This is a genomic window from Streptomyces sp. NPDC001927, assembly GCF_053594455.1.
This window is the reverse complement of record NZ_JBSFEN010000012.1, coordinates 224142-281695: the sequence shown is the minus strand read 5'-3', so window position 1 is coordinate 281695 and position 57554 is coordinate 224142. Positions and strand designations below refer to the sequence as shown.

The 57554-nt window shown below is 71.8% G+C and carries 52 protein-coding genes and 1 riboswitch (2 of these 53 cut by a window edge); of the genes, 20 read left to right on the top strand and 32 right to left on the bottom strand.

Annotated elements, in window-relative coordinates; all coding sequences use genetic code 11:
- Nucleotides 1-377 carry the 5' portion of a DNA polymerase III subunit alpha gene (gene dnaE, locus ACWCO8_RS30805; protein WP_451035003.1) on the bottom strand. The gene continues 3166 nt to the left of window position 1, outside the view, so 377 of the gene's 3543 nt are visible here — the first part of the coding sequence; its start codon is at nt 375-377; its stop codon lies off the left edge, out of view.
- A 178-nt stretch (nt 378-555) separates the two neighbouring features.
- Between dnaE and ACWCO8_RS30800 the strand changes: the two genes are divergently transcribed.
- The 5 genes from ACWCO8_RS30800 to ACWCO8_RS30780 all read left to right on the top strand — a co-directional run bounded on the left by ACWCO8_RS30800 (nt 556) and on the right by ACWCO8_RS30780 (nt 6721).
- Nucleotides 556-1881: a DUF2252 domain-containing protein gene (locus tag ACWCO8_RS30800; RefSeq protein WP_451035002.1), complete on the top strand. Its 1326-nt coding sequence runs from the start codon at nt 556-558 to the stop codon at nt 1879-1881.
- A 130-nt stretch (nt 1882-2011) separates the two neighbouring features.
- Nucleotides 2012-2698, top strand: coding sequence for a hypothetical protein (locus ACWCO8_RS30795; protein WP_451035001.1), 687 nt, complete (start codon nt 2012-2014; stop codon nt 2696-2698).
- 72 nt (nt 2699-2770) lie between these two features.
- A complete protein-coding gene (locus ACWCO8_RS30790; protein ID WP_451035000.1) occupies nt 2771-3583 on the top strand; it encodes a DsbA family protein in 813 nt (270 codons plus the stop codon).
- A gap of 186 nt (nt 3584-3769) precedes the next feature.
- Nucleotides 3770-5419, top strand: a complete 1650-nt coding sequence (locus tag ACWCO8_RS30785; protein WP_451034999.1) for an alkaline phosphatase D family protein — start codon at nt 3770-3772, stop codon at nt 5417-5419.
- Between the two features lie 357 nt (nt 5420-5776).
- Nucleotides 5777-6721, top strand: a complete 945-nt coding sequence (locus tag ACWCO8_RS30780) for a zinc metalloprotease (RefSeq protein WP_451034998.1) — start codon at nt 5777-5779, stop codon at nt 6719-6721.
- A gap of 76 nt (nt 6722-6797) precedes the next feature.
- Here the strand turns inward: ACWCO8_RS30780 and ACWCO8_RS30775 are convergent, their stop codons facing one another.
- From ACWCO8_RS30775 to ACWCO8_RS30750, 6 genes are all read right to left on the bottom strand, one after another.
- A complete protein-coding gene (locus ACWCO8_RS30775) occupies nt 6798-7385 on the bottom strand; it encodes a dienelactone hydrolase family protein (protein WP_451034997.1) in 588 nt (195 codons plus the stop codon).
- Nucleotides 7386-7413: 28 nt separating this feature from the next.
- Complete coding sequence (locus ACWCO8_RS30770) at nt 7414-9000, bottom strand: Na+/H+ antiporter (RefSeq protein WP_451034996.1); 1587 nt, start codon at nt 8998-9000, stop codon at nt 7414-7416.
- A 125-nt stretch (nt 9001-9125) separates the two neighbouring features.
- Complete coding sequence (locus tag ACWCO8_RS30765) at nt 9126-9593, bottom strand: GNAT family N-acetyltransferase (protein WP_451034995.1); 468 nt, start codon at nt 9591-9593, stop codon at nt 9126-9128.
- Complete coding sequence (locus tag ACWCO8_RS30760) at nt 9590-10531, bottom strand: RluA family pseudouridine synthase (protein WP_384510851.1); 942 nt, start codon at nt 10529-10531, stop codon at nt 9590-9592. The genes ACWCO8_RS30765 and ACWCO8_RS30760 overlap by 4 nt, the downstream gene beginning before the upstream one ends.
- Before the next feature lie 29 nt (nt 10532-10560).
- Nucleotides 10561-11196, bottom strand: coding sequence for a signal peptidase II (gene lspA, locus ACWCO8_RS30755; RefSeq protein ID WP_451034994.1), 636 nt, complete (start codon nt 11194-11196; stop codon nt 10561-10563).
- A gap of 62 nt (nt 11197-11258) precedes the next feature.
- Nucleotides 11259-12182 carry a TraR/DksA family transcriptional regulator gene (locus ACWCO8_RS30750; protein ID WP_451034993.1) on the bottom strand — a complete coding sequence of 308 codons (924 nt, stop codon included), beginning with the start codon at nt 12180-12182 and terminating at the stop codon, nt 11259-11261.
- 559 nt (nt 12183-12741) lie between these two features.
- Between ACWCO8_RS30750 and ileS the strand changes: the two genes are divergently transcribed.
- The gene (gene ileS, locus ACWCO8_RS30745; RefSeq protein ID WP_451034992.1) at nt 12742-15879 is read left to right on the top strand and encodes an isoleucine--tRNA ligase; all 3138 of its coding nucleotides are present in this window, start codon (nt 12742-12744) and stop codon (nt 15877-15879) included.
- 163 nt (nt 15880-16042) lie between these two features.
- On the opposite strand, the gene ACWCO8_RS30740 is transcribed toward ileS, so the two are convergent.
- The 16 genes from ACWCO8_RS30740 to rsmH form a co-directional block, all read right to left on the bottom strand.
- Nucleotides 16043-17140 carry a DivIVA domain-containing protein gene (locus ACWCO8_RS30740; RefSeq protein WP_451034991.1) on the bottom strand — a complete coding sequence of 366 codons (1098 nt, stop codon included), beginning with the start codon at nt 17138-17140 and terminating at the stop codon, nt 16043-16045.
- A 55-nt stretch (nt 17141-17195) separates the two neighbouring features.
- A complete protein-coding gene (locus ACWCO8_RS30735; protein WP_352190508.1) occupies nt 17196-17486 on the bottom strand; it encodes a YggT family protein in 291 nt (96 codons plus the stop codon).
- A 77-nt stretch (nt 17487-17563) separates the two neighbouring features.
- Nucleotides 17564-18184 carry a cell division protein SepF gene (locus ACWCO8_RS30730; RefSeq protein WP_362015899.1) on the bottom strand — a complete coding sequence of 207 codons (621 nt, stop codon included), beginning with the start codon at nt 18182-18184 and terminating at the stop codon, nt 17564-17566.
- Nucleotides 18185-18310: 126 nt separating this feature from the next.
- Nucleotides 18311-19030, bottom strand: a complete 720-nt coding sequence (locus tag ACWCO8_RS30725) for a YggS family pyridoxal phosphate-dependent enzyme (protein WP_362015896.1) — start codon at nt 19028-19030, stop codon at nt 18311-18313.
- Complete coding sequence (gene pgeF / locus ACWCO8_RS30720; protein WP_451034990.1) at nt 19027-19761, bottom strand: peptidoglycan editing factor PgeF; 735 nt, start codon at nt 19759-19761, stop codon at nt 19027-19029. Before pgeF ends, ACWCO8_RS30725 begins: the two co-directional genes overlap by 4 nt.
- Nucleotides 19758-20969, bottom strand: coding sequence for a cell division protein FtsZ (gene ftsZ / locus ACWCO8_RS30715; protein WP_362015890.1), 1212 nt, complete (start codon nt 20967-20969; stop codon nt 19758-19760). Before ftsZ ends, pgeF begins: the two co-directional genes overlap by 4 nt.
- Nucleotides 20970-21246: 277 nt before the next feature.
- Nucleotides 21247-22050, bottom strand: a complete 804-nt coding sequence (locus tag ACWCO8_RS30710) for a cell division protein FtsQ/DivIB (RefSeq protein WP_451034989.1) — start codon at nt 22048-22050, stop codon at nt 21247-21249.
- Between the two features lie 39 nt (nt 22051-22089).
- Entirely contained in the window at nt 22090-23181 is a 1092-nt protein-coding gene (gene murG / locus ACWCO8_RS30705) for an undecaprenyldiphospho-muramoylpentapeptide beta-N-acetylglucosaminyltransferase (protein WP_384510875.1), read from the bottom strand.
- Between the two features lie 6 nt (nt 23182-23187).
- Nucleotides 23188-24528, bottom strand: a complete 1341-nt coding sequence (gene ftsW / locus ACWCO8_RS30700; protein ID WP_451034988.1) for a putative lipid II flippase FtsW — start codon at nt 24526-24528, stop codon at nt 23188-23190.
- Between the two features lie 54 nt (nt 24529-24582).
- A complete protein-coding gene (gene murD / locus ACWCO8_RS30695; RefSeq protein ID WP_451034987.1) occupies nt 24583-26007 on the bottom strand; it encodes a UDP-N-acetylmuramoyl-L-alanine--D-glutamate ligase in 1425 nt (474 codons plus the stop codon).
- A complete protein-coding gene (gene mraY, locus ACWCO8_RS30690) occupies nt 25989-27059 on the bottom strand; it encodes a phospho-N-acetylmuramoyl-pentapeptide-transferase (RefSeq protein ID WP_189802264.1) in 1071 nt (356 codons plus the stop codon). The genes murD and mraY overlap by 19 nt, the downstream gene beginning before the upstream one ends.
- On the bottom strand, nt 27056-28480 hold the full coding sequence (locus ACWCO8_RS30685) for a UDP-N-acetylmuramoyl-tripeptide--D-alanyl-D-alanine ligase (RefSeq protein ID WP_362015875.1): 1425 nt from the start codon (nt 28478-28480) through the stop codon (nt 27056-27058). Before ACWCO8_RS30685 ends, mraY begins: the two co-directional genes overlap by 4 nt.
- A gap of 3 nt (nt 28481-28483) precedes the next feature.
- Nucleotides 28484-30133: a UDP-N-acetylmuramoyl-L-alanyl-D-glutamate--2,6-diaminopimelate ligase gene (locus ACWCO8_RS30680; protein ID WP_451034986.1), complete on the bottom strand. Its 1650-nt coding sequence runs from the start codon at nt 30131-30133 to the stop codon at nt 28484-28486.
- Between the two features lie 16 nt (nt 30134-30149).
- Entirely contained in the window at nt 30150-32138 is a 1989-nt protein-coding gene (locus ACWCO8_RS30675) for a peptidoglycan D,D-transpeptidase FtsI family protein (protein WP_451034985.1), read from the bottom strand.
- Between the two features lie 5 nt (nt 32139-32143).
- Entirely contained in the window at nt 32144-32650 is a 507-nt protein-coding gene (locus tag ACWCO8_RS30670) for an FtsB family cell division protein (protein WP_451034984.1), read from the bottom strand.
- A complete protein-coding gene (gene rsmH, locus ACWCO8_RS30665) occupies nt 32647-33606 on the bottom strand; it encodes a 16S rRNA (cytosine(1402)-N(4))-methyltransferase RsmH (protein WP_362013314.1) in 960 nt (319 codons plus the stop codon). The genes ACWCO8_RS30670 and rsmH overlap by 4 nt, the downstream gene beginning before the upstream one ends.
- A gap of 312 nt (nt 33607-33918) precedes the next feature.
- Here rsmH and ACWCO8_RS30660 point away from each other — a divergent pair, with 312 nt between their 5' ends.
- The 4 genes from ACWCO8_RS30660 to ACWCO8_RS30645 all read left to right on the top strand — a co-directional run bounded on the left by ACWCO8_RS30660 (nt 33919) and on the right by ACWCO8_RS30645 (nt 39448).
- Complete coding sequence (locus tag ACWCO8_RS30660) at nt 33919-34449, top strand: beta-class carbonic anhydrase (protein ID WP_362013315.1); 531 nt, start codon at nt 33919-33921, stop codon at nt 34447-34449.
- 180 nt (nt 34450-34629) lie between these two features.
- Nucleotides 34630-35649, top strand: a complete 1020-nt coding sequence (locus tag ACWCO8_RS30655; RefSeq protein WP_362013316.1) for an AAA family ATPase — start codon at nt 34630-34632, stop codon at nt 35647-35649.
- Nucleotides 35649-37025 carry a DUF58 domain-containing protein gene (locus ACWCO8_RS30650; RefSeq protein ID WP_451034983.1) on the top strand — a complete coding sequence of 459 codons (1377 nt, stop codon included), beginning with the start codon at nt 35649-35651 and terminating at the stop codon, nt 37023-37025. The genes ACWCO8_RS30655 and ACWCO8_RS30650 overlap by 1 nt, the downstream gene beginning before the upstream one ends.
- Complete coding sequence (locus ACWCO8_RS30645) at nt 37022-39448, top strand: transglutaminase TgpA family protein (protein WP_451034982.1); 2427 nt, start codon at nt 37022-37024, stop codon at nt 39446-39448. The genes ACWCO8_RS30650 and ACWCO8_RS30645 overlap by 4 nt, the downstream gene beginning before the upstream one ends.
- A gap of 202 nt (nt 39449-39650) precedes the next feature.
- Here ACWCO8_RS30645 and ACWCO8_RS30640 read toward each other — a convergent pair whose 3' ends face one another.
- The 3 genes from ACWCO8_RS30640 to ACWCO8_RS30630 all read right to left on the bottom strand — a co-directional run bounded on the left by ACWCO8_RS30640 (nt 39651) and on the right by ACWCO8_RS30630 (nt 41663).
- On the bottom strand, nt 39651-40055 hold the full coding sequence (locus ACWCO8_RS30640; RefSeq protein ID WP_362013321.1) for a DUF3040 domain-containing protein: 405 nt from the start codon (nt 40053-40055) through the stop codon (nt 39651-39653).
- A gap of 269 nt (nt 40056-40324) precedes the next feature.
- Nucleotides 40325-41113, bottom strand: a complete 789-nt coding sequence (locus tag ACWCO8_RS30635) for a class I SAM-dependent methyltransferase (RefSeq protein ID WP_451034981.1) — start codon at nt 41111-41113, stop codon at nt 40325-40327.
- A gap of 79 nt (nt 41114-41192) precedes the next feature.
- Complete coding sequence (locus ACWCO8_RS30630; protein WP_362013324.1) at nt 41193-41663, bottom strand: SAV_6107 family HEPN domain-containing protein; 471 nt, start codon at nt 41661-41663, stop codon at nt 41193-41195.
- Between the two features lie 164 nt (nt 41664-41827).
- Here ACWCO8_RS30630 and ACWCO8_RS30625 point away from each other — a divergent pair, with 164 nt between their 5' ends.
- The 5 genes from ACWCO8_RS30625 to ACWCO8_RS30605 all read left to right on the top strand — a co-directional run bounded on the left by ACWCO8_RS30625 (nt 41828) and on the right by ACWCO8_RS30605 (nt 47816).
- Nucleotides 41828-42757: an ATP-binding cassette domain-containing protein gene (locus ACWCO8_RS30625; protein WP_451034980.1), complete on the top strand. Its 930-nt coding sequence runs from the start codon at nt 41828-41830 to the stop codon at nt 42755-42757.
- Nucleotides 42729-44816, top strand: coding sequence for a YhgE/Pip family protein (locus ACWCO8_RS30620; protein ID WP_451034979.1), 2088 nt, complete (start codon nt 42729-42731; stop codon nt 44814-44816). Before ACWCO8_RS30625 ends, ACWCO8_RS30620 begins: the two co-directional genes overlap by 29 nt.
- Nucleotides 44817-44845: 29 nt before the next feature.
- Nucleotides 44846-45454: a TetR/AcrR family transcriptional regulator gene (locus ACWCO8_RS30615; RefSeq protein WP_451034978.1), complete on the top strand. Its 609-nt coding sequence runs from the start codon at nt 44846-44848 to the stop codon at nt 45452-45454.
- A 269-nt stretch (nt 45455-45723) separates the two neighbouring features.
- A complete protein-coding gene (locus ACWCO8_RS30610) occupies nt 45724-46347 on the top strand; it encodes a DUF4126 domain-containing protein (RefSeq protein ID WP_451034977.1) in 624 nt (207 codons plus the stop codon).
- A gap of 35 nt (nt 46348-46382) precedes the next feature.
- Nucleotides 46383-47816, top strand: coding sequence for a phytoene desaturase family protein (locus ACWCO8_RS30605; protein ID WP_451034976.1), 1434 nt, complete (start codon nt 46383-46385; stop codon nt 47814-47816).
- A 44-nt stretch (nt 47817-47860) separates the two neighbouring features.
- Here the strand turns inward: ACWCO8_RS30605 and ACWCO8_RS30600 are convergent, their stop codons facing one another.
- The 6 genes from ACWCO8_RS30600 to ACWCO8_RS30575 all read right to left on the bottom strand — a co-directional run bounded on the left by ACWCO8_RS30600 (nt 47861) and on the right by ACWCO8_RS30575 (nt 52525).
- Entirely contained in the window at nt 47861-48700 is an 840-nt protein-coding gene (locus ACWCO8_RS30600; RefSeq protein ID WP_451034975.1) for a hypothetical protein, read from the bottom strand.
- A 51-nt stretch (nt 48701-48751) separates the two neighbouring features.
- Entirely contained in the window at nt 48752-49669 is a 918-nt protein-coding gene (gene metF / locus ACWCO8_RS30595; protein ID WP_362013335.1) for a methylenetetrahydrofolate reductase [NAD(P)H], read from the bottom strand.
- Nucleotides 49670-49791: 122 nt separating this feature from the next.
- Entirely contained in the window at nt 49792-50442 is a 651-nt protein-coding gene (gene thiE / locus ACWCO8_RS30590) for a thiamine phosphate synthase (RefSeq protein WP_451034974.1), read from the bottom strand.
- An 88-nt stretch (nt 50443-50530) separates the two neighbouring features.
- Nucleotides 50531-50896: an Rv2175c family DNA-binding protein gene (locus tag ACWCO8_RS30585; protein WP_331908833.1), complete on the bottom strand. Its 366-nt coding sequence runs from the start codon at nt 50894-50896 to the stop codon at nt 50531-50533.
- A gap of 44 nt (nt 50897-50940) precedes the next feature.
- On the bottom strand, nt 50941-52155 hold the full coding sequence (locus ACWCO8_RS30580; RefSeq protein ID WP_451034973.1) for an NAD(P)/FAD-dependent oxidoreductase: 1215 nt from the start codon (nt 52153-52155) through the stop codon (nt 50941-50943).
- Between the two features lie 28 nt (nt 52156-52183).
- Nucleotides 52184-52525, bottom strand: a complete 342-nt coding sequence (locus ACWCO8_RS30575; RefSeq protein ID WP_451034972.1) for a hypothetical protein — start codon at nt 52523-52525, stop codon at nt 52184-52186.
- A gap of 54 nt (nt 52526-52579) precedes the next feature.
- Nucleotides 52580-52692, top strand: a riboswitch (TPP riboswitch).
- Here ACWCO8_RS30575 and thiO point away from each other — a divergent pair.
- The 5 genes from thiO to ACWCO8_RS30550 form a co-directional block, all read left to right on the top strand.
- The gene (gene thiO / locus ACWCO8_RS30570; RefSeq protein ID WP_451034971.1) at nt 52690-53892 is read left to right on the top strand and encodes a glycine oxidase ThiO; all 1203 of its coding nucleotides are present in this window, start codon (nt 52690-52692) and stop codon (nt 53890-53892) included. Its footprint overlaps the riboswitch before it by 3 nt.
- Nucleotides 53889-54104 (top strand): sulfur carrier protein ThiS, encoded by a 216-nt coding sequence (gene thiS, locus ACWCO8_RS30565; protein ID WP_362013340.1) that lies wholly within the window; start codon nt 53889-53891, stop codon nt 54102-54104. The genes thiO and thiS overlap by 4 nt, the downstream gene beginning before the upstream one ends.
- A gap of 5 nt (nt 54105-54109) precedes the next feature.
- The gene (locus tag ACWCO8_RS30560) at nt 54110-54904 is read left to right on the top strand and encodes a thiazole synthase (RefSeq protein WP_362013342.1); all 795 of its coding nucleotides are present in this window, start codon (nt 54110-54112) and stop codon (nt 54902-54904) included.
- Nucleotides 54905-55014: 110 nt separating this feature from the next.
- Entirely contained in the window at nt 55015-56958 is a 1944-nt protein-coding gene (gene pknB, locus ACWCO8_RS30555; RefSeq protein WP_451034970.1) for a Stk1 family PASTA domain-containing Ser/Thr kinase, read from the top strand.
- 6 nt (nt 56959-56964) lie between these two features.
- Nucleotides 56965-57554, top strand: the 5' portion of a protein-coding gene (locus tag ACWCO8_RS30550) for a deoxyribonuclease IV (protein WP_362013345.1). The gene runs 262 nt beyond the window's last position; only the first 590 of its 852 coding nucleotides appear in the window; it begins with the start codon at nt 56965-56967; the stop codon falls past the right edge of the window.

Genomic DNA, 57554 nt, shown 5'->3' with positions numbered 1-57554 from the left:
GCGTAGGCGTCGGAGGAGAGCCGGAAGAGGTTGTGCAGTCCGGTGCTGTTCGCCGCCCAGATCGTCTTGTGGGTGTAACCACCGGAGCCGGAGACGTCGTCCCGCTTCTGGTGGGGCTGGCCCCACTGGATCTTCCGCTTGTTCCGCCGGGACTCGGGGGCGACGTACGCCTCGATGCCGATGATCGGCGTGACGCCGGCCTTCTTGGCCGAGTGGAAGAAGTCGTACGCCCCGTGGAGGTTGCCGTGGTCGGACATGGCGATATGGGTCATGCCCATCTCGTTGCACGCGTTGAACATGTCCTTGAGCCGCGCGGCACCGTCCAGCAGCGAGTACTGGGTGTGTACGTGAAGGTGCGTGAAGGGCGGCTTGGTCACGGCGAGGAGCCTCCGGAGAACGGGGGATGGCAGGCTGCGAACAGTCTGGGGGAACAGCGTGGAAGTCTACGTCGGCGGACTGACAGCCGGTGGGCACTCGGCGGTACGGTCGCGCGTTGAGAGACAGAGAACGCGTGTACCAATTGTCATGAACAGTCTTGTCACAGGAGGCATCTCGATGTCGGTCCCCCAGCCCACCGCCACGGAGCGCGGTGAGCAGATCCTCACCGTCTTCGACACCGCCTTCGGCGAGCTCCTCGCGGCCGACCCCGCCGCCTTCCGCGTCAAGTTCCGGAAGATGGCCGGCTCCGCCTTCGCCTTCTACCGGGGTACGGCCTGTCTCTTCTACGCCGACCTGGAGCAGGAGCAGCACGGCGGGCCCTACCTGGACGAGCGGACCGGCCGGGTCTGGATCCACGGTGATCTGCACGCGGAGAACTTCGGCACGTACATGGACGCCAACGGCCGCCTGGTCTTCAACGTCAACGACTTCGACGAGGCGTACGTCGGCCCCTTCACCTGGGACCTGAAGCGGCTGGCCGCCTCGCTCGCCCTGATCGGCTACGCGAAGGCGCTCAGTGACGAGCAGATCACGGAGCTGGTACGGATCTACGCCGCCGCCTACCGGGAGCGCATCCACGCCCTGGCGACCGGCGCCAAGGACGACGAGCTGCCGCCCTTCACGCTGGACACGGCCGAGGGCCCGCTCCTGGACGCGCTGCGCGTGGCCCGCTCCCTGACCCGCTTCGGGCTGCTCGACTCGATGACGGAGATCCGCGAGTTCGAGCGGCGCTTCTCCTCCGGCGGCGGCTCCATCGAGCTGGACGCGGCGACCCGCTACAAGGTGCTCGCGGCCTTCGACGGCTATCTGGAGACCCTGCCGGAGTCCTCGCTCGCGCGCCCCGACTCGTACCGGGTCAAGGACGTCGTCGGCCGGCGCGGGATCGGCATCGGCTCGGCCGGCCTCCCGTCGTACAACATCCTCCTGGAGGGCAACAGCGACGCCCTGGAGAACGATGTCGTGATCTACATGAAGCAGGCCCAGACGCCGGCCGTCTCGCGCCACGTGACGGACGCGGCGGTACGGGACTACTTCCAGCACGAGGGCCACCGCACGGTCATCTCGCAGCGGGCGCTGCAGGCGCACGCGGACCCGTGGCTGGGCTGGACGGAGCTGGACGGCTCCGGGCAGCTGGTCGCGGAGGTCTCGCCGTACGCGGTGGACCTGGACTGGTCGGACATCGACGACCCGGAGGAGATCGCGGCGACCGTGGCCGACCTCGGGCGGGCGACGGCGACGATGCACGCGGCGGCCGACGACTCCAGCGGCCACTCCCTGGTCCCGTTCTCCACGGAGCGGGCCATCGACGCGGCGATCGCGGCGGACGAGGAGGGCTTCGCGGACCTGCTCGTCGACTTCGCCCACAGCTACGGGGCACGCGCGCGTGCGGACCACCAGATCTTCGTGGACCTGTTCCGCAACGGCCGGATCCCGGGCCTGTAGGCCGTTTCGATCGGGCCTGCAGGCCGTTCGATCCCGGGCCCGCAGGCCGTTCGCAGCCGGCCCCCGAGCAGGCTCGCAACCGGCCCTTAAGGACCTCTTACAGGAAGGCATGGCACACTCTCCAGCGACTATGGACATATCAGGGAAGCGGCTCAGGGGGCTGCGGGCGGCGCTCTTCACGGCACTGGTCGTGACGCTGTCCGCCGGTTCCCATGTCCTGCTGTCCCAGGTGCCTCTGCCGCTGCTGACCGTGGGGCTGCTCTCGGCCGGCGTCTTCGCCGTCGCGTACGCGCTGGCCGGCCGGGAGCGCGGCTTCGGCCCGATCGCCGGGCTGCTCGTCCCGCTGGAGCTGGCCGCCGACACGATCTTCACCACCGGCCAGGCGGTCTGTTACGGCCCCGCCGGCGGCCCGGTCGCCGGTTCGCTGCGCGCGGTCGGCGTGGATGTGCTCTGCGGCGGCGCCGTCGGCACCCCGCTGCCGGGCGTCGCCGCGCCGGAGAGCGGGACGGCCGCCGCCCTACTCAGCTCCCCCGCGCCGGCCCTGCCGTGGCTGCTGCTCGCCGCCCATGTGGCGGTCGGGCTGTTCGCGGCGGCCTGGCTGCGGCACGGCGAGCGGGCGCTCGCCCGGCTGATCGGCGCCGTCGCGGCCTTCGCGTTCCGGCCGCTGATGGTCGTCGCCGCGCTCTTCGGCACGCCGCGCGCGGTGTCCGGGCGCGCGGGCCGTCCGGTGGACCGGCCCCGCCCGTCCCGTACGCGCCTTCTCGTGCACTCCGTCGGACGGCGTGGACCGCCGCGCTCGGGCTTCGCCCTCGCCTGAGCACCGCAGTCCCCCTTCCTGCCCTTTCGCCCTTCCGGGCTCGGGCTCTCGACTTTCACGGAGATCACGATCATGAGCGCACGCAACAGCCAGTCCAACAAGGCCGCCGCCCGCGAGCGGCTGCGCGTCGAGCGCGAACGCCAGGCCAAGAAGGAGAAGGTGCGCCGCCAGGTGACCGTCGCCGTGTCCGCGGTCGCGGTCCTGGCGGTCGCCGGCGGCGTCGGCTACGCCGTCGTCCAGTCCAACAAGCCGTCGGCATGGGAGGCGGCCAAGGACGCGAAGGTCACCGCGCCCAAGAACACCGAGGGCACGGACGGCACGACGGTGGTCGTCGGCAAGCCGACCGCCAAGAAGACCCTGGAGATCTACGAGGACTCGCGCTGCCCCGTCTGCGCGCAGTTCGAGCAGCAGGTGGGCGCGACCGTCGACAAGGACGTGACGGACGGCAAGTACAAGCTCAAGTACGTCGGCGCCACCTTCATCGACAACTCCGACCAGGGCGAGGGCTCGAAGAACGCCCTCTCCGCCCTGGGCGCGGCCCTGGACGTGAGCCCCGAGGCGTTCCTGAAGTACAAGGCGGCGCTCTACTCCACGGAGTTCCACCCGGAGGAGAGCAAGGACGAGTTCGCCAAGGACTCGTACCTGCTGAAGGTCGCGGACTCGGTCCCGGCGCTGAAGGGGAACGCCGAGTTCAAGAAGAACGTGGAGAGCGGCACCTTCGACGCCTGGGCGATGAAGATGTCGGCGGCGTTCGACAAGAGCGGTGTGAAGGGCACGCCGACGCTGAAGATGGACGGCAAGACGCTGACCGCCCAGGGCAGCCAGAACCCGCCGCTGACGGTCGACGAGTTCAACGCGGCGCTCACGCCCGCGCTGAAGGGCTAGCCCTTCTCGTCGGGATCATGACGGCTCGGGTCCGTGGGAGGCGCTCCCACGGACCCGCCCCTCCAGGCGGCGCGGGGCCCGATTCATCCGCCATGCCCGGGTCATCCCGACCACTGGGCGACGAGTGCGCGAACTTTCCGGTATTCGCCTGCCTGTTCGCCATACTGGTCAGTAATCTGACTGCCCGTGACCAGTCGACACATATCCCCCGCCCCCACCCGCAGAACCGTCGTGAAGGCCGCCGCTGTCACGGCCGTCGTCACCCCTGCCCTGGTGGGCGCCGCCTCCCCCGCGCTCGCGGGCTCCGAGGCCCCCGCGTTCCAGCACGGTGTCGCCTCCGGCGACCCGCTGCCCGACGGCGTCCTGCTCTGGACGCGCGTCACCCCCACCCCCGACGCCACGCCGGGTTCCGGCAAGGGCCCCGCCGTCACGGTCCGTTGGGAGGTCGCCGAGGACCGCGCCTTCACCCGGACCGCGGCCCAGGGCACCGCCACCGCGAGCGCCGCGAGCGACCACACGGTGAAGGTGGACGTCCGGGGCCTGCGCCCGGAGACCCCGTACTGGTTCCGCTTCTCCGCCGGCGACACCGTCTCGCCGATCGGCCGCACCAAGACCACCCCCACCGCCGACGCCACCACGCCGGGCGTCCGCTTCGGCGTGGTCTCCTGCTCCAACTGGGAGGCCGGCCACTTCTCCGCCTACCGTCACCTGGCGGCCCGCACGGACCTGGACGCGATCCTCCACCTCGGCGACTACATCTACGAGTACGCGAGCGGCGCCTACCCCACGGCCCCGTACACGGTCCGGCAGCACGAGCCGAAGCACGAGATCGTCTCGCTGGCCGACTACCGGCTCCGGCACGCCACGTACAAGACGGACGCCGACCTCCAAGCGCTGCACGCCACGCACCCGATGGTCGCGATCTGGGACGACCACGAGGTCGCCAACGACACCTGGTCGGGCGGCGCGGAGAACCACACGCCGGGCACCGAGGGCGACTGGGCGGCCCGCGTTGCGGCCGCCAAGCAGGCGTACTTCGAGTGGATGCCGGTCCGCGCGTCGACCGAGGGCACGGTCTACCGGCGGCTGCGCTTCGGCAAGCTGGCCGATCTGCACCTGCTCGACCTGCGCTCCTTCCGCTCCCAGCAGTCGTCGGTCGGCAAGGGCGAGGTCGACGACCCGGAGCGCACGATCACCGGCCGCGCCCAGCTGGACTGGCTGAAGTCGGGGCTCGCGGGCTCGGACGCGACCTGGAAGCTGGTCGGCACCTCGGTGATGATCTCGCCGGTCGCCTTCGGCGCGCTCCCGGCCCACCTCCTGGCCCCGCTCGCCGAGCTGCTCGGCCTGCCGAAGGAGGGGCTCGCGGTCAACGTCGACCAGTGGGACGGCTACACGGACGACCGCAAGGAGCTCCTCGCGCACCTGACCCAGCGGTCCATCCGGAACACCGTCTTCCTGACCGGTGACATCCACATGGCGTGGGCCAACGACGTGCCGGTGAAGGCGGCGACGTACCCGCTGTCGCAGTCGGCCGCGACCGAGTTCGTGGTGACCTCGGTGACCTCGGACACCGTCGCCGACCTGCTGCACGTGCCGCCGGGCACGGTCTCGCTCGTGGCGTCCGGCGCCATCAAGGCCGCCAACCGCCATGTGAAGTGGGTGGACATGGACCACCACGGCTACGGCGTGCTCGACGTGACGCCCGAGCGGACGCAGATGGACTACTACACGGTCTCCGACCGCACGAAGCCGGACGCCACGACCGCGTGGCAGCGCTCGTACCGGACGAAGACCGGGACGCAGAAGATCGAGCGCGTGTACCAGCCGGTGCGATGAGCTGACCGCATGGTCGATTTTCGGCCATGATCCGTTCTGTTAACGGGAGATCACATCGCCACGACGGGTGGTGAGTTCGGTCGGCCGAATCCGGACACACCACCCGTCGATGCGGCACGCATTGTTTCGTATCCCCGTTCAAACTCCGGAGCGGACCGGAGACTTTCTTCCCGATGCCCCGATATGCACGATGAATGATTGGGCTTGATCAATGCTCATGAAGATCTGACATGGACGCGTAATCTCCCCGCCGTGGCGAGGAATCACCTCTCCGCACACCCCCCGCGAGGAGTCACCATGCGTGCTCTTGTCCGTATATCACCGCGTCTGACACGTCGTATGCTCGGCACCGCCGTCATGGCCGGAACCCTGGCCCTGGCCCCGCTCTCGGCCCCCTCGGTCGCCCAGACGCCCACCACCACGACCGCCGCGGCCGGCGCCGAGGAGTGCGACCCGCACGAGGGCGAAGCCCTCTCCGGCGCCCGCAAGGCCCGTGGCGCCGACAAGCACGGCGCCGAGCCCAACGAGGTCACCGCCACCCAGGCCAAGGCCATGGACGCCGACCTCAACAAGAGACTGGCCGCGGCCCGTTCGAACGGGCGCGCCTCCGCCACCGCCGTTGCGGCCGTGGTGACCATCCCGGTCCACTTCCACGTCGTCCACAGCGGTACGGCCGGCAAGCTGACCGCCACCGACATCAACAACCAGCTGGCGGTCCTCAACGCGGCCTACGCCGGCCAGGGCACCGGCAACGTGAACACCAACTTCCAGTTCACGCTCGCCTCGACCGACTACACGGACAACGCGTCCTGGTACAACCTGGCCTCCGGCTCCACCGCCGAGAAGCAGATGAAGCAGACCCTTCGCAAGGGCGGCGCCGGCGCGCTGAACTTCTACACCGCCAAGCTCAGCGGCGGCCTGCTCGGCTGGGCGACCTTCCCGTCGTCGTACGCCTCCAACCCGTCCATGGACGGTGTGGTGGTCCTCGACTCCTCGCTGCCGGGCGGCTCCGCGGCCAACTACAACGAGGGCGACACCGCGACGCACGAGGTCGGCCACTGGATGGGGCTGTACCACACGTTCCAGGGCGGCTGCAACGGAGCCGGTGACTCCGTGAGCGACACCCCGGCCGAGAAGAGCCCGGCGTACGAGTGCCCGACGGGCCGCGACAGCTGCGCCAACAAGGCCGGCCTGGACCCGATCAAGAACTTCATGGACTACACGTACGACTCCTGCATGACCCAGTTCACCCCGGGCCAGGTCACGCGGATGAACGACTTCTGGACGGCGTACCGCGCCTGAACCACCGCCTGACGGCAGAGGGTGCGGCGGGAGAGCCCCCGCCGCACCCTCGCGCGTGTCCGCTCAGTCCTCCGGCTCAGCCCTCCTGAAGGCTCTCCAGGAACGCGAGCGCGATCGTCCAGGTCTGCTCGGCCGCGGCCTCGTCCCAGTCCGCCAGGTCGGGGTCGGTGAACAGGTGCCCGGCGCCCGGGTAGCGGTACACCTCGACGTCGGCGCCCGCCTTGCCCATCTGCAGGTACCAGGACGTCAGCCAGTCGTGCGGCTCGAAGGGGTCCGGGTCGGCGAGGTGCAGCTGCACGGGAAGGTCGTCGGCGGAGGCGTTCTCCGCGATGTCCGAGGTGCCGTGCAGCATGAGCAGCCCGCGCGCCTTGTCGTCGCCGAGCGCGAGCGTCTGCGCGACCGAGGCGCCGAACGAGAAGCCCGCGTAGACCAGGCCGCGTTCCGAGTAGGGAGCGGCGGCCAGGATCGCCCGCTTCAGGAGCTCCTCCTTGCCGATCTCCTTCTGGAGCGCCATGCCCTCCTCGACGGTGTCGGCGGTCCGGCCCCCGAAGAGGTCCGGCACGTGCACCTGGTGGCCGGCGGCCCGCAGCCGTTCGGCCGCGGCCTCCACCGCCGGGCGGAGACCGTAGGTCGAGTGGAAGAGCATGATGTCCATGCGGTCCATCCTGCCAGCCGCCCCCGACAACCGGCGCTCACCGCATGCTGCGCACATCCAGCTGGCGCAGCACCCGGTCCACGACCTCGGGGTCGGCGCCCGGCTCGCTGCGCGCCGCGAGCACCTCGTGCCGGGCGGCGGACATCATCTCCCGCTGGATCCGCTGGACGGCCTTGAGCCGCCCGGCCCGCTCGGCGAAGGCCGCCCGCCGCTCCTCGTCCACCAGGTCCGGGCTGATCCGGGCCCCGATGTCGAACGCGCCGCGCTGGAGCCGCTCCTGGACCTCCTCCGGCAGCTCCTCGGTCTCCTCGACCTCCTTGAGGCGCCGCTTGGCCGCCTTGAACGCGCGCATCGCGAGCTCCCGCTCCAGGGCGCGCTCGGCGTCCGTGTCGGCGCGTACACCGAGCCGCTTGACCAGCCAGGGCAGGGTGAGCCCCTGGAGGACGAGTGTGGTCATGATCACGCAGAAGGCGATGAAGATGATCTCCTCGCGGAGCGGGAAGGGCTGTCCGTCGTCCGTACGCAGCGGGATGGCGAGCGCGAGTGCCACGGAGGCCACCCCGCGCATCCCGGACCACCACATGACGACGGTCTCCCGCCAGCTGACGGGGATCTCCTCGTCGTAGTCGCGCAGGGTGTGCAGCCGCTTGGCCAGCCAGGTGGCGGGCAGCAGCCACAGCAGCCGTACGACGATCACGACACCGGTCACGGCGGCGCCCCAGCCGATCATCTCGCCGAGCCGGCCGTCGGCGGTGCCGAAGACGTTGTGGAGCTCCAGGCCGATGAGCCCGAAGGCGATGCCGGTGACGAGGGTGTCGACGATCTGCCAGAAGGTCTGCCCGGCGAGCCGCCCCATCACGTCGTCGGCGTCGAGGGCGTTCTCCGCCAGGTAGAGGGCGACGACCAGGACGGCGAGGACGCCCGAGCCGCGCAGCTCCTCGGCGAGGACGTAGGCGACGAAGGGGACGAGGAGGGTGAGCCCGGTCTGCAGGGTGGCCTCGCCGAGGAGGCCCATGAGCTTGTTGCTGAGCCAGCCGAGGACGAGGCCGACGGCCACGGCGACGACGGCGGAGAGGACGAGTTCGAGCCCCGCGCCCTCCCAACTGAAGCTGCCGCCGACGGCCGCGGCGATCGCCACGTGGTAGAGGACGATCGCGGTGACGTCGTTGAAGAGCCCCTCGCCCTCCAGGATCGAGACGAGCCGGCGCGGGAGGCCGAGCGAGCCGGCGACGGCGGTCGCGGCGACCGGGTCGGGCGGCGCGACCAGCGCGCCGAGGGCGACGGCGGCGGCGAGCGGGAGCGCCGGGAGGAGCGCGTCGGCGGTGGCGGCGACGGCGGCCGTGGTGACGAAGACCAGGGCGACGGCGAGCAGGAAGATGGGCCGCCGGTTGGCCGCGAACTGCCGCCAGGACGTGCGCTGCACGGAGGCGTAGAGCAACGGCGGGAGGACGAGCGGAAGGATGTACTCGGGCGGGATGTCGACGTTCGGCACGAAGGGCAGGAACGCCATGACGACCCCGATGACCGTCATGAGCACCGGGGCCGGAAGACCGAGCCGGTCCCCGAGCGGCACGGTGAGCACCGCGCCCAGCAACAGCAGGAACAACAGGGCCAATTGATCCACGGGGCGCCCTCCCGGCCGCCCGACGGCAGGCACGGTCGATGATCGGGCCTCAACCCTGCCACGCCAAGGGGCGAATCCCCCCAAACCACCGTGCGGCGCCGCTCACGTGACGCCCCGGACCCTGCCTAGAGTGCCCGTCGCATCGCGCGGTGCGGGATGCCCGCGTCCGGGAACTCGGGGCCGTACACCTCGTAGCCGAGCCGCTCGTAGAAGCCGAGCGCGTGGGTCTGCGCGTGCAGGTCCACGGCCGTCAGACCACGCTCGCGGGCCGCGTCCTCGATGGCGCGCACCAGCGCCGCGCCGACCCCGAGGCCGCGCGCGGCCTTGGAGACCGCGAGCCGGCCGAGCGAGCCGACGGAGGCGTCGCCCCCGGTCTTGCCAGCCGCGTCGGCGCCGTGCAGCAGCCTGCCTGTGCCGAGCGGAAGACCGTCCTCGCGCACGGCGAGGACGTGCACGGCCGTCGCGTCGTACGCGTCGTACTCGATCTCCTGCGGCACGTTCTGCTCGACGACGAAGACCTCGCGGCGGACCGCGAAGCAGGCCTCCCGGTCCTCGTCCCCGATCGCCTCGCGGACCTCGTAGGCGGTGGTCACGCGCTCTCCGCCTCGATCCGGTCCAGCGCGTTCTGCAGGTCCGCCGGGTACGTGGACGAGAACTCGACCCAGCGCCCGTCGGAGGGGTGCTCGAAGCCGAGGCGCACGGCGTGCAGCCACTGGCGCGTCAGGCCGAGCCGCTTGGCCATCGTCGGGTCCGCCCCGTAGGTGAGGTCGCCGACGCAGGGGTGGCGGTGGGCCGACATGTGCACCCGGATCTGGTGCGTACGGCCGGTCTCCAGCTTGATGTCGAGCAGCGAGGCGGCGCGGTAGGCCTCGATCAGGTCGTAGTGCGTGACCGACGCCTTGCCGTCGGCGGTCACGGCCCACTTGTAGTCGTGGTTGGGGTGGCGCCCGATCGGCGCGTCGATCGTGCCGCTCATCGGGTCCGGGTGGCCCTGGACGAGCGCGTGGTAGCGCTTGTCGACGACCCGCTCCTTGAACTGGGCCTTGAGCAGCGTGTACGCCCGCTCCGACTTGGCGACGACCATGAGCCCCGAGGTGCCGACATCGAGCCGGTGCACGATGCCCTGGCGCTCGGCGGCCCCGGACGTGGAGATGCGGTACCCGGCGGCGGCGAGGCCACCGATGACCGTCGTCCCGGTCCAGCCGGGGCTCGGGTGGGCGGCGACCCCGACCGGCTTCATGATCACGACGATGTCGTCGTCGTCGTGGACGATCTCCATGCCCTCGACCGGCTCGGCGACGATCTGCACGGGCGCCGGGGCGCCGGGCATCTCGACCTCCAGCCACGCGCCACCGCTGACCCGTTCGGACTTGCCGACGACCGCGCCGTCGACCTGGACCTTCCCGGCGGCGGCCAGCTCGGCCGCCTTCGTACGGGAGAACCCGAACATACGGGCGATGGCAGCGTCGACGCGCTCGCCCTCCAGGCCATCGGGAACGGGCAGGGTGCGGATCTCGGGACTTGTACTCACCCGTCGAGTATGCCTTGTGCCGGGAGTGCTCAGTCCTTGTGGACGGTGCCGTCCGGGTCCAGGCCCCGGAAGGACAGGATCACGATCAGGAAGCCGCCGCAGACGATCGCCGAGTCCGCGAGGTTGAAGACGGCGAAGTGCGCGGGGGCGATGAAGTCGACGACCGCGCCCTCGAAGACGCCCGGGGAACGGAAGATCCGGTCGGTCAGGTTGCCCAGCGCACCGCCGAGCAGCAGACCGAGCGCGACCGCCCACCACGTGCTGTAGAGCTTGCGCGCGAGCCGGATGATCACGACGATCACCACGGCCGCGATGCAGGTGAAGATGATCGTGAAGGCCTCGCCCATGCCGAAGGCGGCGCCTGGGTTCCGGATCGCCTCGAACCTCAGCAGGTCGCCGATCACCTGGATCGGCTCGTGGCCCTCCAGCCTGGCGACCACGAGCATCTTGCTGCCGAGGTCGAGCAGGTACGCGATGAGCGCGACCACGAGCAGCGCGACGATCTTGCGCTTGCCCTTCGGCCGCTCGGCCGGAGCCTGGGCCTCGGCCGAGGCCTCCTCGCCCGAACCCGAGGCCGCTCCGCCCGTGGTTTCCCCACCCGAGCCGACCACGCCGTCAGCGTCGTCCGAATCCGGCGTACCGATGATGCGCTCCGCCTCTGCCACGTGAGTCCCTCAACCTAGGTGCCTGACTGTGCACGAGGGTACGGCACACCCCTTCGCGCCCGTCAGCCGCGGCGCTCCTGCTTCTGCTTGTCCTCGACGCAGAGCGTGGCCCTCGGGAAGGCCTGCATGCGCGCCTTGCCGATCGGCTTGCCGCAGACCTCGCAGAGGCCGTACGTGCCCGCGTCGAGCCGCTCCAGGGCGTGCTCGGACTGCTCCAGCATCTCGCGGGCGTTCGCGGCCAGGGCGAGCTCGTGCTCGCGCGTGATGTTCTTCGTACCGGTGTCGGCCTGGTCGTCGCCCGCGCCGTCCCCGGAGTCCCGCATGAGGCCGGTCAGCTCCTCCTTGGAGTGCAGCAGCTCGGCCCGCAGCCGGAGGACCTCGCTCTCCAGCTCGGCCCGGGCCTCGGCGACCTCCTCGGGCGTCCAGGGGTCCTCACCGGGCCGTACGGCCAGCTCGCCGGTGCGCGCCTGGGGAACCGCGGCCTCGCTCTCGGCCGTCGTGACGCCACCCGCGGTCTTCTTCGCTGCCACTGTCGCGGCTCCTGTCTGCTGCGCCTGCGCCGCGGAAGCGGCCTTCTTCTTGACTGCGCTCTTCTTCGCGGCGGCCTTCTTGGTCGCCGACGCCTTCTTCGCGGCCGCCTTCTTCGCCGGCGGCGCCTCGGTGGCCGGTGCCTTCGCGGCGTCGGCCTCGGCGGTGGCCTCGGCGGTGGCCTTGGTGACGGCCTTCTCGGCGGCGGGTGCCTTGGCGGCCTTCTTCGCCACCGTCTTCCTGGCCGCGGCCTTCTTGCCCACCGCCTTGTTGTCCACCGCCTCCTCAACCACCGTCTTCTTGGCGACCGACTTCTTGGCGGCCGCCTTCGTCGTCGCCTTCTTCGCGACCGTCGACTTCTTGCCGGTGACGTCCTTGGCCGCCCCGCCGGTTCCGCCCGTGGAACCGTTGGAACCGGCGGTCGAGGTCTTCTTCGCGGCGGTCTTCTTCGCCACCATGTCGCGGCCCCTTCACATTTTGTGATCTTGCTCGCGAATCGTGCTGGGACGATAAATCGGCCCAAGGCCCGCGGCAACGGGGCACGCCGCCGTTCACACCCGTCCCGTGCCGGTGGCAAGGCGAGTCTGCATCCGTTGTGCCCAGCTCCCCGCCCCGTAATCCGCCCCGCGACGACCTGCGAACTCCGGCCACGCCCGTATGCCCATTCGGGTCACGCCGGGCCACCTCCCGTACCCCCCGAAAAGCGGTCTGCCGAGCCGCCCCCGGCCCCGTACACTGGGCAAAGCGAAAGGCTTGGATGGGGACGAGTAGCGTCGTACGCAGCCATGAGCGACCCGGGGACGGTGAGAGCCCGGGGGCCAGCCCGATGTGAACCATCACCCCGGAGCCGCCGGAAGAAAGCCGTCAGGCGACTAGAACCGGCATCGCGACCCCAATGAGGGGGCCGCGGGCGACGCACGCCCGAGGCCAAGGAGGGTGGTACCGCGGGAGCCGCGCAGCACGGCGCTCTCGTCCCTCCGGACGGAAACGAAGCAGTCCGCCGGAGGAAGCTCGCCGATGAAACCGCCGCAGTACCGCCAGGTACCCGCCCAGGTCGACCTGCCCGCCCTCGAGCACGCCGTGCTCGATTTCTGGCGCGAGAGCAAGGTCTTCGCCAAGACCCTGGAGCAGTCCGAGGGCCGCCCCGAGTGGGTCTTCTACGAGGGCCCGCCGACCGCCAACGGCATGCCCGGCGCCCACCACATCGAGGCCCGCGTCTTCAAGGACGTCTTCCCCCGCTTCCGGACCATGCGCGGCTACCACGTGGCCCGCAAGGCCGGCTGGGACTGCCACGGCCTGCCGGTCGAGCTCGCCGTCGAGAAGGAGCTCGGCTTCGCCGGCAAGAAGGACATCGAGGAATACGGCATCGCCGCGTTCAACGACAAGTGCCGCGAGTCCGTGACCCGCCACACCGACGCCTTCGCCGAGCTCACGACCCGCATGGGCTACTGGGTCGACCTGGACGACGCGTACCGGACGATGGACCCCGAGTACATCGAGTCGGTCTGGTGGTCGCTCAAGCAGATCTTCGACAAGGGCCTGCTGGTCCAGGACCACCGCGTCGCCCCCTGGTGCCCGCGCTGCGGCACCGGCCTCTCGGACCACGAGCTGGCCCAGGGCTACGAGACGGTCGTCGACCCCTCCGTCTTCGTCCGCTTCCCGCTGACCTCCGGCCCGCTGGCCGGCCAGGCCGCGCTCCTGGTCTGGACGACGACCCCGTGGACCCTGGTGTCCAACACGGCCGTCGCCGCACACCCCGAGGTCACCTACGTCGTCGCGACCGACGGCGACGAGAAGCTCGTCGTCGCCGCGCCGCTGGTCGAGAAGGCGCTCGGCGAGGGCTGGGTGACCACGGGCGAGTCCTTCACGGGCGCCGAGATGGAGCGCTGGACGTACCAGCGCCCCTTCGAGCTGGTGGAGTTCCCCGCCGAGGCGCACTACGTCGTCAACGCGGAGTACGTGACGACCGAGGACGGTACGGGTCTGGTCCACCAGTCCCCCGCCTTCGGTGAGGACGACCTCAAGGTCTGCCGCTCCTACGGCCTGCCGGTCGTGAACCCGGTCCGCCCCGACGGCACCTTCGAGGAGGACGTGCCGCTGGTCGGCGGCGTCTTCTTCAAGAAGGCCGACGAGCAGCTGACCGCCGACCTGGACGCGCGCGGCCTGCTCTTCCGCCACGTCCCGTACGAGCACAGCTACCCGCACTGCTGGCGCTGCCACACGGCGCTGCTCTACTACGCGCAGCCGTCCTGGTACATCCGTACGACCGCCGTCAAGGACCGCCTTCTCGAGGAGAACGAGAAGACGAACTGGTTCCCCGACTCGGTCAAGAACGGCCGCTTCGGCGACTGGCTGAACAACAACATCGACTGGGCGCTCTCCCGCAGCCGCTACTGGGGCACCCCGCTGCCGCTGTGGCGCTGCGAGGACGGCCACCTCACGTGCGTGGGCTCGCGCGCCGAGCTGTCCGAGCTGACGGGCACGGATCAGGCTGAGCTCGACCCGCACCGCCCGTACATCGACGCGGTCACCTTCCCCTGCCCGAGCTGCTCGAAGACGGCGACGCGCGTGCCGGAGGTCATCGACGCCTGGTACGACTCGGGCTCGATGCCGTTCGCTCAGTGGGGCTACCCGCACAAGAACAAGGAACTCTTCGAGTCCCGCTACCCGGCGCAGTTCATCAGTGAGGCGATCGACCAGACGCGAGGCTGGTTCTACACGCTGATGGCCGTCGGCACGCTGGTCTTCGACAAGTCCTCGTACGAGAACGTGGTCTGCCTGGGCCACATCCTCGCCGAGGACGGCCGCAAGATGTCCAAGCACCTGGGCAACACCCTGGAGCCGATCGCGCTGATGGACCAGCACGGCGCGGACGCGGTGCGCTGGTTCATGGCGGCCGGCGGCTCCCCGTGGGCGGCCCGCCGGGTCGGCCACGGCACGATCCAGGAGGTGGTGCGCAAGACGCTCCTCACCTACTGGAACACGGTGGCCTTCCAGGCGCTGTATGCCCGTACGTCCGGCTGGGCGCCGAGCGCGGCGGACCCGGCGCCCGCGGACCGCCCGGTCCTGGACAAGTGGCTCCTGTCCGAGCTGAACACGCTGGTGACCGAGGTCACCGGGGCGCTGGAGTCGTACGACACCCAGCGTGCGGGCAAGCTGATCTCCTCCTTCGTGGACGACCTGTCGAACTGGTACGTGCGCCGGTCGCGCCGCCGCTTCTGGCAGGGCGACAAGGCGGCGCTGCGCACCCTGCACGACGTGGTGGAGACGGTGACGCGGCTGATGGCCCCGCTCACCCCGTTCATCACCGAGCGGGTCTGGCAGGACCTGGTGGTTCCGGTGACCCCGGAGGCCCCGGAGTCGGTCCACCTGTCCACCTGGCCGGAGCCGGACGCGACGCTGGTCGACCCGACGCTCTCCACGCAGATGACGCTGGTCCGCAGGCTGGTCGAGCTGGGCCGGGCGACGCGGGCGGAGTCGGGCGTGAAGACCCGGCAGCCGCTCTCCCGCGCGCTCGTCGCGGCGACGGGCTTCACGGAGCTGTCCGACGAGCTTCAGGCCCAGATCACGGAGGAGCTGAACGTCACCTCGGTGGCCTCGCTCTCCGAGGTCGGCGGCAGCCTGGTCGACACGACCGCGAAGGCGAACTTCCGCGCGCTGGGCAAGCGCTTCGGCAAGGGCGTCCAGGACGTGGCGAAGGCGGTCGCGGTGGCGGACGCGGCGGCGCTGTCGCTGGCGCTGCGCAGCGGCGAGGCGACGCTCGAGGTCAACGGCGAGACCATCACGGTCGGCCCGGAGGAGATCATCATCACGGAGACTCCCCGGGAGGGCTGGTCGGTCGCGTCGGACGCGGGCGCGACGGTGGCCCTGGACCTGGAGATCACTCCGGAGCTCCGCAAGGCCGGCCTGGCGCGTGACGCGATCCGTCTGATCCAGGAGGCCCGCAAGAACAGCGGCCTGGACGTGGCGGACCGGATCGCCCTGCGCTGGACGTCGGAGTCCCCGGAGACGACGGAGGCCCTGGCGGCCCACGCGACCCTGATCGCGGACGAGGTCCTGGCGACGGACTTCGCCGAGGGCGCCGCCGACGACACCTACGGCACCCCGTTCACCGACGAGGGCCTGACCCTCACCTTCCGCCTCCGCAAGGCGTAAGCGGTACGCGAGGAAGGCCCGGCACCCCCAGAGGGTGCCGGGCCTTCCTCGTTCCCCGGAGGACAGCGCCTCGCGCACGGCAAAAGGGCCGGGCCCCGGTTTCCCGGGGCCCGGCCCTTGCAGCCTGCCGACGGCTACGCGCTCATCGCGCGAACTGCCGCCGTCAGTTGTCGTCCTCGTCGATCAGGAAGCCACGCATCGGCGCGGGCGCCTGCTGCATCGGCTGCGGCGCCTGCGGCCGCACCGGTGCCATCGGCTGGGTCATCGCCGGGGACATCTGCTGCTGGCCACCGTAGGACGGGGCACCGCCCATGGACGGCGCGCCGCCCATGGTGCCGTTGCCGCCGTACGACGGGGCGCTCGCGCCGGCCGAAGCCATCGAGGGCGACGGCGGCAGCGAAGCCGTGGCCGGCGTCCGCGGCGGGGCGAGGGAGTCGTCCGCCTGGGTCTCCAGCTGACGCAGCTGCGACTCCAGGTACGACTTCAGTCGCGTCCGGTACTCACGCTCGAAGCCTCGCAGGTCCTCGACCTTGCGCTCCAGCGTCGCGCGGGCGGACTCCAGCGAGCCCATCGCCACGCGGTGCTTCTCCTGCGCGTCCCGCTCCAGCGCGTCCGCCTTGGCGCGGGCGTCCCGCTCCAGGCCCTCGGCGCGCGAACGCGCCTCGCCGACGATCTTGTTGGCCTCGGAACGGGCCTCCGCGATCGCCTGGTCGGCCGTCTGCTGGGCCAGCGAGAGAACCCGGGCGGCGCTGTCGCCACCGGGACCCTGCTGGGGCTGCTGCATCGGCTGCTGCATCTGCTGCGGGTGCCCCATGGGGCCGCCCATCGGCTGGCCCATCGGGCCGCCCTGCATCTGGCCGGGGCCGGGGCCCATCGGGCCGCCCTGCATCGGACCGGGGCCGTGGCCACCGGGACCGGCGGGGAGCTGCGGGGCACCGGACGGCAGCTGCGGCGGACCCATCTGCGGGGGCTGCTGCTGGACCGGCGGACCGGATATGGCGGCGGGCACCGGGGCGCCGGGACCGACGGGACGATCCTGCTGCTCCGGGGGCTTGCGCATGCCCTGCTGCTGCTGGTTCTGCGCGGCGGCACGCGTCGCGGCGGCCAGCTTGGCGCGCAGGTCCTCGTTCTCGCGGAGCAGGCGGGTCAGTTCGGCTTCGACCTCGTCGAGGAAGGCATCGACCTCGTCCTCGTCATAGCCTTCTCGAAGGCGGACGGTCGTGAACTGCTTGTTCCGCACGTCCTCGGGGGTCAGCGGCATCTCTTCTTCACCTCTACGTAGTCGTCGGCAGTCGGCAAGACCGTATCGTCCACATTCACCTCGCGAAGCCGCTCACGATGGAGATCAGGATGTAGACGATGATCATCAGAACGAAGAAGGACAGGTCGAGTGCCACGCCCCCGAGACGCAGCGGCGGGATGAACCGCCGCAGAAGCTTGAGCGGTGGATCGGTGACAGTGTAGGTGGCCTCCAGAACGACCACCATCGCCTTGCCGGGTTGCCATGAACGCGCGAACTGGAACACGTAGTCCATGACCAACCGGAAGATCAGCACGATGAGGAAGCACATCAGCGCGATATAGACCACCTGCAGTGCGACGCCCATCCCGCGCTTCCCTCTCCCCTGACTCTCGTGCTCTCGCTTGTCCGGCCTTCCGGCCGGCCGTTCCGGTCTTCGTTGTCTCAGCTCTGGTTGAAGAATCCGCCCTCTGCGATCCGGGCCTTGTCCTCCGCCGTGACATCGACGTTAGCAGGCGACAACAGGAACACCTTCTGCGTCACGCGCTCAATGCTGCCATGGAGCCCGAAGACGAGTCCGGCGGCAAAGTCGACAAGTCGCTTCGCGTCGGTGTCGTCCATCTCCGTGAGGTTCATGATCACCGGAGTGCCCTCACGGAAGTGTTCCCCGATGGTACGGGCTTCGTTGTAGGTCCGGGGGTGCAGTGTGGTGATGCGGTACGGCTCCCGCTCGGACACGACCTTGGGCATGATCACCGGCGCGTTCTTCTCCAGGCTCGGACGTTCGGGTGTGATGGACGCCACGGGGGCGATTCGTGCCGGACGTCCGCTTTCAGCGGAAAGCGGGGCGGCGTGCGCGACCGGCTCGCGGGGCGCGGGCTGCTGCACCACGCGCACCGGTTCCTCCCGCTCCACCTGACGCGGGGGCTGATGGCGCCGCTCACGCTCGGGTTCCGGTTCCAGCTCGGGTTCGAAGTCGTCGTCGGGGTCAAAACCCCGGCCGTCGTACCCATCGTCCTCCACGAGGCCGAGGTAGACCGCCATCTTGCGCATCGCGCCGGCCATTCTCTGAGTCCTCCGCTCTGTGGTGGATCGGCCTCGTCGCCAAGTGCCCGTGATCCACGCGGTCCGCCCCCGCCGACCGGCGGGAATGACCATATTTTCTGCTGTGGTCCGACTTGCTTCGCGACGTTACCCGAGCCTGGGGCGGACACCCAGTACCGCCGTACCGATGCGCACATGTGTCGCTCCGGCTGCCACGGCGTCCTCGAGGTCCGCACTCATTCCCGCGGACACCATGTTCGCAGCCGGGCGGTTCGCGCGCAGGAGAGTCGACAAATCCATCAGGCGGTCGAACGCCGCACGTTGGCGCCCCGCGTAGGGCCCCGCGAGCGGCGCGACGGTCATCAGTCCGTCCAGCCGGAGCCCGGGTGCCGCGTCCACGGCGGCGGCCAACTCCTCGATGCCGTCCGGCCCGACGCCACCGCGCTCGCCACGCTCGCCCGACTCGGCGTCGAGCGCGACCTGGACGAGACATCCCAGCTCGCGACCGGTCTTCTCGGCCGCGGCCGAGAGGGAGCCGACGAGCTTCAAGCGGTCGACAGACTGCACGACATCCGCATAACTCGTCACAGAACGGACCTTGTTGGTCTGCAACTGGCCGACGAAGTGCCAGCGGAGGTCCAGATCCGCGCAGGCCGCCGCCTTGGGGGCGGCGTCCTGGTCGCGGTTCTCCGCCACGTCCCGCACCCCGAGTTCGTGCAAGATCCGCACATCGCTCGCGGGGTAGGTCTTCGTGACCACGATCAGGGTCACTTCGGATCGCTCGCGCCCGGCGGCGGCGCAGGCCGCGGAGATTCGTTCCTCCACCCGCGCCAGATTCTCGGCGAGTTCCGTCTTACGATCCGTCATTTCCGTTCCAACCAGACATATCCCGCGAGTCGCCCTGTGGTGCGATCGCGGCGGTACGAGAAGTGGTCGCCCGACTCGAGCGTGCAGACTTCACTGGCCCGCCGGTCCTCGATCCCGAGCCGCTCCAACTGCGCGTGGACCCCGGCGGTGACGTCGACGGCGGGGGTCCCCCAGCTCGTCTCGGCGAAGGCGGCCGGTTCGACCGCGGCCACATCGGCCCGCATCGCCTCCGGGACCTCGTAGCAGCGCCCGCAGACGGCGGGGCCGGTACGGGCGGTGATCCGGGCCGGATCGGCGCCCAGTTCGATCATGGCCCGCACCGCGGCCGGTACGACCCCGGCGACCATCCCGGGCCGCCCCGCGTGGGCCGCGGCGACGACCCCGGCCACGGGGTCGGCGAGGAGCACCGGGGTGCAGTCGGCGGTCAGGACGGCGAGGGCCAGTCCGCGCCGGGCGGTGACGATCGCGTCGACCTCCGGAACCGGCCGGTCGCCCCAGGGCCCGTCGACCACCGCGACATCGGGGCCGTGCACCTGGTTCATCCAGACGACCTGCCCGGGGTCGAGCCCGAGCTCCCCCGCCGCTCGCGCCCGGTTGGCCCGGACGGCCTCGGGGTCGTCCCCCACCGCGCCGCCGAGGTTGAGCTCCTCGTACGGAACGGCGCTCACCCCGCCCCACCTGTCGGTGAAGGCGAAGTGCGCGCCGCTCACGGGTTCGAGCCGGTCTATCACTTCAAGAAGTCCGGGACATCCAGCTCTTCGGCCTGGGTGTCCGGGTACGGGCGGGCCGTCGGGACCACCGGCGGGGTGACCGGCGGCAGCGTGCTCTCGGCCGAGGCGACCGGGGCCGGCTCGGCAGGGGCGGACGGCTCGTCGCGCGGGGCGACGGTGCCGAGGCCGCCGAGCGGGCGCTCGGTGGCGCGGGGCGCCGGGGCCGGCTCCTCGCGCTTGGCCGAGGCCGAGCTGAGGATGTTGTCCCGGCGGGCCGGCGGCTGGCCGCCGTCGAACCCGGCCGCGATGACCGTGACCCGTACCTCGTCGCCCAGGGCGTCGTCGATGACGGCGCCGAAGATGATGTTGGCCTCGGGGTGGGCCGCCTCGCTGACCAGCTGCGCGGCCTCGTTGATCTCGAAGAGACCGAGGTCCGAGCCGCCGGAGATGGAGAGCAGGACGCCGCGGGCGCCGTCGATGGAGGCCTCGAGGAGCGGCGAGGAGATCGCCATCTCGGCCGCCGCCACCGCGCGGTCGTCGCCGCGGGCGGAGCCGATCCCCATGAGGGCCGAACCGGCCTCGGACATGACCGACTTGACGTCGGCGAAGTCGAGGTTGATCAGACCGGGGGTGGTGATGAGATCGGTGATGCCCTGCACACCGCTCAGCAGCACCTGGTCGGCCGACTTGAAGGCGTCGAGCACGGAGACCTGACGGTCCGAGATCGAGAGCAGCCGGTCGTTCGGGATGACGATGAGGGTGTCGACCTCTTCGCGGAGCTCGGCGATGCCGTCCTCCGCCTGGTTGGCCCGACGGCGTCCCTCGAAGGTGAACGGCCGGGTGACCACACCGATCGTCAGGGCGCCGAGCGAGCGCGCGATGTTGGCCACGACGGGTGCGCCGCCGGTGCCGGTGCCGCCACCTTCGCCGGCGGTGACGAAGACCATGTCGGCCCCCTTGAGGACCTCCTCGATCTCCTCACGGTGGTCCTCTGCCGCCTTGCGACCGACTGCCGGGTTGGCCCCGGCCCCGAGGCCGCGGGTGAGTTCACGGCCGACGTCGAGCTTGACGTCGGCGTCGCTCATCAACAGCGCTTGCGCGTCGGTGTTGATCGCGATGAACTCGACGCCCTTGAGACCGACCTCGATCATTCGGTTGATGGCATTGACACCACCGCCGCCGACACCGATGACCTTGATGACTGCGAGGTAGTTCTGCGGTGCTGCCACGTCGAAGGCCTCTCGCCTCGAGTTACGTGTCGCCGCTTCGCGGTAGTCGCGCTGCGACGACGGATGCCGATTGGGACGGTCCGAAACGCCGACCCAAACCCTAACGTTGAAGTTTAGGGTTACCAGTGTCTCTGTTCGCTGGACTCTTCCGAACAGGACACTAAGTCGACAAGTGGCGCACGTTCAACGAACACGCCGAACCTCCCGTTTTTCTTTTCACCCTATGTGATCACCCATGTCGCTGGCCAACCAGGGCACTGGCCAGCGGGTATGCGCGTCAACTCCCCGACGCGGCGGGGGCCGTGGGGGCGCTTACATCGAAGTGCCCCGCTTTGGGCACCGCCTTCATCAGAGCGGTCAGGACCCGCGCCTTGACGGCACCGTCCTCGCCGCTGCCCCAGAAGACCGTGCGGCCGCCGCTGAGCTCCAGAGTGATGGAGTCGTACGAGGTGACGCTGACGACACGAGTGTCCCGGGCGATTTTCTCGGGGAGTTCGCCCGTCACGCCCACGGCCTCGCGCAGCAGCCGGTCCTCGTCGAAGCGGCGCAGGCTCGGCGCGGAGCCGGCTTTCAGGACGAGCTTCGGCACGCCGGCAGGGGCCTTGTCCACGGTCGCGAATCGCGTTCCGGCGGAGTCCACTTCAATGAACTTTCCGCCCTTTTCCACCACGAGAACGGGCTGCCGTTCCGTCACTTTCAGACCGATTCCATGCGGCCAGGACCGAAAGACCTCGACCGTGTCGATTCGGGGCAGTTTCCGCAGCAGTCGCGCCTCGATGGCGTCCATGTCGACCGAGACGAGCGGGGACCCGATCGGTACGGCGGCGACCTCCTCCACCTCACGAGGCGTCAGAACCCGTGTGCCGGAGGTCGACACCCGCTCCACCCGCAGCCAGCTGGAGCCGTAGAGCGCCCAGATTCCACCGGCCACGATCAGGACGAGGCCGAGCACGATCAGCAGCAGGCGCGTCCCAGGCGCCCGGAATCCCTGATTCCGGGCGCCTGGACGGGAGGAGTCCGGTTCCGACGACCCCTTCGGCTCGCGTGTGCCACGCTTCTCCGCTGTCGTCGGTCCCGACACGTGCCCTGCCTCCTGTGCTGTGCGGGCGCGGCCCGCCGCCTACGAGCGCCGCGCGGCGATCGCCTCGTACACCATGCCGACGAGCAGGTCGTCGGCGTCCCGGCGGCCGAACTCGGCGGCGGCGCGGGACATCTCGTACAAGCGGTGCGGATCGGCCAGTACGGGCAGGACGTTGCCCTGCACCCACTGCGGCGACAGCTCCGCGTCGTCGACGAGCAGTCCGCCGCCCGCCTTGACCACCGGCTGGGCGTTGAGCCGCTGTTCGCCGTTGCCGATCGGCAGCGGGACGTACGCGGCGGGCAGCCCGACGGCCGAGAGCTCGGCGACGGTCATCGCGCCCGCGCGGCAGAGCATCATGTCCGCCGCCGCGTACGCGAGGTCCATCCGGTCCACGTACGGTACCGGGACGTACGGCGGCATCCCCGGCATGTTGTCGACACGCGGCACCTCGTTCTTCGGGCCGACCGCGTGCAGGATCTGGATGCCCGAGCGCTGGAGCACCGGGGCGATCTGCTGGATGACCTCGTTGAGGCGCCGGGCGCCCTGCGAGCCGCCCGAGACGAGCAGGGTCGGCAGGTTCGGGTCGAGGCCGAAGGCGGCGCGCGCCTCGGGCCGGACCCGGGCCCGGTCGAGGGTGGCGATCGTGTGCCGCAGCGGGATGCCGATGTAACGGGCGTTGCGGAGCTTGGAGTCCGGGGTGGCGACGCCAACCCCGGCCGCGTACCGCGAGCCGATCTTGTTGGCCAGGCCCGGCCGGGCGTTGGCCTCGTGGACCACGATCGGCACCCCGAGGCGCTTGGCCGCCAGGTAGCCGGGCAGCGCCACGTAGCCGCCGAAGCCGACCACGCAGTCCGCCTTGGTGCGCTCCAGGATCTGCTCGGCCGCCTTGATGGTGCCGCGCAGCCGTCCGGGGACGGTGATCAGCTCAGGGGTGGGCTTGCGCGGCAGCGGCACGGCGGGGATGAGCGCCAGCTCGTAGCCCCGCTCGGGCACGAGCCGGGTCTCCAGACCCTTCTCCGTCCCGAGCGCCGTGATCCCCACGCTCGGGTCCTGCCTGCGCAGGGCGTCCGCGAGGGCGAGCGCGGGCTCGATGTGGCCGGCGGTCCCCCCACCGGCGAGTACGACATGCACCGAAATTCACCGCTCTCCGGACGGACGCTTCTTGACGCGCCGTCGCATCGACTTCCCAATCATCCCGGTCCGCTTGCCCCAACCGGGGCGCCGCATGGCCAGGGCCGCTTTCGCGGCGGGATCCTGTCGCGCGAAGGCGATGAGGAGCCCGACGGCGAACATGGTCGGCAGCAGGGCCGACCCTCCGTAGGAGAACAGCGGGAGCGGGACACCGGCGATCGGCAGCAGACCGAGCACCGCACCGATGTTGATCACGGCCTGCGCCGTGATCCAGGTGGTCACACCTCCCGCGGCGTACCTCACGAAGGGGTCCTCCGTGCGTCCGGCCACGCGGATACCCGCATAGCCTAGAGCCGCGAACAGGGCGAGTACCGACAGCGTCCCCGCCAGCCCCAGTTCCTCCCCGGTGACGGCGAAGATGAAGTCGGTGTGCGCTTCGGGTAGTTGGCCCCATTTTTCCACACTGGCGCCCAGTCCGGAACCGAACCATCCGCCCGAGGCCAGAGCATAGATGCCGTGGGCCGCCTGGAGGCAGGGCGCACCCTCTCCCCCGGGGTCGGTGGCGCCGATGCACGCGAAGCGCTTCAGCCGGTTGTCGCTGGTCCTGATCAGCAGGAAGCCGATCGTCCCGGCGACCGCGAGCACGCCGACGAAGAGCCGGGTGGGCGCGCCGGCGGTCCACAGCAGACCGAAGAGGATCGCGGCGAGCACGATCGCCGTGCCCATGTCCCCGCCGAGCATGATGAGGCCGAGGAGCAGGAACGTTCCGGGCACCAGCGGGACCAGCATGTGCTTCCACTGGGTGAGCAGTTTCATGTCCTGCTTGCGGGCCAGCAGGTCCGCGCCCCACAGGATGAGCGCCAGCTTGCCGAACTCACTGGGCTGGAGCATGAACGGTCCGCCCAGCGAGATCCAGTTCTGGTTGCCGCCGACGGCCTTCCCTATCCCGGGAATCTGCACGAGCACCATGAGGAAGACCGCGCCGACGAGGATCGGGTACGCGAGCGCCCGGTGCAGCTTCACCGGCATCCGGGAGGCGACCAGGAGCAGCGCGGCGCCGAGGACCGCGGCGAAGAACTGCTTGCGGAAGAAGTACGAGGGCACCAGGTCGTAGCGGAGCGCCGTGATCATCGAGGCGCTGTAGACCATCACCAGGCCGAGCGTGGTGACGAGCAGCGCGGCGCCGAGGATGACGTAGTACGCGGTCAGCGGCCGGTCCCAGGCCCGCCGTGCCTGCTCGTACATCCGCCGTACGCCGGCGGCGCGGGGTGGGCGGGACGGCGCGGGCGCGCGGCCTCCGCCGCGGTCGGCGGAGGGCCTGCGGGTCCCGGCGGTTCTGCTCGGCATGGTCGCTGTCCCCTCCAGTCGGGCCCGGCGTCGCCGGACCTCCTTGCCCGCAGGTCAGCGCCCGGTCGCGGCGAGGGCGCGGACGGCGTCCGCGAAGGCCTCGCCCCGCTTGTTGTAGTTGGTGAACATGTCCATCGAGGCGCAGGCCGGGGCCAGCAGGACGGTGTCGCCCGGCTGCGCGAGTCGCGCCGCCTCCCGGACCGCCTCGGACATCGCCCCAGTGTCGGTCCGGTCGAGGTCCACGACCGGCACCTCGGGGGCGTGTCGCGCCAGGGCTTCGCGGATCAGCGCGCGGTCGGCGCCGATCAGGACGACCCCGCGCAGCCGCTGCGCCGACTTGGCCACGATCTCGTCGAAGGTCGCACCCTTGGCGAGGCCGCCGGCGATCCAGACGATCGGGTCGTAGGCCGCCAACGAGGCTTCCGCGGCGTGGGTGTTGGTGGCCTTGGAGTCGTCGACGTAGGCCACGCCCTGGATCTCCTCGACCAGCTCGATGCGGTGCGGGTCGGGCCGGAAGGCCCGCAGTCCGTCCCGTACGGCCTTCGGCTCGACGCCGAAGGCGCGGGCGAGGGCGGCCGCGGCGAGCGCGTTGGCGATGTTGTGCGGGGCGGGCGGCTGGACGTCCGCGACGTCGGCGAGCTCCTGGGCCTGCTTCTGCCGGTTCTCGACGAAGGCCCGGTCGACGAGGATGTCCTCGACGACGCCGAGCTGGGACGGACCGGGCGTACCGAGGGTGAAGCCGATCGCGCGGCAGCCCTCCTCGACGTCGGCCTCGCGGACCAGGTCCTCGGTGGCCTTGTCGGCGACGTTGTAGACGCAGGCGACGGTGTTGCCCTCGTAGATCCGGCCCTTGTCGGCGGCGTACGCCTCCATGGAGCCGTGCCAGTCGAGGTGGTCGGGCGCCAGGTTGAGCACGACGGCCGAGTGGGCGCGCAGGGAGGGCGCCCAGTGGAGCTGGTAGCTGGAGAGTTCGACGGCGAGGACGTCGTACGTCTCCTCGCCGAGGACGGCGTCGAGGAGCGAGACGCCGATGTTCCCGACGGCGGCGGTACGCAGCCCGGCGGCCTCCAGGATCGAGGCGAGCATCCGGACGGTCGTGGTCTTGCCGTTGGTGCCGGTGACGGCGAGCCAAGGAGCGGCATCGGGGCCCCGGAGTCGCCACGCGAGCTCGACGTCGCCCCAGACCTCCACGCCCGCCTCGGCGGCGGCCGCGAAGAGCGGCTTGTCGGGCCGCCAGCCGGGGGTCGTGACGATCAGCTCGGTGCCTTCCGGCAGGGTGTCGCCATCGCCGAGGCGGACGGTGATCCCCTCGGCCCGCAGCTCCTCCGCCTGCGCCCGGGAGCGCTCGTCGTCGCCGTCGTTGACGACGGTCACGACGGCGCCGAGGCCGTGCAGGACGCGGGCGGCCGGGATCCCGGAGACCCCGAGACCCGCGACGGTGACCCTCTTGCCGTTCCAGCTCACTTTTCGGATGCCCATCCCGCGTAGAAGAGGCCCAGGCCCACGATCACGCACATGCCCTGGATGATCCAGAACCGGACGACGACCAGCACTTCCGACCACCCCTTGAGTTCGAAGTGGTGCTGGAGCGGGGCCATCCGGAAGACGCGCTTGCCGGTCATCTTGAACGAGCCGACCTGGATGACCACCGACATGGTGATCAGCACGAACAGGCCGCCGAGCAGGGCGAGCAGCAGCTCGGTACGGGAGCAGATGGCGAGACCGGCCAGCGCGCCGCCGAGGGCCAGCGAGCCGGTGTCACCCATGAAGATCTTGGCCGGCGAGGTGTTCCACCACAGGAAGCCGAAGCAGGCACCCATGAGGGCGGAGGCGACGACCGCGAGGTCGAGCGGGTCGCGGACCTCGAAGCAGGCGTTGGGGTTGGTCAGGGTGACCGCGTTGGCGCAGGACTCCTGGAACTGCCACAGGCCGATGAACGTGTACGCGCCGAAGACCATCACCGACGCGCCGGTGGCCAGGCCGTCCAGACCGTCCGTCAGGTTCACGCCGTTGGACATGGCGAGAATCATGAAGAGCGCCCAGACCACGAACAGGACCGGCCCGATGGCCCAGCCGAAGTCCGTGATGAAGGAGAGCTTCGTGGAGGCGGGCGTGAGCCCGCGCAGGTCCGCGAACTGCAGCGAGAGCACGGCGAAGGCGATGCCGACGATCAGCTGGCCGGCCATCTTCGCCTTGGCCCGCAGACCGAGCGACCGCTGCTTGACGATCTTGATGTAGTCGTCGAGGAAGCCGACGAGACCCATGCCGGCCATCAGGAAGAGGACGAGGACGCCCGAGTACGTCGGGTCCTCACCGGTGATGACCTTGGCGAGGGCGTACGCGATGAGCGTGGCCAGGATGAAGGAGATGCCGCCCATGGTGGGCGTGCCCTTCTTCCCGGCGTGGCCGCGCGGGCCGTCGTCGCGGATGAACTGCCCGTACCCCTTGCGGGCAAGGAGCTTGATGAGCAGCGGAGTGCCGATCAGGGTCAGGAAGAGCCCGATGGCGCCCGCGAAGAGGATCTGCCTCATCGGCCCGTGACCTCGCTCTCGGAGTCGAGGAGAGCCAGGGCGACCTGCTCCAGACCGACCGACCTGGACGCCTTCACAAGGACGACATCCCCCGGGCGCAGCTCACTGCGCAACAGGTCGACCGCCGCCTGCGCGTCGGACACGTGCACCGACTCCTCACCCCACGAACCCTCGTTATATGCGCCCAGTTGCAACCAGGACGCTTCCCTGTCCCCGACCGCGACGAGCTTGCTGACGTTGAGCCGGACGGCCAGCCGTCCGACCGCGTCGTGCTCGGCGAGCGATGCGTCCCCGAGCTCGGCCATCTTGCCGAGCACCGCCCACGTACGGCCCCCCTGGGCCTGTGCGGCCCGGCCCATGGCCGCGAGCGCGCGCAGAGCGGCTCGCATGGACTCGGGGTTCGCGTTGTAGGCGTCGTTGACGATCGTCACGCCGTCCGGACGCTCGGTGACCTCCATGCGCCAGCGCGACAGGGTGCCCGCCTCGGAGAGCGCGGTGGCGATCTCCTCCACGGGCATGCCCAGCTCATGGGCGACGGCGGCCGCGGCGAGCGCGTTCGACACGTGGTGCTCACCGTACAGGCGCAAGGTCACGTCACTGCACCCGGTGGGTGTGTGAAGCCGGAATGAGGGCTGTCCGGCAGCGGTGAGGTGCACGTTCTCGGCACGTACGACCGCTTCGTCCGACTCTCCGAACAGCGTCACGCGCGCGTGGGTCCGTGCGGCCATGGCGCGGACGAGGGGGTCGTCGGCGTTGAGGACCGCCACTCCGCCCTTGTCGGCGGGCGGCAGGGCCTCGACGAGTTCGCCCTTCGCCTGGGCGATCTGCTCGCGGCCGCCGAACTCGCCGATGTGGGCGGTGCCCACGTTCAGGACGAGTCCGATCCGCGGCGGGGTCAGTCCGGTGAGGTAGCGGATGTGACCGATGCCGCGGGCGCCCATCTCGAGGACGAGGTGCTGGGTGTCGTCGCTCGCGCGCAGCGCCGTCAGCGGCAGCCCGATCTCGTTGTTGAGCGAGCCGGGCGTCCAGACGGTGGGCGCGTGGCGCTCCAGGACCTGGGCGATCAGGTCCTTGGTGGAGGTCTTGCCGGCCGAGCCGGTCAGCGCGACGACATCGGTGCCGAGGCGTTCGACGACGGCGCGGGCGAGCGCGCCGAGCGCCGCCTGGACGTCGTCCACGACGATCGCGGGCACACCGACGGGGCGGGCGGCCAGCACGGCTGCCGCGCCCGCCTCGACGGCGCGGGCCGCGTAGTCGTGGCCGTCGACCTGTTCGCCGGCGAAGGCGGCGAACAGGCTGCCGGGCTTCACCTCACGGGAGTCGATGACGACGGGACCGGTGATCCGGACGGCCGGATCCGGTATGTCGTACGACTGCCCGCCGACGATTTCGGCGATCTCGGCGAGAGAGAGGGCGATCACAACTTATCCCTGACTGTTCTTGAGGCTGCGTTCAATCGCTTCGTGCAGGACCTGGCGGTCGTCGAAGGGGCGGACCACCCCGGCGATGTCCTGGCCCTGCTCGTGGCCCTTGCCGGCGACGAGCACGGTGTCGCCCGACTGCGCGCGGGCCACGACCGCCGCGATGGCGGAGGCCCGGTCGGCGTCGACCAGGACGTCGCCGCGCTCGTGGGCGGGCACCTCTGCGGCGCCCGCGAGCATCGCGGCCAGGATCGCGAGGGGGTCCTCGGAACGGGGGTTGTCGGAGGTCAGTACGGCGGTGTCGGCGAGGCGCGCCGCGGCGGCGCCCATCGGTCCGCGCTTGGTGGTGTCCCGGTCGCCTCCGCAGCCGAGGACGATGTGCAGCTTGCCCTCGGTGACCTTGCGCAGCGAGCGCAGGACCGATTCGACGGCGTCCGTCTTGTGGGCGTAGTCGACGACCGCGAGGTACGGCTGGCCGGCGTCGACGCGCTCCAGGCGGCCCGGGACGCCGGGCACGGCGGCGATGCCGTCGGCGGCGGTCTGCGGGTCGATCCCGGCGACGGCCAGGGTGACGATCGCGGCCAGGGTGTTGGCGACGTTGAACGGGCCGGGCAGCGGGGCGGCGGCGGAGATCCGCTCGCCCTCGGGGCCGAGGACGGTGAACGTGGAGCCGTGGGAGCCGATCTCGACGGACTCGGCGCGCCAGTCGGCGTCCGGGTGGCCCTCGGCGGAGAAGGTGACGACGGGGACGCCGGACTCCGTGGAGAGCCTGCGGCCGTACGCGTCGTCGAGGTTGACCACGCCCCGCTTGCTGCGCTCGGGCGTGAACAGCCGCGCCTTGGCCTGGAAGTAGTCCTCCATGTCGGAGTGGAACTCCATGTGCTCCGGGCTGAGGTTGTTGAAGACGGCGACGTCGAAGACGCAGCCGTCGACCCGGCCGAGCACGAGCGCGTGGCTGGAGACCTCCATGGCGACCGCCTCGACACCGCGTTCGCGCATGACGGCGAAGAGCGCCTGGAGGTCGGTGGCCTCGGGGGTCGTCCGTTCGGACTTGATGCGCTCGTCGCCGATCCGCATCTCGACCGTGCCGATGAGGCCGCTCCTGCGGCCGGCCGCCTTGAGGCCGCCCTCCACCAGGTAGGCGGTGGTGGTCTTCCCGGAGGTGCCGGTGATGCCGATCTGGAGGAGGTCCTCACCCGGCCGGCCGTAGATCTCCGCGGCGAGCTCGCCCATCCGGCCGCGCGGCTCCTCCACGACCAGGACCGGCAGGCCGGTCGCGGCGGCGCGGTCGGCGCCGGCCGGGTCGGTGAGGATCGCGGCGGCGCCGAGACCGGCGGCCTGGTCGGCGAAGTCGGCGCCGTGCAGCCGGGCGCCGGGGAGGGCCGCGTAGACGTCGCCGGGGCGTACCGCCCGCGAGTCGTGGGTGATGCCCGTGACGTCCGTGTCGCCGGGCGTCTCGATTCCGAGCCGTGCGGCCAGGTCGCCCAGGGGTGTCGGGCGGGCCTGCTCCGGGCGGGGCGGGGTGGTTCGGTACTGATCAGCGTGTGGCACGGCGGTGAGCGTACCGGGCCCACCCGCCGCGGGGCCAAAAGAGGCCCGGGCGTCGCCGGAGTTCGATTTCCGGTTCCCGGAATCGGGGGTGATCGTGCTCACTGGTGCTCCCGGGGTTTCACTCGCTGTCCTTGAACGTGACCGGCAGTCGGGCGGGCTCGCTGCCGGTGGGGGCGACATGGAGCGTCTTGAGGGCGAACTCCATGACCTTCTTGTAGATGGGGCCGCAGATCTGGCCGCCGAATTCGCTGCCCTTGGTGGGGTTCTGGATCGCGCAGTAGACCGTGATCCGCGGGTCGTCGGCGGGCGCGAACCCGGCGAAGGAGGCCGTGTACCCCCAGTAGCCGCCGCGTTCGGGGTCGAAGCGGTTGGCGGTGCCCGTCTTGCCCGCGACCCGGTAGCCGGGGATGCGCGCCTTGGTGCCGGTGCCCTCGCGGTCGTCGACCACGGACTCCAGCATCTGCGCGAGGGACTTGGCGGTCTTCTCGCTGACCACCCGGGTCTGCTCCGGGGCGGGCGCCGGGGTGAACCTGCCGTCGGGCCCCTTGGTGCCGCGGACGAGCGTCGGCTCGATCCGTACGCCTCCGTTGGCGATGGTCGAGTAGACCGAGGTGGCCTGCATGGCGTTGATCGACAGTCCCTGGCCGAAGGGGATCGTGTACTGCTGCGAGGTCGACCAGTCCTGGGGCTTGGCGAGGATGCCCGGGGTCTCGCCGGGGTAGCCGAGTCCGGTGGGGCTGCCGATGCCGAACTTGCGCAGGTAGGAGTGGAGGACCTGGTTGGCCTCGGCCTGGGTCTTGCCGAGCTGGCCGGCCGCCAGGATCGTGCCGATGTTGCTGGACTTGGCGAGGACGCCGTTGAGCGTCAGGTACCAGGTCGGGTGGACGATGTCGTCCTTGAAGCTCCGGTCGCCGCGGTGCAGCCGGTTGGGCACGACGACATGGGTGTCGGGGGTCGCCACGCCCTCCTCCAGGACGGCGGCCATGGACATGACCTTGCTGGTGGAGCCGGGCTCGTAGGCGTCCTGGAGGGCCGCGTTGCCCATCGCGGCGGCGTTGGCCGCGGAGAGGTCGTTGGGGTCGAAGCCGGGGGCGTTGGCCATGGCCAGGACCTCGCCGGTCCTCGTGTTCTGCACTATCACGTAGCCGCGGTCGGCCTTGGACTTCCGCACCTGCTCGGTGATGGCCTTCTGCGCGGCCCACTGGATGTCCCGGTCGATGGTCAGCTCGATGTCGGAGCCGGGCACGGCCGGGGTGCCCTGGGAGCCCGCGGTGGGCACCTGGCGCCCGCCGGACTGGGCGAACTTGATCTTGCCGTCCTCACCCGCCAGCTCCTTGTCGAGCTGGGACTCCAGGCCGCTGGCGCCCCGGCCCTCGGCGTTGACGTACCCCAGTATCCCGGCGGCCAGCTCCCCGTTGGGGTACACGCGCTTGGTGCTGGGCTCGCTGAGGATCCCGCCGAGCAGGTTGATCCCGTTGCCGCCCGCGGAGGCCTTGGCCTTCTCCCCGTAGACCTTCTTGAGGTCCTTGATCTGGTTCCAGACCTGGGGGGTCTGCTTACGGGCGAGCAGGGTGTAGCGGGACTTGGGGGTACGGAGTTTCTTGGCGAGCTCCGCGGGCTCCTTGCCCAGGAGCGGCGCGAGGAGCGCGGCGGCCTGCTCGGGGGCGTCCTTGACCTTGCTGTCCTCGAGGGTGAAGAGCTTGGGGTCGGCGGTGATGTCGTACGCGTCGACGCTGGAGGCGAGCGCGACTCCGGAGCGGTCGGTGATCTCGCCCCGCTCGGCGGAGAGCGTGTACTCCTGGAAGCGGTGGGCCTCGGCCTTGGCGGCCAGCGTGTTCGCGTCGACGGCCTGCACCTGGAGCAGCCGGACGACGAAGGCCAGCATGACGAGGGTCAGGCCCAGGGAGACGAGCCGCAGCCGGGGCTTGGGGCTGCCGAGCCGGATCGTGCGCACCTTCCGCGCCGGCGGGCGGGGCGCGGGCCTGCGCGGGGCGCCGGAGCGGGCGCCGGCGGCCGGACGTGCGGCGGCCGAGGGCCGGGGGCGGGCCGGGCGGCCGGGGTGCGCGGGGCCGGGCACGCGGCGGCGCGGGGGCTCCTTGGGGGGCACTGAGGTCACCTGCCGGAGTTCGTCGGGGCGGGCGCGGTCGTGGGCGCGGGCGGTGGCGCCGTGGTGGGGCTCGCGGGCGGCAGGCCGCTCGGGGTGGCCGTCGCCGTGGGGACGGGCTTCGTGGTCGGCGTCGGGTCGGGCTTCGGGGCCGAGGCCTTGGACGGCTTGCCCTTGACCGTCCCGTCCGGCTCCAGGAAGGCCGGGCTGCCGCCGGGAACCATGCCGAGCTCACGGGCCCGCCGCTCCAGCGCGTCGGGCGCGGAGCGGTCGTCCACGTCCCGCTGGAGGGCCTGCTCCTCGTCGGTCAGCTCGGTCGTGCGGTTCTTGAGGTCGCGCAGCTTGAAGGAGCCCTGGTTGAGGGCGGAGTTCAGCAGCAGGAGCGTGATGAGCCCGCCGCCGAGGAGCACGACGACGAGCAGGACGAAGGGGGTACGGGCCGCACTGCTCGGCCCCGACGGCATCAGCCGCCCGAGCCGCGCGGCCCGCCCTTTGAGCGGCCCCTTCGTCGTCATGCGGGCACATCCTCCCGGATGCGCTGAGCCCCTCGGAGCCGGGCCGGGGCCGCGCGGCGGTTCTCGGCGATCTCCTCCTCGGTGGGGAGTTCCGCGCCGCGGGTGAGGAGCTTCAGGCGGGGCTGGTACTGCTCCGGGACCACCGGCAGGCCGGGCGGCGCGGTGTTGGCCGCGCCCGCCGCGAAGACCTGCTTGACCAGCCGGTCCTCCAGGGAGTGGTACGACAGGACCGCGATCCGGCCGCCCACTGCGAGCGCCTTCACGGCCGCCGGGATCGCCCGCTCAAGGACCGTCAGTTCGCCGTTGACCTCGATACGCAGGGCCTGGAAGGTGCGCTTGGCCGGGTTGCCGCCGGTGCGCTTGGCCGCCTGCGGGAGCGCGTCCCGGATCAGCTCGACCAGGCGGGCGCTGTTGGTGAACGGCTCCTTGTCGCGCTCGCGCACGATCGCCGAGACGATCCGCTTGGCCTGCTTCTCCTCGCCGTACGCCCGCAGGATCCGGACCAGTTCGCCGGCCGGGTAGGTGTTGAGGACCTCCGCCGCGCTGACCCCGGTCGTCTGGTCCATGCGCATGTCGAGCGGCGCGTCCTGCGCGTACGCGAAGCCGCGGTCGGCCTCGTCGAGCTGCATGGAGGAGACGCCCAGGTCGAAGAGGATGCCGTCGACGCGCGGGACGCCGAGCCGGTCGAGGACCTCGGGCAGTTCGTCGTAGACCGCGTGGACGAGGTTCGCGCGCTCCCCGTACGGGGCGAGCCGCTCGCCGGAGAGACGCAGCGCCTCCTTGTCCCGGTCGAGCGCGACCAGGCGCGCCTCGGGGAACCGCTTGAGCAGCGCCTCGCTGTGCCCGCCGAGGCCGAGGGTGCAGTCGACGACGACCGCGCCGGGGCGCTCCAGTGCGGGGGCCAACATGTCCAGGCACCGCTGGAGCATCACCGGGACGTGTCGGTCGTTGCTCAATGCGCCCTCTCAGAATTCGGCTCAGATTCGGCGCGGCCGCTACGCATCCGCCGCACACGCGGGGGAGAAACTGCGGAAATCGCTCATTGTCTCCGTCAAACTCCGCGTCACTTTAGTCCACTGACCCCGACGGTCAATCAACCGGCTGGCGCGTCGCGCGGGCCTTCGAGCGGAGCCGGACATTCATGTCGACTCACCCGGATGGACCTCGCCTTCTCCTTCCTGTGGGTTACCTCACAACAAGGCTCATTGATGTTCTTTGTCCGCTCTCACAGCGGGCTTGTCACGCACGTGACCACTACCGTCATCAACATGTCGACCTCTGCGCACTTCTCCGCCGAATCCGCCGGTACCGTCACCGACCGCCTCGTCGAGGCCAACGCGCGATACGCCGCCGACTTCGCCGACCCGGGCATGGACGCCCGACCCGTCCTGAACGTGGCCGTCGTCGCCTGCATGGACGCCCGGCTCGACCTGCACGCCGCGCTCGGCCTCTCACTCGGCGACTGCCACACCATCCGCAACGCGGGCGGTGTGGTCACCGACGACGTGATCCGCTCCCTCACGATCAGCCAGCGCGCCCTCGGCACGCGCAGCGTGGTGCTCATCCACCACACCGGCTGCGGCCTGGAGTCCCTCACCGAGGAGTTCCGGCACGACATCGAGATGGAGGTCGGCCAGCGGCCGGCCTGGGCCGTGGAGTCCTTCCGCGATGTCGAGCAGGACGTCCGGCAGTCGATGCAGCGGGTGCGCACCTCGCCGTTCCTGCTGCACACCGAGGACGTCCGGGGCTTCGTCTTCGACGTGACCACCGGTCTGCTCCGTGAGATCGACCCGGCCTGATCGGCCCCGATCTCCTGCCCGATCTCCTGGGCGCAACAGAGCAAACCCCGGCATATCGATCCCACTTGTCCACAGCCAAGTGACACAACCCGGCCAGGGCAACAAGAATGCTCGGGTGACACCCCCCGAATCACCGCGGGGGCAGGTGTCGGTGTTTACGGAGGGGCCGAGGAGGGCCGGGTGACGACCTATGACGATCGAGCGAGCCTCACAGATCTGACCACCACAGCGGAGCGTGTCCGCAGGTCGGTGGAGGGTGTGATCGAGGGCAAGCCTGAGGTCGTACGGCTTTCGCTGACCGTGCTGCTCGCCGAGGGACATCTTCTGATCGAGGATGTCCCCGGCGTCGGCAAGACGATGCTGGCCAAGACGCTGGCGCGGTCCATCGACTGCTCGGTGCGCCGCATCCAGTTCACGCCCGATCTGCTGCCCTCGGACATCACGGGCGTGTCGATCTTCGACCAGCAGCGGCGTGACTTCGAGTTCAAGCCGGGCGCGATCTTCGCCCAGATCGTGATCGGCGACGAGATCAACCGCGCGTCGCCGAAGACCCAGTCCGCGCTCCTGGAGTCCATGGAGGAGCGGCAGGTCACGGTGGACGGGCAGACGTACGAGCTGCCGAGCCCGTTCATGGTGGTGGCCACGCAGAACCCGGTGGAGATGGAGGGCACGTACCCGCTCCCCGAGGCGCAGCGCGACCGCTTCATGGCCCGGGTCTCCATCGGCTACCCCAGCGCGGAGGCCGAGCTCCAGATGCTCGACATCCACGGGGCGGTCAACCCGCTCGACGACCTGCAGCCCGTCGCGCACGCCCACGACATCGTCAAGCTGATCGACGCGGTACGGGCGGTCCACGTCGCCGACTCCGTCCGCCGGTACGCCGTGGACGTCGTCGCCGCCACCCGCACCCACCCGGACCTGCGGCTCGGCGCCTCCCCGCGGGCCACGCTGCACCTGCTGCGCGCCGCCAAGGCGTCCGCCGCGCTGAGCGGCCGCGAGTACGTCCTGCCGGACGACCTCCAGGCCCTCGCCGTGCCCGTCCTCGCCCACCGGCTGCTGCCGACGGCGCAGGCCCAGCTGAACCGGCGCACCTCGGAGCAGGTCGTCCGCGACATCCTGCAGCGCACGCCCGTCCCCGCCGCGGCGCCGCCCGCCGGCCCGCACTACGGCCAGCAGCAGCCCGGCGTCCGGCCGCTGTGATGGCCACCTCCGCCGCGCCGGAGGGGCAGCGGGGCGACGACGACCGGGACGGTCGCCCGGGTGAGGATCCGACCGGTCTGCGCGCCGCCCTGAGCGGTCTCACCACGCGCGGCCGGTCCTTCCTGGCCGCCGGGGTCGCCGCCGGGATCTGCGCCTACGTCCTCGGCCAGGGCGACCTGCTGCGTGTCGGGCTGCTGCTCGCCGCGCTGCCGCTGATCTGCGTCGGCGTGCTCCACCGCACCCGCTACCGGGTCGCGGGCAGCCGGCGGCTCTCCCCGCAGCGGGTGGCGGTCGGCTCGGAGGCCCGCGTCCACCTGCGGATGGACAACGTCTCCAAGCTGCCCACCGGGCTGCTCATGCTCCAGGACCACGTCCCGTACATGCTCGGGCCGCGGCCCCGGTTCGTCCTGGACCGGGTCGAGGCGGGCGGCCGGCGCGAGGTGTCGTACCGGGTCCGCTCCGATCTGCGCGGCCGGTTCCCGCTCGGGCCGCTCCAGCTGCGGCTGAACGACCCGTTCGGGATGTGCGAGCTGACCCGCTCGTTCAGCGCGTACGACACCCTGACCGTCGTCCCCAGGACCGAGGCGCTGCCCGCGGTGAAGCTGACCGGCGAGGCGTCGGGGTACGGCGACGGCTCCCTGCGCTCGCTGGCGCTGGCCGGGGACGACGACATCATTCCGCGCGCCTACCGCCACGGCGACGACCTGCGCCGGGTGCACTGGCGGTCCACCGCGCGCTACGGCGAGCTGATGGTGCGCCGTGAGGAGCAGCCGCAGCGGGCCCGCTGCACGGTGCTGCTGGACACCCGCGCGATCGCCTATCAGGGCGCGGGCCCGGACTCGGCCTTCGAGTGGGCGGTGTCCGGCGCGGCCTCCGTCCTGGTCCACATGCTGGAGCGGGGCTTCTCGGTACGGCTCCTCACCGACACGGGCACGGCGGTGCCCGGCGAGGGCGCCGAGGGCTTCGCGGGCACCTCGCAGGACTCGGCCGAGGCGGCCGGGCTGATGATGGACGCCCTGGCCGTCGTGGACCACTCCGACGGGGCCGGGCTCTCCCGCGCGTACGACGTGCTGCGCGGGGGGAACGAAGGCCTACTGGTCGCCTTCGTCGGCGACATCGACGAGGAGCAGGCCGCGCTGGCCGCCCGGATGCGCCAGCGCGGCGGCGCGGCCGTCGCCTTCATCCTGGACTCCGGGACATGGCTGACCGGCGGCGCCGTGGCCGGTGCGGTCGACGAGCGGCTGCGGCAGCTGCGCGAGGCCGGGTGGACGGCGCTGGCCGTGCCCCCGGGGGCCAGGCTCGCCGAGCTGTGGCGGCAGGCGAGCGGCATCCGGGCGGAGAGCGCCCCGGGTGACACGTACGGAGGTTGGGCATGAGCGGCCGCGGGCGGCTGACACTGGGCGCCTACGCGGCCACGCTGATGGCGGCGGGCGCGCTCCTGCCGCTGGTGAACCCGTCGACGTGGATCTTCACGGCGGCGTTCCTGCTCGCGCTGCAGAGCGGGGTCGGCGCGCTGACCCGGCGCGTGCCGCTGGCCAGGCCGCTGACGGTGGCGGCCCAGTTCGTCGTCACGCTCCTCGCGCTGACCCTGGTCTTCGCCCGACAGGAGGCGCTGCTCGGCATCCTGCCGGGGCCGCAGGCCTTCGAGCGGTTCGCCGCGCTGTTCCAGGCGGGCGCCAACGACGTCGGCACGTACGCCCCGCCCGCCCCGGACACCGACGGCATCCGGCTGATGGTGGTCAGCGGCGTGCTCCTGATCGGGCTCCTGGTGGACACCGTCGCGGTGACCTTCCGCAGCGCGGCCCCCGCGGGCCTGCCGCTGCTCGCGCTGTACTCGGTGGCCGCGGGGCTCTCCGAGGGCGGGGCGAGCTGGATCTGGTTCCTGCTCGCGGCCTCCGGCTACCTCCTGCTGCTCCTGGCCGAGAGCCGGGACCGGCTCTCGCAGTGGGGCCGGGTCTTCGGCGGCGCGGCACGGGCCGGCAGTCCGGGGACGCCGGCCGGCTCCGGGGGCGGGGGCGGGAAGGCGCTCGCCGCCGTGCGGACCGGTCGGCGGATCGGCGTGCTCGCCATGGGTGTCGCGCTGGCCGTTCCGGCCGTGCTGCCCACGCTCTCGGGCGGCCTGTTCGGCGCGGGCGCGGGCCCCGGCGACCGGGGCAAGGGCGGCACGATCTCGGCGGTCAACCCGCTGGTCTCGCTCCAGGACAACCTCCGCCAGCCCGAGGACCGCGAGGTGCTCCGCTACCGGACGAACGCGACCGACACGAGCGGCATGTATCTGCGGCTCGTGGCGCTCGACCAGTTCGACGGCACGTCGTGGAAGTCCTCGGTCCGGCCGATCCAGGACGTGCCCGAGCGGCTGCCCCGGCCGGCCGGGCTGAGCGACCAGGTCCGCACGGTCGAGGTGACGGGCAACTTCGTCGCCTCCCCGACGTACGAGCAGAAGTGGCTGCCGATGCCCTTCCCGGCGGACCGGGTGGAGATCGGCGGGCGCTGGCGGTACGAACCGGCGGGGCGGATGCTCGTCGGCGACGACGGGCAGAACACCAAGGGCGCCCGGTACACGGTGACCAGCCTGGACGTCCGGCCGACGGCCCAGCAGCTGGCGGCGGCCCCGCCGGCGCCGGAGGCGCTCCGTACGGAGTACACCAAGGTCCCCGACTCGCTGCCGCTCGACGTCCGGGCGACGGCGCTGCAGGTCACGAAGGGCGCCCGGAACGACTACGAGCGGGCGGTGAAGCTCCAGGACTGGTTCACGACGGACGGCGGCTTCCGCTACGACGTCGAGGTCGAGTCCGGTACGGGAGTCCAGGCCATCTCGCGCTTCCTGGAGCGCCGGGAGGGCTTCTGCGTCCACTTCTCGTTCTCGATGGCGGCGATGGCCCGCTCGCTCGGGATCCCGGCGCGGGTGGCGGTCGGCTTCATGCCGGGCAGCCGGCAGTCCGACGGCACGATGTCGGTCGGCATCCGGGACGCCCACGCCTGGCCCGAGCTGTATTTCGAGGGCGCGGGGTGGACCCGGTTCGAGCCGACCCCGTCCCGCGGCTCCACGCCGGAGTACACGCGTGAGCAGTCCCCCTCGGGCACGCCGAGCGAGTCGGCGCAGCCGTCGACGAGCGCGTCGGCGACGCCGTCCGCGGCGCCGAGAACCTCGGAGAGCTGCCCGGCGCAGATGCGCCGGCAGGGCGAGTGCGGCCAGGACGAGCCGGCGGGCGCCGACGCGTCGGACGGCGGCGGCCCGGATCTCCTGACGGTGGCGCTGGTGACCCTGGGGGTCGTGGTGGCGCTGCTGATCCCGCTGTCGCCGTTGCTGTACCGGACCCGGGTACGGGCCCGGCGGCTCGGCTCCCCTGGCCGTACGGCGGAGGACGGGGTGGCCAGGACGCTGGCCGCGTGGCAGGAGATCAACGACACGGCCTGGGACCACGGGGTGGTCCCGGACGAGTCGATGACGCCCCGCAGGACGGCGGCGCGGATCGTGCGGCTCGGCTCCCTTGAGGGCGAGCCGGCGAACGCGGTGCACCGGGTGGCGCGGGCGGTCGAGCAGGTGCTCTACGCCCCCGAACCCCGCCCGGGAACGGGCCTCGTGGACGAGGTGGCGCTGGTCCGGTCGGGCTTCGCGGCGGTTTCCTCCCGACGGGTCCGGCTCCGGGCCCTGTTGGCGCCGCGCTCGACCGTCCGGGTGATCTGGCGGGCCTCCTCCTGGTGGTCGGCCACGACGACGGCCTGGGGCGCCCGCCGCGACGCCCTGACGGCCCGGGTGACCGCCCGATTCCAGCGCCCGTCCCGCCACGAGGGCTGACGCAAGCCGGGGGCCGGTGGCCCGCCCTTACGGGGGCGGGGCACCGGCGCTCGTGCGTTGCGATGCGGATCGGGTGACGCCTCCGTCGCAACTCCACGAGACATGCGACGAGCCCCGTGGGCCCGGGACGCGTTGTCGCGTTCCGGGCCCACGGGGCTCGCTCGGGAAACCACCTGTCAGGGGCAGGGCCCTCGGCGCGGCCTCAGTGGCCGCCGCCCTGCTGCTCGTCGCGGCGGCGCTGCCAGCGCTCCTCGATCCGGTTCATCATCGAGCGACGCTGTCGGGTCCGACGGCCACCGGCCGCCTCCCCCGCACTCGCCTGCTGCTCACCCGGCTTGGGCGCCTTGCGCCAGCCTGTCACGGCCATCACCGCGCAGCCCAGCATGACGAGGAACCCCACCACGCTGATCCACCACTGCTGAGCGACCATTCCAGCCATGAGGAGCGCGATACCCACCAGGAAGCCGGCGACTGCCTGGTAGACCCGTCGCCGGGTGTACGTACGCAGCCCGCTTCCCTCGAGCGCTGTCGCGAACTTGGGATCTTCGGCGTACAGCGCTCGCTCCATCTGCTCGAGCATTCGCTGCTCGTGCTCCGAGAGCGGCACGGAGTCCTCCTAGTCGTCGGTCGCGGGGGCGACCGGGATGCGGCCCTTTCAGGATAGGCAGGGATTCGCCCCCGTGAAACCCGCCCTCAACGCCTATTCGTCAATCCGGGCCGCCACGCGGTCGGGTTGCTGAGGCGTTGATTCCCCAGCACCTTGCCCGTCATGCCGGATCGTGTCCCCCGATCATACGGGGCAAAGCCGTCGACCGGAGGTTCTGTGGCGTACTCCATGTGCGGCTGCGTCGCTGATCAGCGCACCACCCCCGGGTATCAGGCGCGCTTCTCGCCCAGGAGGTGCAACTGGGTGGCGATGGCATGGAACGACGGAAGCTCCGCCGCGGCGGCCTCCAGCTTGAGCAGCGCCTCCGCCGCGCCGGGCTCGGTGTCCACCAGGACACCGGGGACGAGGTCGGCGAAGACCCGTACGCCGTGGACCGCGCCGACGTCCAGACCGGCCGCGCCGGCCAGCCCGGTGAGCTGGTCGGCGGTGAAGCGCCGGGGCACCGGGTCGCCGTCGCCCCAGCGTCCGTCGGGGTCGCCGAGGGCGTTCCTGGCCTCGGTGAAGTGTCCGGCCAGCGCGCGGGCGAGGACGGCGCCGCCGACGCCCGCCGCGAGCAGGCTGAGGGCGCCGCCGTCCCGCAGTGCGGCGGCCGCGTTCCGTACGCCCTCGGCCGGGTCGTCCACGTACTCCAGGACGCCGTGGCAGAGCACCACGTCGTACCCGTCGCGGCCGACCACGTCGAAGAGACCGTGGATGTCGCCCTGGACCCCGGTGACCCGCTCGGCCACGCCGGCCTCGGCGGCCCGGCGCTCCAGCGCGAAGAGGGCGTTGGGGCTGGGGTCGACGACCGTGACCCGGTGGCCGAGCCGGGCCACCGGGACCGCGAAGTTGCCGGAGCCGCCGCCCGTGTCGAGGACATCGAGGCTGTCCTTCCCGGTGGCCTTGACCCGGCGGTCGAGGGCGTCCTTGAGGACGTCCCAGACGACGGCCGTACGAAGGGAGGCGCGCGACGGGCGCGACGACGCCTCTCGACCGAAGACAGGGGAAGGGTCCGACACGGCTGTTGACTCCTCGGTGACGGTGTACGAACGCCTCCCACCCTATGGCCTCGCGGGCCGTCCCCGGCTCAGCCGCCCCTCACCCGGTGGCTTCCCCGTCGGCCGGTCGGCGGGGCAGCACGGGCTGGAGGACGAGGAGCCGCTCGACGAGGCGCAGGAACATCCCGGCGTCCCGGATCAGGTCGTCGGCGTCCCTCGGGGTGGCCGCGCCCGGGATGCCCGCCTCGGCGCGGGCCCGGCGGGCGGCACCGGAGGCGAACAGGGCGCTCCACTCCGTGAGCTCCGGCGCTATCTCCGGCAGCACCTCCCAGGCGCTGCGGATCCGGGTCCGCTTGCGCGGGTTGGTCTCGGGCCTGCCCCGGACGGCGAGCACGGCTGCGGCGGTGCGGAGGGCGGCGAGGTGGGCGGTGGCGTACCGCTCGTTGGGCCGGTCGAGACCGGCGGCCTCGTCCAGACCGGCGGCGGCCTGGGCGAGCAGATCGAGGGCTGCGGGCGGCGCGGTCTGGCGGCGCAGCACGGGGTGGACGGCGGCTGCGGAGGAGCTGTTCATGACGTGCCTCCTGTCGTCGTGTGACGGCTCGGTGTCCGTATGTGTCCATCCTGACGGGCACCACTGACAATCGCGCTGACCTGCGGTTTTGCCGAGATCGCCGATCCAGGGGTAAGTTTTTGCACTGACTGGTCAGTTCAAAAGGGGAAACGGGGGGTGGACCGGTGGATGCGAAGCCGGAGGAGCCGCACGGCGCCGCCGTCGTCGCGGACGGATTCGGGCTGAAGGGGCCGCGCGGCTGGGTCTTCCGCGAGGTCGGCTTCCGGGCCGAACCCGGCGCGCTCGTCGCGATCGAGGGCCCGTCCGGGTCGGGCCGCACCTGTCTGCTGCTCGCGCTGACCGGCCGGATGAAGCCCCACGAGGGCCACGCCGAGGTCGCCGGGCTCCCGCTGCCCCGCCGGATGGCCGCCGTGCGCCGGATCAGCGCGCTCGGCCCGGTGCCCGGGGTCAGCGACCTCGACCCTTCGCTCACGGTCGCCGAGCACCTGCGCGAGCGCGCCCTGCTCCAGCGCCGGTACGACGGCGCCGTACGGGCCCTGTTCCGGCCGCCCGCCGAGCGCGCCGCCGCCGCGAAGGCGCGGATCGACGCGGCCCTGGAGGCCGCCGGGCTCGACCTGGACGCCCTGCCGAAGGCCGAGCGGACCTCCGTACGCGACCTGGAGCGCCTGGAGGCGCTGCGCCTCTCCGTGGCCCTGGCCCTGATCGGCCGCCCCCGGCTGCTCGCCCTCGACGACACCGACCTCAAGCTCTCGGCCGCCGACCGGGCCGAGGCCTGGAAGCTCCTCCGCTCGATCGCCGACGCGGGCACGACCGTGCTCGCGGTGTGCAGCGAGGCACCCGAAGACGCCCTGAAGATCACCACCGCACCGCGCACGGCGGACGCCACGGAGACCGCGGAGGACGGCGGCGACACGGACGCCGAGAGCGCCGACAGCACCGAGGGCGCCGACGAAGAAGCCGCCGGCGAGACCGAAGACGCCGACGAAGACGCCACGGCCGGCGAGACCGAAGACGAAGACACCGCCGCCGGCACCGACGAAGACACGACCGAGGAGGGGGAAGCCGATGCGCTCGCCGAAACTGGCCGCGCTTGAGCTGAAGCGGTTCGGCAGGGGGAAGCTGCCGCGCGCCGCGCTCGTCGCGATTCTGCTGCTGCCGCTGCTGTACGGCGCGCTGTACCTCTGGTCCTTCTGGGACCCCTACAGCAGGCTCGACCGGATACCCGTCGCGCTCGTCAACGAGGACAAGGGCGCCACCGCCGACGGCAAGAAGATCACCGCGGGCGCCGACATCACCGAGAACCTGCTGGAGAGCAAGGTCTTCGAGTGGCACCAGGTGAGCGACGCCGAGGCGCGCGAGGGCGTGGAGGACGGGACGTACTACCTCTCGCTGACCATGCCCGGCGACTTCAGCTCCCGGATCGCCTCCAGTTCGGGCGACTCCCCGGAGACCGGCGCGCTGCAGGTCCGCACGAACGACGCCAACAACTACATCGTCGGGCAGATCTCGCGGACGGTCTTCTCCGAGGTCCGCACCGCCGCCTCGACCAAGTCCTCGCGCTCCTTCCTCGACAAGATCTTCATCTCCTTCTCGGACATCCACGAGGCCACCGCGGAGGCGGCCAAGGGCGCGGGTGACGTCAAGGACGGCGTGGACAAGGCCAAGAAGGGCTCCAAGGACCTGGCCGACGGGCTGAAGGACGCCAAGAGCGGCAGCGGGAACCTGGCCACCGGCCTGAAGAAGCTCGACAAGGGCGCGGGCCAGCTGGAGACCGGCTCCCGGCAGGTCGCGGCCGGTACGAAGGAGCTCGCCGACAAGGTCAACGGGACGGCCGCCAAGGTCCGCCCGTACCTGAAGGACAATGGCAAGGCGATCGGCGACACCGCACGCCTGGTCGGCGACGCGGCCACGGCGGTCCGCAACGACCTGGCCGACGTGGTCCGGCGCGCCCCGCTCGCGCGGAGCGCCGCGCACCTGGCCGACGACAAGCTGGAGGCGCTCCACAAGAAGCAGTGCGTCGACGCGCTCCTCCCCGACGCCAAGGCCTGCGAGGTCCTCAAGGAGGCCAAGGTCTCGGCGAACGACGTGGCCAAGATCGCCGACGATCTCCACGAGCTGACCAAGGACAGCGACGGCGACCTGAAGAAGCTCGACGCCAAGCTCGCCACCGTCCAGAAGCAGGCCGCCGAGGTCGCCAAGGCGGCCCCGCACCTCGACACCGACCTCGAGGACGCCGTCAAGAAGATCAACAAGCTGAACGAGGGCGCCCAGAAGGTCGCCAAGGGCGCCGACGAGCTCCACACGGGCCTCACCAGCGCCAAGGGCGGCTCGGTGAACCTCGACACCGGCGTCGGCAAGCTGAAGAAGGGCGCCGGGGACCTCGACGGCGGGCTGTTCAAGCTGGCCGACGGCTCGGGCGAGCTGGCCACCGGCCTGAAGGACGGGGTCACCAAGATCCCCGACTACGACAAGGACGAGCGCGACCGGCGTACGGAGGTCATGGCGGACCCGGTCGAGTTGGCCTCCCAGTCGCTCCACAAGGCGCCCAACTACGGCACCGGTTTCGCCCCGTACTTCATCCCGCTCTCCCTCTGGGTCGGCGCGATGGTGGCGTACATGCTCATCCAGCCGCTCAACCGGCGCGCGCTCGCCGCCGGTGCCTCCGCCTGGCGGATCGCCCTGGCCGGCTGGCTGCCCGTCGCGGCCATCGGGCTGCTCCAGGTCGCCGCGCTGATGTCGGTCCTGCACTGGGGTCTCGGCCTGCAGATGGCGAGGGCCGCCGGAACGGTCGGCTTCCTCGCCCTGGTGACCTGCTGCTTCGCCGCGATCATCCAGTGGCTCAACGCCCGCTTCGGCGCGGCGGGCCGGATCCTGGTGCTCGCCGTGCTGATGCTCCAGCTGACCTCGGCGGGCGGCACGTACCCGGTGCAGACCAGCCCCGGCTTCTTCAACGCCATCCACCCCTTCCTGCCGATGAGCTACGTGGTCGAGTCGCTGCGCCGGCTGATCTCGGGCGGCGGGATCGGACCCGTCTGGCAGGCGTGCGCGGTGCTCGCCGCGTTCACGCTCGGGGCGCTCGCGTTGACCGCCGTGTCGGCCCGGCGCAAGCAGGTCTGGACGCTCGACCGGCTGCACCCCGATCTGAGCCTGTGACACCACCGGAACCTGTGAGAATCGAGCCCATGGACAGCAGCAGCACCAGACGCCAGGCCACGCGCGCGAAGCTCTACGAGGCCGCCGTCACGCTCATCGCCGAGCAGGGCTTCTCGGCGACGACGGTGGACGAGATCGCGGAGCGCGCGGGGGTCGCCAAGGGCACGGTCTACTACAACTTCAAGAGCAAGACCGAGCTCTTCGAGGAGCTGCTGCGGCACGGCGTCGGTCTGCTCACCGCCTCCCTTCGGGAGGCGGCCGAGGAGACGGAGCGGCAGGGCGGGAGCCGGATCGACGCGCTGGACGCGATGATCCGGGCGGGACTGGTCTTCATCGACCGCTATCCGGCCTTCACCCAGCTGTACGTGGCCGAGCTCTGGCGCACCAACCGGGCCTGGAACTCGACCCTTCTGGTGGTCCGCCAGCAGGCGGTCGCGGTGGTGGAGGGTGTGCTGCGCCAGGGCGTCGAGGAGGGCGAGCTGAGCGCGGAGATCGACATTCCGCTCACGGCGGCGGCGCTGGTCGGGATGGTCCTGGTGGCCGCCCTCGACTGGCAGGCCTTCCAGCGGGAGCGCTCGCTCGACGACGTCCACAGCGCCCTGTCCCGGCTGCTGCACGGGCGCGTGAGCGGGCGTTAGCCCCCCCACACACGGACGGCAACACGACGAACGGCGAGGCTCGATCCCCCCGAGCCTCGCCGTTCGCGTTCCCTGCACCCCCGTGCACCCCCGTGCACCCCCGTGCCGGCAGGCGCGCGGCTCCGTTCCGCCACCCCGTGTCGGCGGTCCCGGAGCCGCGCCCCTTCCGTGGACACCACTCTCTCGTCCGCGCAGGTCGGAACCCATCCGCGTACCTACTCATCTCGACACCTAGGTACGGATACTCAGAGCTGGTTACGATCGCGGACGTGTCCGTACTCCCCCTGGTCTTCACCAGCGGCTGGGCGAGCGGGATCAACGCGTACGCGGTGGTCCTCCTGCTCGGCATCTTCGGCGCGACCGGTCTCACCGACGAGGTGCCCGAGTCGCTGCAGCGCACCGACGTCCTGATCGCCGCCGGAGTGCTGTTCCTCTGCGAGGCGGTGGCGGACAAGATCCCCTACGTCGACTCCGTCTGGGACTCCGTCCACACCGTGATCCGGCCGGTGGCCGGAGCCGTGGTCGGTGCCCTGCTGGCCGGGCAGTCGGGTTCGCTCTCCGACCTGGCGGCGGGCGCGGTCGGCGGCTCGACCGCGCTGATGAGCCACTTCGTCAAGGCCGGGACCCGGATGGCGATCAACACCTCGCCGGAACCGTTCTCCAACATCGCCATGAGCACGGCGGAGGACCTGGGCGTCGCCGGGATCATCACCTTCGCCATGTTCAACCCCCAGGCGGCGGCGATCATCGCGGCCGTGCTGCTCGTGCTCGGCCTGGTGATACTGATCTTCCTGGCCCACGCCATCCGCCGCTTCCTGCGCCGCCGGGCGCAGCGCAGGGAGGAGCGCCGATTGGCCGCCGCGCAGCCGCGGCACTCGGTCCCGCCCGACTGACAGGGCTGTCGGTGGCGGCCGATAGGGTCCCTGACATGGCACGGATTGTGGTGATCGGCGCCGGGATGGGCGCCATGGCGGCGGCCGCCCGGCTGGCCGTGGCGGGCCACCGGGTGACGGTGTACGAGCGCGGCGGGACGTACGGCGGTGCGGTGCGCCGCTTCGAGCGGGACGGGTTCGGCTTCGACACCGGCCCCGGTCTGCTGCACCTGCCCGCGGTCTACCGCGATCTGTTCGTCAAGACCGGCAAGGAGCCCCTGGAGGAGCTCGTCGAGCTGACGCAGGTCGACCCGGCGAGCCGTCATGTCTTCGCCGACGGCACCCGCGTGGAGCTGCCGAACGCCTCACGGGCCGGCACCGTCTCCGCCCTGGACGCGGCGCTCGGAGCGGGCGCGGGCGAGCGCTGGGGCGACTTCCTGGTCCGGGCCCGCGAGGCCTGGGACCGCACGCGCCGCCCCCTCCTGGAGGAGCCGCAGGCCGCGGACACCACGCCGCTCGCCCGGGAGCCGTACCCGGCGCTCAAGGCGGGCCTGTTGCGGCGCCCCACGACCACGCTCGCCCAGGTCGGCGCGCGGGAGCTGCGGGACCCCCGGCTCGTCGCGCTCCTCGACGCGTACGCGTGGGCGTACGGCTTCGATCCGGCGACCGCCCCCGCCTCGGCGGCCGTCCTGCCGTACATGGAGCAGACCTTCGGGTCCTGGTACGTGAGCGGGGGCATCCGGGCGCTCGCGGACGCGGTGCACCAGCGGTGCCTGAAGCGGCGGGTGGAGTTCGTCTTCGACTCCGCCGTCACGGGGGTCGTGGAGAAGGACGGCCGGGCGGCCGGGGTCGAGCTGGCGGGCGGCCAGATCGTGGCGGCCGACCACGTGGTCGCCGGGGCGCCCGTGCCGGCGCTCTACGGCGAGCACGTCGTGGCCTGGGAGCGCCAGGACGACTGGCCGTCGTACCAGACGGACACGACGGGCAGGCTGACGGTCTGTCTGGCCCTGCGCGGCGCGCGCGAGGCGGGGGCCGCGCACCGCACGGTGGTGCACGCGGCCGGCGACCGGCCGACGGTGACCGTGCTGCGGCCCGACGACCCGGCGCTGCGCCCCGACGCCGACCACGAGTCGGTGACGCTCTCCGCGACGGTGAACCTGTACCCCGAGCACGACTGGGCGGAGCTCGCCGGTGAGCTGGTCACGGCGGCGGAGTCGGCCGTGCCGGGGCTCCGCGAGCGGCTGCTCTGGCAGGAGGTCCGCACCCCCGAGGACACCCTGCGCGAGACGGGCGCCGCCGAGGTCCCCGGGCCCGCGCTCGCGGGTGGCCGGGGCATGTACCTCCCGGCGGCCAACCGCTCCCCGCTGCCGGGCCTGTACTTCGCGGGCGGCTGGTCCCACCCGGGCGGCGGGCTCGCCCACGCGGGCATGTCGGGCGCGCTGGTGGCCGGACTGATCGTCGAGGGCGACGACTTCCGCGGCTCCCAGTAGGCCCGACCGCCGGCCGTCGCCGGCGGTGGGCCCGAGCGCCTCAGTCAGTACCGGTACTGCTGGTCGTTGTCGTAGCCGTAGTACTCCTGGCCGCCCTGCTGCGGCGGCGGAGCGGGCTGCTCGCCGTCCCGCTGCTGCGGCACCCACACCCCACCGGGCGGGGTGTCGTAGGCGTACGAGGGCGCGTACGGGTCCGCGTAGGACTGCTGGCCGCCGGTGCCGTAGTCGTACGCGGCGTACTGCTGGCCGTCCGTGCCCGGGCCGATGTACGGGTCGGAGTAGGCGGCGTACTGCTGCCTGCCGCCGTCGTAGTCGTAGGCGGGCTGCTCGTACCCGGGCTGCGGCGCGTACCCCGGGTGCTGCTCGTAGCCGCCGTAGCCGCCGTCATATCCCCCGTAGGAGTGCTGCGAAGTCTCGGCGTGGGCCTGCGCGTGGTCGTACGCGGGGGTGTAGATGCCGTACTGCCCGGTGTCCTCGGGCATCGGCTGGGGCTCGTAGACGGCCGTCGTCTCGGCCTGTGTCTCGTCGTGCGCGGGGTCGACCGGCTCGTACGCGAGGTCGCTGACCTCAAGCGTGGGGCCTGCGGCCTCGGCGGGCGGGCCGGACTTGCGGCGGCGGCTCGCGCCGGGGCTGCCGCCGATCGCCCAGCCGGTCGAGAAGCCGCGGCGGAAGGAGAGCGTCACGTACGTCTGGCCGACGGCGAAGGCCACCGCGCCCACGATGATCACCGCGACGGACGGCATCAGCACACCGAGGACGACCCCGAGGAAGCCGCAGAAGGCGAGCACGCGCCAGCGCAGCCTCGCCTTGTACTGCAGGAGCACCTCACCCAGCAGCCACAACGCGACGACACCGAACGCGATGTAGAGGACCGTCCACCCCATGCCCGCCCCTCTCCTACGGCCACCGCCGCGGGTCTGGGGCGGGTACGCCGGTCACGACTGCACGTGCAGTCCGAGATTCTCGTAGATCTCCAGCGTCGCGGTGGAGTTGTTCAGCGTGATGAAGTGCAGTCCGGGGACACCCTCGGAGAGCAGACGTGCGCAGAACTCCGTCGCGAACTCGATGCCAATGGAGCGTACAGCGGCCGGATCGTCCTTGACGGCGAGGATGCGGTCTTTCACATCCGCCGGGAAGAGAGCGTTGCTCAGCTGGGGCAGCCTGTCGAGGGTCTTCACGTTCACAACAGGCATGACTTCGGGGATGATCGGCGTCTCGCAGCCGGCCTTCACGACGCTGTCGCGCATCCGCAGATAGTTCTCGGGATCGAAGAACATCTGGGTGATGGCGTAGTCCGCGCCGGCCCGGCACTTGTCCACGAAGTGACGGATGTCCGTGTCCCAGTCGGTGGACCGCGGGTGCATCTCGGGGAAGGCGGCGACGCCCACGCAGAAGTCGCCGGACTCCTTGATCAGCCGAACGAGGTCGGCGGCGTACTGCACGCCCTCGGGGTGCTCGACCCACTCCCCGAGCGGGTCGCCCGGCGGGTCGCCGCGCAGCGCGAGCATGTTGCGGATGCCGGCGTCGGCGTACTGGCCGAGCACGTTGCGCAGCTCGGCGACCGAGTGGTCGACGGCGGTGAGGTGGGCGACGGGGGTGAGGGTGGTGTCGCCGGCGATCTTCTGGGTGGCCTTGACGGTGCCGCCGCGGGTGGTGCCGCCGGCGCCGTAGGTCACGGAGACGAAGCTGGGGCCGACCGCCTCGACGCGGCGCATGGCGTTCCAGAGGCTCCGCTCGCCCTTCTCGGTGCGGGGCGCGAAGAACTCGAACGAGTACGACGGCTTGCCGGACGCGAGGATCTCGCGGACCGTGCGTGCGCGGTCCGAGCGGGTGGAAGCGGTACCTAGGGCCATACCGGCAGGTTAGACGGGGTGCTGCGGCCGACGAAGTGGTGTCCGAGTCGTGGACACCTTTTTGGACACCGTTCGGACGGGGTTTCCCTGCCGCCCGTCGGGGCGCCACGGGGGGGTGTGCGCTAGGCGGAGCGCTCGCGGATCCGCTTGGCCAGGCGGGCCGTCGCGGCGGCCGGGTCGTCGGCCTCGGTGATCGCGCGGACGACGACGATGCGGCGGGCGCCCGCGTCCAGGACCTCGTCGAGATTCGTCTCGTCGATACCGCCGATCGCGAACCAGGGGCGGTCCTGCTCCAGGGCGGCGGCGTACCGCACGAGGCCGAGGCCGGGGGCGTACCGCCCGGGCTTGGTGGGGGTGGGCCAGCAGGGGCCGGTGCAGAAGTAGTCCACGCCGGGCTCGGCGGCGGCCGCGTCCACCTCGGACTCGGCGTGGCAGGAGCGGCCGATGAGCACGTCCTCGCCGAGGATCGCCCGGGCGGCCGGGACGGGCAGGTCGTTCTGGCCCAGGTGCAGCACGTCGGAGCCGATGGCGTGGGCGACGTCGGCCCGGTCGTTCACGGCGAGCAGCCTGCCGTGCCGACGGCAGGCCTCGGCGAAGACGGCGAGGTGCTCCAGCTCCTCACCGGCCTCCATGCCCTTGTCGCGGAGCTGCACGATGTCCACGCCGGAGGAGAGCACGGCGTCGAGGAAGGCCGGCAGGTCTCCCTGGCGCCTGCGGGCGTCCGTGCAGAGGTAGAGCCGGGCGTCGGCGAGCTGCGCGCGAGGCGTGGACATGGGTGGTTCCCCCCGTTGGGTGCGGCGGTCCGAGGGGGCCGGCTGAGCCGGCCCCCAGGGCCTCCTGTGGTGTCTCGGAGCGTGTGCGTCAGACGGCGAGCGCCTGGGCGCGGCGCTTCACCTCCGTGCCGCGATTCTCGCTGAGGGCCTGCGCGGGCGTGCCCGGCAGGGTGGGGTCGGGAGTGAAGAGCCACTCCAGCATCTCTTCGTCGGTGAAGCCGTCGTCCTTCAGGAGGGTCAGGGTCCCGGAGAGGCCCTTGACCACCTTGTCGCCGTCGATGAAGGCGGCGGGCACCTGAAGCGCCTTGTTCTCGCCGCGTCGTACGGCGATGAGCTGGCCCTCCTTGACCAGCTGCCGCACGCGCGTCACCTCGACATCGAGCATTTCCGCGATGTCGGGGAGGTAGAGCCAGGCGGGGACGAGAGCATCGGTCTTTGCGTCAATCTCGGTCACGGGAACAAGCCTGCCATCCCGGACTGACAGTCGGTAGTCGGGCCCTACTGGACTGCGGCCTTCAGAGGGACCGAGGGGTCGGTGGCGCGGGTGGGGTCGAGCTTGGCGCCGGACTCGATCAGCTTGCGGCCCTGGGCCAGGTCGCGGGGGCGGCCGACGGCGAGCAGGGCGACGAGGGAGCCGTCGTGGAGCCAGAGGACGGACCAGGAGGGGTCGGCCGGGTCGCCGCGCCGGACCAGTTCGGCGGCTCCGCTGTGGTGGCCGGCGTACTGCACGAAGCGGCCGAACTGCTCGGACCAGAAGTACGGCACCGGGTCGTAGACCGTGGGGGTCTCGCCGATGATGTCGGCCGCGACGGTCCGGGGGCCCTGGAGCGCGTTGTCCCAGTGGTGGACGAGGAGCCGGGCGCCGTAGCGGGCGGAGGGGAAGGACGCGCAGTCGCCGACGGCGTACACGTCGGGCAGCGAGGTGCGCAGCCGGTCGTCGGCCGTGACGGAGCCGTCCGCGCCCAGGGCGATGCCGGAGCCGGTGAGCCACCGGGTGGCGGGCCGGGCGCCGATGCCGACGACGACCGCGTCGGCGGGCAGCCGCCGGCCGTCGGTGAGGACGACCGTGCCGGGTTCGACGGACTCCACGCGCGCGTGGGTGAGGAGTTCGGCGCCGCTCTCCTCGTACCAGCGCGCCATCGGGGCGGCGACCTCGGCGGGCAGCGCGCCGGCGAGCGGGCGGTCGGCGGCCTCGACGACGGTGACCGCGCACCCCGCCTCGCGCGCGGCGGTGGCGAACTCGGCGCCGATCCAGCCGGCGCCGACGACCACGATGTCGTGGCGGCGCTCCAGGACGGGCTTGAGGCGGGCGGCGTCGTCGAGGGTGCGCAGCAGGTGGACCCCGGGGACGCCCTCGGTGCCGGGCAGGGTGATCGGTTCGGCGCCGGTCGCGAGGACCAGGACGTCGTACGGGACGGGTCCGGCCTCGGTGTCGACCTCGTGGGCGTCGGCGCGCAGCCCGGTCACGTCGAGGCCGAGGCGCAGCTCGATGGCGAGCGCCTCGAAGTCGACGTCGAAGGCCGAGTCCTCGGCCTTGCCGAGGAGGACCGCCTTGGACAGCGGCGGCCGGTCGTAGGGCTGGTGGGGCTCGGCCCCGATGAGGGTGACCGCTCCGGTGAAGCCCTGTTCGCGCAGGGCCACGGCGGTCTGCACCCCCGCCATCCCGGCGCCCACGACGACGACCCGCTGCTCTGCCTGCATCTGCTCGCTCACCCGTTCACCTTAACTATCTGACGTACCGTCAGGAAGGCAGCTGTTCCACGACGCTGGTGCCGGAACCCTCCTGGGACTCCCATGCCCAGCTCTCCTCCAGTCGAACGCGCCCGTCCGGCAGCTCCACCACGAGCGAGTCGCAATGCCCGGAAGAGGTCGTTCCGTCCTGCTTCAGCTGGACGTACCGGAAGTCGAGCCGGTCCCCCGCGCGCGTGCCGACGAGAAACCCGCGCACGACGTCCCCGCCCGCGTACTCGGCCCAGATCCGGCCGTCCTCCTCGTGGTACGTGAACCGGGTACGCGTCCCGACCTGACCGGGGGCCTGGTCGGCGACCGGCGCGAGGACGAGTCCGTCGAGAGAACGGGGCACGGTGGAGGCTCCCTTACTGGGCGTCGGGGGCTGGGGTTAGGCTGACCGTCAACGTAGAGCACTCGCGGGAGCCCGGACGCACCGGGCTGAGAGGGAGGCTGGCCGGCCTCCGACCGTACGAACCTGATCCGGGTCATGCCGGCGAAGGGAGGGGCTGGACGCCCATGTCGCGTACACGCAGTACGGGCAGTACAGGCAGTACCCGCAGCGCAGGCGGTACCTCCGACGTTCTCGTCGTCGGGGGCGGCATCATCGGCCTGGTCACCGCCTGGCGGTCCGCGCAGCGCGGGCTCAGCACGGCGGTCGTGGACCCCGAACCGGGCGGCGGGGCCGCCCGCGTGGCGGCCGGGATGCTCGCCGCCGTCACCGAACTCCACTACGGCGAGGAGACCCTGCTCGCCCTCAACCTCGCTTCCGCGCGCCGCTACCCCGCGTTCGTCGCCGAACTCGAGGAAGCCACCGGGCACGACGTCGGCTACCGCGCCTGCGGCACGCTCGCCGTCGCGCTCGACGCCGACGACCGGGCCCATCTGCGCGATCTGCACGCCCTGCAGATCCGCTCCGGCCTGGAGTCGGAGTGGCTCAACGGGCGCGAGTGCCGCCGCCTCGAGCCGATGCTCGCCCCGGGCGTGCGCGGCGGACTGCGGGTCGACGGCGACCACCAGGTCGATCCGCGCCGCCTCGCCGCCGCCCTGGTCACCGCCTGCGAGCGGGCCGGGGTGGTCTTCCACCGGAGCCTCGCCGAACGCCTCACGGTGGTACGGGACCGGGCCACGGGCGTGACGCTCGCCGACGGCGCCGAGCTCACCGCGGACCAGGTCGTCCTGGCCGCGGGCAGCCTCAGCGGCCGGCTCGCGGGCGTACCGCCGGAGGTCCTGCCGCCCGTACGACCCGTCAAGGGACAGGTCCTGCGGCTGACCGTGCCGCCCGCGTTCGCGCCGTTCCTGTCCCGGACCGTCCGGGCGGTCGTGCGCGGCAGCCACGTCTACCTCGTCCCGCGCGAGAACGGCGAGCTGGTCGTCGGCGCGACCAGCGAGGAGCTGGGCTGGGACACCACCGTCACGGCGGGCGGGGTGTACGAGCTGCTCCGCGACGCCCACGAGCTGGTCCCCGGCCTCACCGAGCTGCCGCTCACCGAGACCCTGGCGGGCCTGCGCCCCGGGTCGCCGGACAACGCGCCGCTGCTCGGCCCGACCGCGCTCGACGGCCTCCGCCTCGCCACCGGGCACTACCGCAACGGCGTGCTGCTCACGCCCGTCACCGGCGACGTCATGGCCGAGTTCCTCACCACCGGCGTGCTTCCCGACGAGGCCCGCCCCTTCACTCCCCGCCGCTTCTCCCCCGTACGACAGGAGCAGCCCGCATGACCGCCACGAACACGACCGTCTCCGTCAACGGCGAGGCGCGTGTCCTCGCCGCGCCCACGACCCTCGACGCCCTGGTCACCACGCTCACCACCGCGCCCTCCGGCGTGGCGGCGGCCGTCAACGAGACCGTCGTGCCGCGCAGCCAGTGGTCCGCGACCGTCCTCGGCGAGGGCGACCGGGTCGAGGTCCTCACCGCCGTCCAGGGAGGCTGAGCGCGATGTCCGACGACACCTTCCTCCTCGGCGGTACGGAGTTCTCCTCCCGGCTGATCCTCGGCACGGGCGGCGCCCCGAGCCTGGAGATCCTCGAACGCTCCCTGGCCGTCAGCGGCACCGAGCTGACCACCGTCGCCATGCGGCGGCTCGACCCGACCGTGCGGGGCTCGGTCCTCTCCGTCCTGGAGAAGCTCTCGATCCGCGTGCTGCCGAACACGGCGGGCTGCTACACGGCGGGCGAGGCGATCCTGACCGCGCGCCTGGCCCGGGAGGCGCTCGGCACCGACTGGATCAAGCTGGAGGTCATCGCCGACGAGCGGACCCTGCTGCCGGACCCGGTCGAGACCCTCGACGCGGCCGAGACGCTGGTCGACGACGGCTTCATCGTCCTGCCGTACACCAACGACGACCCGGTCCTCGCCCGGAAGCTGGAGGACGTGGGGTGCGCGGCGATCATGCCGCTCGGCTCGCCGATCGGCTCCGGGCTCGGGATCCGCAACCCGCACAACTTCGAGCTGATCGTCGATCGCGCGGGCGTCCCGGTGATCCTGGACGCGGGCGCGGGCACGGCCTCGGACGTCGCCCTCGCGATGGAGCTGGGCTGCTCGGCGGTCATGCTCGCCTCCGCGGTGACCCGGGCGCAGGACCCGGTCCTGATGGCGGAGGGGATGCGGCACGCGGTGGAGGCGGGCCGCCTCGCCCACCGGGCGGGCCGGATCCCGCGCCGGCACTTCGCCGAGGCCTCCTCCCCCACGGACGGCCGCGCGGTCCTGGACCCGGAACGCCCCGCGTTCTGAGCCCGCGGGAGCCCTTCGGGCCCGAGGCGCGCCGTGCGTCGCGTCACAGGTGTGCTGCGGTCGGGCCGGTGGGGAACGGGGTGTCCTCACCGGCTCGTAAACTCGGGGCCGTGGACACGACCCTTCAGGACCCCCTCGTCGGGCAGCTGCTCGACGGCCGCTACCGCGTCGACGCGCGCATCGCCGTCGGCGGGATGGCCACGGTCTACCGGGCCGTCGACACCCGGCTCGACCGGGTGCTCGCGCTCAAGGTGATGCACCCGGCCCTCGCCACCGACGCCGCCTTCGTCGAGCGGTTCATCCGCGAGGCCAAGTCCGTCGCCCGGCTCTCCCACCCCAATGTGGTGGGGGTCTTCGACCAGGGCGCGGACGGCGCGTACGTCTATCTGGCCATGGAGTACGTCGCCGGGTGCACCCTGCGCGACGTGCTGCGCGAGCGCGGGGCGCTCCAGCCGCGCGCCGCGCTCGACATCCTGGAGCCGGTGCTCGCCGCGCTCGGGGCCGCGCACCGGGCCGGGTTCGTGCACCGGGACATGAAGCCGGAGAACGTCCTGATAGGGGACGACGGCCGGGTGAAGGTCGCCGACTTCGGTCTCGTACGGGCGGTCGGCTCGGCCACCAACACCACGGGGTCGGTCCTGGGCACCGTCTCGTACCTGGCGCCGGAGCAGATCGAGCACGGCACGGCGGACACCCGCGCCGACGTGTACGCCTGCGGTGTCGTCCTGTACGAGATGCTGACCGGCTCCAAGCCGCACTCCGGGGACACCCCCGCCCAGGTCCTCTTCCAGCACCTGAACACCGACGTCCCGGCCCCCTCGGCGGCCGTGCCCGGCCTCGCCCTCGAACTGGACGAGCTGGTGGCGACCGCCACCGCCCGCAACCCCGAGGTCCGCCCGTACGACGCCGTCGCGCTCCTCGCGCACACCCGGGAGGCCCGGGCGGCCCTCGGGGACGCGCAGCTGGACGCCGTACCGCCGCAGGCGCACGCCGAGGACCGTACGGGGGCGGAGGACCGGACCAGCGTGATCCCCCGGGTCGCGCCGGCGGCCGCGCTTCCCGAGGACGACGTCCAGCACACCAGCCGGCTCCCGATGCCGCCGCCCGAGCTCGGGCCGGAGCTCCGCTCCGAGGGCCGGGCGGAGCGCCGGGACCGTGGCCGGCGCCGGCCGCGCGGTCCGCTGCTCGTCGTCGTCGCCGTCCTGCTCGCTCTGGGGATCGGCGGGGGCGTCTGGTACATCAATTCCGGCCAGTTCACCCGCGTCCCGGCCGTCCTCGGCCAGACCGAGGAGAAGGCGACCAAGCGGCTCACGGACGCGGGGCTCGACGTCCGCGCGACGAAGCGGGCGTTCAGCGACGTGTACGAGCGCGGCACGGTCATGGCCACCGACCCGGCCTCGGGCCAGCGGATCCGGGGCAACGGCACGGTCACCCTCACCATCTCCCGGGGCCCGGAGATCGTGAAGGTCCCCCGGCTCAAGGGGAAGCCGCTGGCGCAGGCCAAGCGGCTGCTCGCCGACGAGGGCCTGCTGGTCGGCGTGACGACGACGGCTTTCAGCCAGGACGTCCCGCAGGGCGCGGTGATCAGCTCCGACCCGGAGCCGGGCACCGAGCGCAGCCCCGACTCGGCCGTGGCGCTCGTGGTCAGCAAGGGCCGCCCGATCGACGTCCCCGACGTGGCCGGCGACTCGGTGGCCGACGCCACGAGCACGCTCCAGGACGCCGGGCTCAAGGTGGAGATCGCGAGCGAGCAGATCCACTCCGCCGAGGCGGCCGGCACGGTCGCCGCCCAGTCGCTCGCGGAGGGCAGCCGGGCCGCCCAGGGCGACCGGATCGTCCTCACGGTCTCCAAGGGGCCGCGGATGATCGAGGTCCCCGACGTGACGGGCGAGTCGACCGACTCCGCGCGCACGAAGCTGGAGGCGGCGGGCTTCGAGGTGAAGGTCGAGAAGACCTTCCCCTTCCTCGGCGACACGGTCTCCGGCCAGTCCGTCGAAGGCGGCACCACCGCGCCCGAGGGCTCCACCATCGCCATCACGATCAAGGGACTGTAAGAACTCATGCGCAACCCCGTCGGCGGTCATGTCCCCGTGGCCGGCGGTCTCGCCACGGTCGGTCTCGGCTACGCCCGCGAACTGGGCGCGGAGACGGTCCAGGTCTTCGTCGCCAACCCGCGCGGCTGGGCCACGCCCGTCGGCAACCCGGCGCAGGACGAGCTGTTCCGCGCCGGGTGCGAGGCCGAGTCCCTGTCGGCCTGGGTGCACGCCCCGTACCTGATCAACTTCGGCTCCCACACCGAGGCCACCGTCGAGAAGTCGGTCGAGTCGCTCCGGCACTCGCTGCGCCGGGGCCGCGAGATCGGGGCGAAGGGCGTGGTCGTGCACACCGGCTCGGCGACCGGCGGCCGTCCGCGCGCGGAGGCGCTCGCGCAGGTACGGGAGCGGATGCGGCCGCTGCTGGAGGAGCTGACGCACCCGGACGATCCGTTCCTGCTCCTGGAGTCGACGGCCGGGCAGGGCTTCTCGCTCTGCTCGCGCGCCGAGGACTTCGGCCCGTACTTCGAGGCACTCGACCATCACCCGAAGCTCGGGATCTGCCTCGACACCTGCCACATCTTCGCCGCGGGACACGATCTGACCGGCCCGCACGG

Bases quoted from the DNA above. Each gene is read 5' to 3' on its own strand.
- thiO (WP_451034971.1), top strand. From the start codon at position 52,690: ATGTCGCGTACACGCAGTACGGGCAGTACAGGCAGTACCCGCAGCGCA.
- murD (WP_451034987.1), bottom strand. From the start codon at position 26,007: ATGGGCATCCGAAAAGTGAGCTGGAACGGCAAGAGGGTCACCGTCGCG.
- ACWCO8_RS30800 (WP_451035002.1), top strand. From the start codon at position 556: ATGTCGGTCCCCCAGCCCACCGCCACGGAGCGCGGTGAGCAGATCCTC.
- thiS (WP_362013340.1), top strand. From the start codon at position 53,889: ATGACCGCCACGAACACGACCGTCTCCGTCAACGGCGAGGCGCGTGTC.
- ACWCO8_RS30790 (WP_451035000.1), top strand. From the start codon at position 2,771: ATGAGCGCACGCAACAGCCAGTCCAACAAGGCCGCCGCCCGCGAGCGG.
- ftsW (WP_451034988.1), bottom strand. From the start codon at position 24,528: ATGCCGAGCAGAACCGCCGGGACCCGCAGGCCCTCCGCCGACCGCGGC.
- ACWCO8_RS30600 (WP_451034975.1), bottom strand. From the start codon at position 48,700: ATGGGGTGGACGGTCCTCTACATCGCGTTCGGTGTCGTCGCGTTGTGG.
- ACWCO8_RS30750 (WP_451034993.1), bottom strand. From the start codon at position 12,182: ATGGTGGCGAAGAAGACCGCCGCGAAGAAGACCTCGACCGCCGGTTCC.
- ACWCO8_RS30615 (WP_451034978.1), top strand. From the start codon at position 44,846: ATGGACAGCAGCAGCACCAGACGCCAGGCCACGCGCGCGAAGCTCTAC.
- ACWCO8_RS30730 (WP_362015899.1), bottom strand. From the start codon at position 18,184: ATGGCCGGCGCGATGCGCAAGATGGCGGTCTACCTCGGCCTCGTGGAG.
- ACWCO8_RS30735 (WP_352190508.1), bottom strand. From the start codon at position 17,486: ATGGGCGTCGCACTGCAGGTGGTCTATATCGCGCTGATGTGCTTCCTC.
- metF (WP_362013335.1), bottom strand. From the start codon at position 49,669: ATGGCCCTAGGTACCGCTTCCACCCGCTCGGACCGCGCACGCACGGTC.
- ACWCO8_RS30645 (WP_451034982.1), top strand. From the start codon at position 37,022: ATGAGCGGCCGCGGGCGGCTGACACTGGGCGCCTACGCGGCCACGCTG.
- ACWCO8_RS30780 (WP_451034998.1), top strand. From the start codon at position 5,777: ATGGCCGGAACCCTGGCCCTGGCCCCGCTCTCGGCCCCCTCGGTCGCC.
- ACWCO8_RS30725 (WP_362015896.1), bottom strand. From the start codon at position 19,030: ATGACGGATCGTAAGACGGAACTCGCCGAGAATCTGGCGCGGGTGGAG.
- ACWCO8_RS30605 (WP_451034976.1), top strand. From the start codon at position 46,383: ATGGCACGGATTGTGGTGATCGGCGCCGGGATGGGCGCCATGGCGGCG.
- ACWCO8_RS30670 (WP_451034984.1), bottom strand. From the start codon at position 32,650: ATGACGACGAAGGGGCCGCTCAAAGGGCGGGCCGCGCGGCTCGGGCGG.
- ACWCO8_RS30775 (WP_451034997.1), bottom strand. From the start codon at position 7,385: ATGGACCGCATGGACATCATGCTCTTCCACTCGACCTACGGTCTCCGC.
- thiE (WP_451034974.1), bottom strand. From the start codon at position 50,442: ATGTCCACGCCTCGCGCGCAGCTCGCCGACGCCCGGCTCTACCTCTGC.
- ACWCO8_RS30660 (WP_362013315.1), top strand. From the start codon at position 33,919: ATGTCGACCTCTGCGCACTTCTCCGCCGAATCCGCCGGTACCGTCACC.
- ileS (WP_451034992.1), top strand. From the start codon at position 12,742: ATGAAACCGCCGCAGTACCGCCAGGTACCCGCCCAGGTCGACCTGCCC.
- ACWCO8_RS30795 (WP_451035001.1), top strand. From the start codon at position 2,012: ATGGACATATCAGGGAAGCGGCTCAGGGGGCTGCGGGCGGCGCTCTTC.
- ACWCO8_RS30560 (WP_362013342.1), top strand. From the start codon at position 54,110: ATGTCCGACGACACCTTCCTCCTCGGCGGTACGGAGTTCTCCTCCCGG.
- ACWCO8_RS30740 (WP_451034991.1), bottom strand. From the start codon at position 17,140: ATGCCGCTGACCCCCGAGGACGTGCGGAACAAGCAGTTCACGACCGTC.
- ACWCO8_RS30620 (WP_451034979.1), top strand. From the start codon at position 42,729: ATGCGCTCGCCGAAACTGGCCGCGCTTGAGCTGAAGCGGTTCGGCAGG.
- ACWCO8_RS30650 (WP_451034983.1), top strand. From the start codon at position 35,649: ATGGCCACCTCCGCCGCGCCGGAGGGGCAGCGGGGCGACGACGACCGG.
- mraY (WP_189802264.1), bottom strand. From the start codon at position 27,059: ATGAGGCAGATCCTCTTCGCGGGCGCCATCGGGCTCTTCCTGACCCTG.
- ACWCO8_RS30630 (WP_362013324.1), bottom strand. From the start codon at position 41,663: ATGAACAGCTCCTCCGCAGCCGCCGTCCACCCCGTGCTGCGCCGCCAG.